48 protein-coding genes (1 of these 48 cut by a window edge) are annotated in these 51,803 nt (G+C 62.4%); 38 read left to right on the forward strand and 10 right to left on the reverse strand.

Features of this window, described 5'->3' with window-relative positions; translation table 11 throughout:
• The 11 genes from G6N73_RS14105 to G6N73_RS14155 all read left to right on the forward strand — a co-directional run.
• Positions 1-1,018: the end of a glycogen/starch/alpha-glucan phosphorylase gene (locus tag G6N73_RS14105; protein ID WP_165028560.1), read on the forward strand. 1,451 nt of this gene lie to the left of the window's left edge; 1,018 of the gene's 2,469 nt are visible here — the last part of the coding sequence; its start codon lies beyond the left edge, outside the window; its stop codon occupies positions 1,016-1,018.
• Positions 1,019-1,065: 47 nt separating this feature from the next.
• Positions 1,066-3,282, forward strand: coding sequence for a 1,4-alpha-glucan branching protein GlgB (gene glgB, locus G6N73_RS14110; RefSeq protein ID WP_165028562.1), 2,217 nt, complete (start codon positions 1,066-1,068; stop codon positions 3,280-3,282).
• Between the two features lie 18 nt (positions 3,283-3,300).
• Positions 3,301-4,566, forward strand: a complete 1,266-nt coding sequence (glgC, locus tag G6N73_RS14115; protein ID WP_165028564.1) for a glucose-1-phosphate adenylyltransferase — start codon at positions 3,301-3,303, stop codon at positions 4,564-4,566.
• 113 nt (positions 4,567-4,679) lie between these two features.
• Positions 4,680-6,131 (forward strand): glycogen synthase GlgA, encoded by a 1,452-nt coding sequence (glgA, locus tag G6N73_RS14120; RefSeq protein WP_165028566.1) that lies wholly within the window; start codon positions 4,680-4,682, stop codon positions 6,129-6,131.
• Complete coding sequence (locus tag G6N73_RS14125) at positions 6,128-7,756, forward strand: alpha-D-glucose phosphate-specific phosphoglucomutase (RefSeq protein ID WP_165028568.1); 1,629 nt, start codon at positions 6,128-6,130, stop codon at positions 7,754-7,756. Before glgA ends, G6N73_RS14125 begins: the two co-directional genes overlap by 4 nt.
• 37 nt (positions 7,757-7,793) lie before the next feature.
• Positions 7,794-9,791, forward strand: coding sequence for a glycogen debranching protein GlgX (gene glgX, locus G6N73_RS14130; protein ID WP_165028570.1), 1,998 nt, complete (start codon positions 7,794-7,796; stop codon positions 9,789-9,791).
• Between the two features lie 25 nt (positions 9,792-9,816).
• Entirely contained in the window at positions 9,817-11,448 is a 1,632-nt protein-coding gene (gene bglA / locus G6N73_RS14135) for a beta-galactosidase BglA (RefSeq protein WP_165028573.1), read from the forward strand.
• Between the two features lie 284 nt (positions 11,449-11,732).
• Positions 11,733-13,250, forward strand: a complete 1,518-nt coding sequence (locus tag G6N73_RS14140) for a peptide ABC transporter substrate-binding protein (protein WP_165028655.1) — start codon at positions 11,733-11,735, stop codon at positions 13,248-13,250.
• Positions 13,251-13,443: 193 nt separating this feature from the next.
• On the forward strand, positions 13,444-14,367 hold the full coding sequence (locus tag G6N73_RS14145; protein ID WP_165028575.1) for an ABC transporter permease subunit: 924 nt from the start codon (positions 13,444-13,446) through the stop codon (positions 14,365-14,367).
• Between the two features lie 46 nt (positions 14,368-14,413).
• Positions 14,414-15,508 carry an ABC transporter permease gene (locus G6N73_RS14150; RefSeq protein WP_165028657.1) on the forward strand — a complete coding sequence of 365 codons (1,095 nt, stop codon included), beginning with the start codon at positions 14,414-14,416 and terminating at the stop codon, positions 15,506-15,508.
• A gap of 1 nt (position 15,509) precedes the next feature.
• Positions 15,510-17,144, forward strand: coding sequence for an ABC transporter ATP-binding protein (locus tag G6N73_RS14155; RefSeq protein ID WP_165028577.1), 1,635 nt, complete (start codon positions 15,510-15,512; stop codon positions 17,142-17,144).
• A 34-nt stretch (positions 17,145-17,178) separates the two neighbouring features.
• Here G6N73_RS14155 and G6N73_RS14160 read toward each other — a convergent pair whose 3' ends face one another.
• From G6N73_RS14160 to G6N73_RS14170, 3 genes are all read right to left on the reverse strand, one after another.
• Complete coding sequence (locus tag G6N73_RS14160; protein WP_165028580.1) at positions 17,179-17,370, reverse strand: hypothetical protein; 192 nt, start codon at positions 17,368-17,370, stop codon at positions 17,179-17,181.
• 307 nt (positions 17,371-17,677) lie between these two features.
• Positions 17,678-18,190, reverse strand: coding sequence for a hypothetical protein (locus tag G6N73_RS14165; protein WP_246252044.1), 513 nt, complete (start codon positions 18,188-18,190; stop codon positions 17,678-17,680).
• 277 nt (positions 18,191-18,467) lie between these two features.
• Complete coding sequence (locus tag G6N73_RS14170; RefSeq protein ID WP_165028582.1) at positions 18,468-19,028, reverse strand: hypothetical protein; 561 nt, start codon at positions 19,026-19,028, stop codon at positions 18,468-18,470.
• Positions 19,029-19,047: 19 nt separating this feature from the next.
• On the opposite strand from G6N73_RS14170, the gene G6N73_RS14175 reads away from it, so the two are divergent.
• Positions 19,048-19,266, forward strand: coding sequence for a hypothetical protein (locus tag G6N73_RS14175; RefSeq protein WP_165028584.1), 219 nt, complete (start codon positions 19,048-19,050; stop codon positions 19,264-19,266).
• Between the two features lie 120 nt (positions 19,267-19,386).
• On the opposite strand, the gene G6N73_RS14180 is transcribed toward G6N73_RS14175, so the two are convergent.
• On the reverse strand, positions 19,387-20,406 hold the full coding sequence (locus tag G6N73_RS14180; RefSeq protein WP_165028586.1) for a LacI family DNA-binding transcriptional regulator: 1,020 nt from the start codon (positions 20,404-20,406) through the stop codon (positions 19,387-19,389).
• A 354-nt stretch (positions 20,407-20,760) separates the two neighbouring features.
• On the opposite strand from G6N73_RS14180, the gene G6N73_RS14185 reads away from it, so the two are divergent.
• From G6N73_RS14185 to purU, 16 genes are all read left to right on the forward strand, one after another.
• On the forward strand, positions 20,761-22,368 hold the full coding sequence (locus G6N73_RS14185; protein WP_165028588.1) for an extracellular solute-binding protein: 1,608 nt from the start codon (positions 20,761-20,763) through the stop codon (positions 22,366-22,368).
• Positions 22,369-22,444: 76 nt separating this feature from the next.
• A complete protein-coding gene (locus G6N73_RS14190; RefSeq protein ID WP_165028590.1) occupies positions 22,445-23,305 on the forward strand; it encodes a carbohydrate ABC transporter permease in 861 nt (286 codons plus the stop codon).
• Entirely contained in the window at positions 23,302-24,261 is a 960-nt protein-coding gene (locus tag G6N73_RS14195; RefSeq protein ID WP_165028592.1) for a carbohydrate ABC transporter permease, read from the forward strand. The genes G6N73_RS14190 and G6N73_RS14195 overlap by 4 nt, the downstream gene beginning before the upstream one ends.
• Positions 24,258-25,358, forward strand: coding sequence for an ABC transporter ATP-binding protein (locus G6N73_RS14200; protein ID WP_165028594.1), 1,101 nt, complete (start codon positions 24,258-24,260; stop codon positions 25,356-25,358). The genes G6N73_RS14195 and G6N73_RS14200 overlap by 4 nt, the downstream gene beginning before the upstream one ends.
• Positions 25,351-26,412: an ABC transporter ATP-binding protein gene (locus tag G6N73_RS14205; RefSeq protein WP_165028596.1), complete on the forward strand. Its 1,062-nt coding sequence runs from the start codon at positions 25,351-25,353 to the stop codon at positions 26,410-26,412. The genes G6N73_RS14200 and G6N73_RS14205 overlap by 8 nt, the downstream gene beginning before the upstream one ends.
• A 38-nt stretch (positions 26,413-26,450) precedes the next feature.
• Positions 26,451-27,542: a Gfo/Idh/MocA family protein gene (locus tag G6N73_RS14210; protein WP_165028598.1), complete on the forward strand. Its 1,092-nt coding sequence runs from the start codon at positions 26,451-26,453 to the stop codon at positions 27,540-27,542.
• Between the two features lie 26 nt (positions 27,543-27,568).
• Entirely contained in the window at positions 27,569-28,483 is a 915-nt protein-coding gene (locus G6N73_RS14215; RefSeq protein ID WP_165028600.1) for a sugar phosphate isomerase/epimerase family protein, read from the forward strand.
• 27 nt (positions 28,484-28,510) lie between these two features.
• Positions 28,511-29,446, forward strand: coding sequence for a sugar ABC transporter substrate-binding protein (locus tag G6N73_RS14220; protein WP_165028602.1), 936 nt, complete (start codon positions 28,511-28,513; stop codon positions 29,444-29,446).
• 42 nt (positions 29,447-29,488) lie between these two features.
• Positions 29,489-30,493, forward strand: a complete 1,005-nt coding sequence (locus G6N73_RS14225; protein ID WP_246252047.1) for an ABC transporter permease — start codon at positions 29,489-29,491, stop codon at positions 30,491-30,493.
• Positions 30,490-31,272, forward strand: a complete 783-nt coding sequence (locus G6N73_RS14230; protein WP_165028604.1) for an ATP-binding cassette domain-containing protein — start codon at positions 30,490-30,492, stop codon at positions 31,270-31,272. The genes G6N73_RS14225 and G6N73_RS14230 overlap by 4 nt, the downstream gene beginning before the upstream one ends.
• Positions 31,272-32,459 (forward strand): aldose 1-epimerase family protein, encoded by a 1,188-nt coding sequence (locus G6N73_RS14235; protein WP_165028606.1) that lies wholly within the window; start codon positions 31,272-31,274, stop codon positions 32,457-32,459. The genes G6N73_RS14230 and G6N73_RS14235 overlap by 1 nt, the downstream gene beginning before the upstream one ends.
• Positions 32,460-32,553: 94 nt before the next feature.
• Positions 32,554-33,648, forward strand: coding sequence for a fatty acid desaturase family protein (locus tag G6N73_RS14240; protein ID WP_206078849.1), 1,095 nt, complete (start codon positions 32,554-32,556; stop codon positions 33,646-33,648).
• A gap of 65 nt (positions 33,649-33,713) precedes the next feature.
• On the forward strand, positions 33,714-34,040 hold the full coding sequence (locus G6N73_RS14245) for a MocE family 2Fe-2S type ferredoxin (protein WP_165028608.1): 327 nt from the start codon (positions 33,714-33,716) through the stop codon (positions 34,038-34,040).
• Positions 34,033-35,265 (forward strand): NAD(P)/FAD-dependent oxidoreductase, encoded by a 1,233-nt coding sequence (locus G6N73_RS14250; protein WP_165028610.1) that lies wholly within the window; start codon positions 34,033-34,035, stop codon positions 35,263-35,265. The genes G6N73_RS14245 and G6N73_RS14250 overlap by 8 nt, the downstream gene beginning before the upstream one ends.
• 12 nt (positions 35,266-35,277) lie before the next feature.
• Complete coding sequence (locus G6N73_RS14255; protein WP_165028612.1) at positions 35,278-36,078, forward strand: 3-methyl-2-oxobutanoate hydroxymethyltransferase; 801 nt, start codon at positions 35,278-35,280, stop codon at positions 36,076-36,078.
• Entirely contained in the window at positions 36,075-36,965 is an 891-nt protein-coding gene (purU, locus tag G6N73_RS14260) for a formyltetrahydrofolate deformylase (protein ID WP_165028614.1), read from the forward strand. Before G6N73_RS14255 ends, purU begins: the two co-directional genes overlap by 4 nt.
• A gap of 149 nt (positions 36,966-37,114) precedes the next feature.
• Here the strand turns inward: purU and G6N73_RS14265 are convergent, their stop codons facing one another.
• From G6N73_RS14265 to G6N73_RS14290, 6 genes are all read right to left on the reverse strand, one after another.
• On the reverse strand, positions 37,115-38,431 hold the full coding sequence (locus G6N73_RS14265) for a tyrosine-type recombinase/integrase (RefSeq protein ID WP_165028616.1): 1,317 nt from the start codon (positions 38,429-38,431) through the stop codon (positions 37,115-37,117).
• 244 nt (positions 38,432-38,675) lie between these two features.
• Positions 38,676-39,335, reverse strand: a complete 660-nt coding sequence (locus G6N73_RS14270; RefSeq protein ID WP_165028619.1) for a hypothetical protein — start codon at positions 39,333-39,335, stop codon at positions 38,676-38,678.
• Between the two features lie 265 nt (positions 39,336-39,600).
• Positions 39,601-39,786, reverse strand: coding sequence for a hypothetical protein (locus G6N73_RS14275; protein WP_165028621.1), 186 nt, complete (start codon positions 39,784-39,786; stop codon positions 39,601-39,603).
• 32 nt (positions 39,787-39,818) lie between these two features.
• Positions 39,819-40,943 carry a WD40 repeat domain-containing protein gene (locus G6N73_RS14280; RefSeq protein ID WP_165028623.1) on the reverse strand — a complete coding sequence of 375 codons (1,125 nt, stop codon included), beginning with the start codon at positions 40,941-40,943 and terminating at the stop codon, positions 39,819-39,821.
• Between the two features lie 15 nt (positions 40,944-40,958).
• Entirely contained in the window at positions 40,959-41,273 is a 315-nt protein-coding gene (locus G6N73_RS14285; RefSeq protein ID WP_165028626.1) for a hypothetical protein, read from the reverse strand.
• Between the two features lie 12 nt (positions 41,274-41,285).
• Positions 41,286-41,762 carry a hypothetical protein gene (locus G6N73_RS14290; RefSeq protein ID WP_165028628.1) on the reverse strand — a complete coding sequence of 159 codons (477 nt, stop codon included), beginning with the start codon at positions 41,760-41,762 and terminating at the stop codon, positions 41,286-41,288.
• A 567-nt stretch (positions 41,763-42,329) separates the two neighbouring features.
• On the opposite strand from G6N73_RS14290, the gene G6N73_RS14295 reads away from it, so the two are divergent.
• The 10 genes from G6N73_RS14295 to G6N73_RS14340 form a co-directional block, all read left to right on the forward strand.
• Positions 42,330-44,003 (forward strand): aromatic/alkene/methane monooxygenase hydroxylase/oxygenase subunit alpha, encoded by a 1,674-nt coding sequence (locus tag G6N73_RS14295; protein ID WP_206078850.1) that lies wholly within the window; start codon positions 42,330-42,332, stop codon positions 44,001-44,003.
• 50 nt (positions 44,004-44,053) lie between these two features.
• The gene (locus tag G6N73_RS14300) at positions 44,054-44,245 is read left to right on the forward strand and encodes a hypothetical protein (RefSeq protein WP_165028632.1); all 192 of its coding nucleotides are present in this window, start codon (positions 44,054-44,056) and stop codon (positions 44,243-44,245) included.
• Positions 44,245-45,303 carry an NADH:ubiquinone reductase (Na(+)-transporting) subunit F gene (locus tag G6N73_RS14305; protein ID WP_165028634.1) on the forward strand — a complete coding sequence of 353 codons (1,059 nt, stop codon included), beginning with the start codon at positions 44,245-44,247 and terminating at the stop codon, positions 45,301-45,303. Before G6N73_RS14300 ends, G6N73_RS14305 begins: the two co-directional genes overlap by 1 nt.
• A 54-nt stretch (positions 45,304-45,357) precedes the next feature.
• The gene (locus G6N73_RS14310) at positions 45,358-46,416 is read left to right on the forward strand and encodes an aromatic/alkene monooxygenase hydroxylase subunit beta (RefSeq protein ID WP_165028636.1); all 1,059 of its coding nucleotides are present in this window, start codon (positions 45,358-45,360) and stop codon (positions 46,414-46,416) included.
• A 17-nt stretch (positions 46,417-46,433) separates the two neighbouring features.
• Positions 46,434-46,802: an MmoB/DmpM family protein gene (locus G6N73_RS14315; RefSeq protein WP_165028638.1), complete on the forward strand. Its 369-nt coding sequence runs from the start codon at positions 46,434-46,436 to the stop codon at positions 46,800-46,802.
• Between the two features lie 76 nt (positions 46,803-46,878).
• Positions 46,879-47,901, forward strand: a complete 1,023-nt coding sequence (locus G6N73_RS14320; RefSeq protein ID WP_165028641.1) for an amidohydrolase family protein — start codon at positions 46,879-46,881, stop codon at positions 47,899-47,901.
• 5 nt (positions 47,902-47,906) lie between these two features.
• Complete coding sequence (locus tag G6N73_RS14325; RefSeq protein ID WP_165028643.1) at positions 47,907-48,704, forward strand: iron-sulfur cluster assembly protein; 798 nt, start codon at positions 47,907-47,909, stop codon at positions 48,702-48,704.
• Positions 48,705-48,780: 76 nt separating this feature from the next.
• Positions 48,781-50,412 (forward strand): molecular chaperone GroEL, encoded by a 1,632-nt coding sequence (groEL, locus tag G6N73_RS14330; protein WP_165028645.1) that lies wholly within the window; start codon positions 48,781-48,783, stop codon positions 50,410-50,412.
• 45 nt (positions 50,413-50,457) lie between these two features.
• On the forward strand, positions 50,458-51,501 hold the full coding sequence (locus G6N73_RS14335; protein ID WP_165028647.1) for an NAD(P)-dependent alcohol dehydrogenase: 1,044 nt from the start codon (positions 50,458-50,460) through the stop codon (positions 51,499-51,501).
• A gap of 71 nt (positions 51,502-51,572) precedes the next feature.
• Positions 51,573-51,803, forward strand: a 231-nt coding sequence (locus G6N73_RS14340) for an aquaporin (protein ID WP_206078851.1), incomplete at its 3' end; no start/stop codon positions are given.

Consider the following 51,803-nt stretch of genomic DNA (forward strand, 5'->3'; position numbering starts at 1 on the left):
GCTGTTCCAGAGCAATCCCGGGCTGACGACGCTCATCCGTGAGGCGATCGGCGACCGCTTCCTGGACGACATCGACGCGCTGGAGGAACTGGACAGGTTTGCCGAGGACGCCTCGTTCCGCGAGCAGTTCGCGTCGGTAAAGCGCGCCAACAAGGAGCGGCTGGCGTCGCTGGTGATGGAGCGCCAGGGCGTCAGGGTCGATCCGTCGGCGCTGTTCGATATCCAGATCAAACGCATCCACGAATACAAGCGCCAGCTCCTGAACATTATCGAGGCCGTGGCGCTCTACGACCAGATCCGTTCGCATCCCGAACGCGATTGGATGCCGCGCGTAAAATTCTTCGGCGGCAAGGCGGCGCCCAGCTATCATAACGCCAAGCTGATCATCAAACTGGCCAACGACGTGGCCAAGGTGATCAACCGCGATCCGGCGGTGCGGGGGCTGCTGAAGGTGGTGTTCGTGCCGAACTACAATGTCAGCACGGCCGAGATCATGGTTCCCGCCGCCGACCTGTCCGAGCAGATTTCGACCGCCGGCATGGAGGCTTCCGGCACCGGCAACATGAAGTTCGCCCTGAACGGCGCCCTAACCATCGGCACGCTTGACGGCGCGAATGTCGAGATCAAGGAGTGCGTTGGCGACGACAACATCTTCATCTTCGGCCTGACCGCCGCCGACGTCGCCGAGCGGCGCGACAATGGCTATGCGCCGCGTTCGGTCATCGAGGGCTCGCCGGAACTTTCGCAGGCGCTGGCGGCGATCTCGTCAGGCGTCTTTTCGCCCGACGACCGCAATCGCTATCGCGACCTGATGGATGGCCTCTACCAGCATGACTGGTTCATGGTTGCGGCCGATTTCGACGCCTACGCCGACGCGCAGCGCCAGGTCGACGCCGTCTGGCGCGACAGTCCAGATTGGTATGCCAGGGCAATCCGCAACGTCGCGCGAACGGGATGGTTCTCATCGGACCGCACAATTCGCCAATATGCCAACGAAATCTGGAACGTCCCGGCATGATGTGATTTCCTGACCGTAGTGCGGAAGCCTGAGGAGGGGCGCCGACCATGAAGAAGCCGCGTGCGACCGCCGCGACGAAAGAGCTGCCCGGCCTCACCGCGCGCGGCGATGTCGAGGCGATTGTTTCGGGCAGGCATGGCGATCCGTTTTCGGTCTTGGGAGTTCACGAAGCAGGCGGCAGGCTGGTGGCGCGCTGTTTCGTGCCGCACGCGGAATTCGTGACCGCCTTCACGCTTCAGGGAAAGAAGGCAGGCGAGCTTGCCCGCGTTCACGACGCCGGGTTCTTCGAGGGCAAGCTGACGATCCGCAAGCGCCAGCCACTGAAATACCTGGCGAGAAACGCCGGTGGAGAATGGCGGCTGACCGACCCCTATTCGTTCGGGCCGGTCCTGGGGCCCATGGACGACTACTTCATCGCCGAAGGCTCGCATCTCAGGCTTTTTGACAAGCTTGGCGCGCATCTCATCTCCCATGAAGGCGCGTCAGGCGTGCATTTCGCGGTCTGGGCGCCCAATGCCCAACGCGTCTCGGTCGTCGGTGACTTCAACGAATGGGACGGCCGCCGCCATTCCATGCGTCACCGCATCGATACCGGCATCTGGGAAGTGTTCGTGCCCGATCTCGGCGCGGGCCGGCCGTATAAATATGAGATCATCGGGCCGAAGGGCGAAAAACTGCCCTTGAAGGCCGATCCGTTCGCTTTCCGCTCGGAACTGCGGCCGGCGACGGCTTCGGTGACCACCCCGCCGCTTCGGCACGAATGGGGCGACGAGGAGCACAAGGCGTTCTGGCGGGACGCGAACATCCGGCGTGAACCCATCTCGATCTACGAGGTGCACGCTGGCTCGTGGCAGCGCCATCCGGACGGCTCCTTTCTGTCGTGGGACGAACTCGCCGACCGGCTGATCCCCTATGTCGTCGATACCGGCTTCACGCACATCGAGTTCATGCCGATCACCGAGCATCCCTATGATCCGTCATGGGGCTACCAGACGACCGGACTTTACGCACCCACTGCACGATTCGGCGAGCCGGAAGGCTTTGCGCGCTTTGTCGATGGCGCGCATCGGGCGGGCGTCGGCGTGATACTGGACTGGGTGCCGGCGCATTTCCCGGTCGACGAGCACGGCCTGATCTGGTTCGACGGCACCGCACTCTACGAGCACGCCGACCCGCGCAAGGGCTTTCATCCCGACTGGAACACCGCAATCTACAATTTCGGCCGGCGCGAGGTCGTGTCGTTCCTGGTCAACAATGCGCTGTTCTGGGCCGAGAAATACCATCTCGACGGCCTGCGCGTCGATGCGGTCGCCTCGATGCTCTACCTCGACTATTCGCGCAAGGCGGGGGAGTGGATCCCCAATGAGCTTGGCGGGCGCGAGAATCTCGAAGCGGTGAAGTTCCTGCAGAAGATGAACATCGCCGTCTATGGCGCGCATCCGGGCGTCATCACCATCGCCGAAGAGTCCACTTCGTGGCCGAAAGTGTCGCAGCCCGTGCACGAAGGCGGGCTGGGCTTCGGCTTCAAGTGGAACATGGGCTTCATGAACGACACGCTGGAATATCTCGCGAAGGAGCCGATCCACCGCAAGCACCACCATGGCGAGATCACTTTCGGGCTGGTTTACGCCTTCAGCGAAAATTTCGTGCTGCCGCTCTCACACGACGAGGTGGTGCACGGCAAACGCTCGCTGCTTACCAAGATGGCCGGCGACGACTGGCAGAAATTTGCGACCCTGCGCGCCTACTACGCCTTCATGTGGGGCTATCCCGGAAAGAAGCTTCTGTTCATGGGACAAGAGTTCGCCCAGCGCGACGAATGGAGCGAAGCCAGGCAACTCGACTGGCAGGTTCTCGACCATGCGCCGCATCGCGGCGTGCGGCAGTTGGTGCGCGATCTCAACTATCTCTACCGCTCGCGCCCGGCTCTTCATGCGCGCGATTGCGAGCCGGAGGGCTTTTCCTGGCTGGTTGTCGATGACAGCCAGAACTCGGTGTTTGCCTGGCTGCGTACAGCTCCGAGCGGCAATCCGGTCGCCGTGATCTCGAACTTCACGCCTGTGCCGCGCGAAAACTACCGTATTCCGCTGCCGGCTGCGGGGCGGTGGCGCGAGGTCATGAACACCGACGCCACCGATTATGGCGGGTCGGGCAAGGGAAATGCGGGTGTGGTCGTGGCGACGGAAAGTGCTGGAGGCGGGATCTTTGGCACCCTGCTTCTTCCGCCGCTGGCCACGATCATGCTCGAATGCATGCCGGAATGAGTAGATTGGGAGGGTAACATGGCGGACATGAAACTGAGCCAACCGCTGGCGCGCGACGCGATGGCCTATGTGCTGGCTGGCGGGCGCGGCAGCCGCCTTAAGGAACTGACCGACCGCCGCGCTAAGCCGGCCGTCTATTTCGGCGGCAAGACGCGGATCATCGATTTCGCCCTTTCGAATGCCCTGAATTCCGGCATTCGCCGCCTCGGCGTCGCGACGCAGTACAAGGCGCATTCGCTGATCCGCCACCTGCAGCGTGGCTGGAATTTCTTGCGGCCCGAGCGCAATGAGAGCTTCGACATCCTGCCGGCGAGCCAGCGCGTTTCGGAAACGCAGTGGTATGAGGGCACCGCCGACGCGGTTTACCAGAACATCGACATAATCGAGAGCTACGGCCCGGAATACATGGTGGTTCTGGCTGGCGACCACATCTACAAGATGGACTATGAGATGATGCTGCGCCAGCACGTCGAGGCCAACGCCGATGTGACGGTGGGCTGCCTCGAAGTACCACGCATGGAGGCGACCGGCTTCGGCGTGATGCACGTCGACAAGAAGGACAACATCATCTCCTTCATCGAAAAGCCCGCCGACCCGCCCGGCATCCCGGACAAGCCCGACTACGCGCTCGCCTCCATGGGCATCTATGTTTTCAGGACGAAGTTCCTGATGGACCAGTTGCGTCGCGACGCCGCCGAGCCGGATTCCAGCCGCGACTTCGGCAAGGACATCATCCCTTACATCGTCAAGCACGGTAAGGCGATTGCGCACCGCTTCGCCAAGTCATGCGTGCGTTCGACTGCGGAAAACGAGGCGTATTGGCGCGATGTCGGAACTGTGGACGCCTATTGGGAGGCGAATATCGACCTGACCGATATCACGCCGGAACTGGACCTTTACGACCGCGATTGGCCGATCTGGACTTATGCCGAACTGAAGCCGCCGGCAAAGTTCGTCCATGACGAGGATGGCAGGCGCGGCGAGGCAATATCCTCACTCGTTTCGGGCGACTGCATCATTTCCGGCGCTTCGCTGAGGCGCAGCCTGATCTTCACCGGTGCACGCATCAATTCCTATTCGACGCTCGAGGAAGTCGTCATGCTCCCCGACTGCTATGTCGGGCGCAGCGCGCGCCTTCGGCGGGTCGTCATCGACCATGGCGTGAAAATCCCCGAGGGGCTGGTGGTCGGCGAAGACCCGGTGCTCGACGCCAAGCGCTTCCGCGTATCTGAAAAAGGCATCTGCCTGATCACGCAGGAGATGATCGACAGGCTGGAGAGCTGAGAGTGAGTGCCGGGGACAGTTTACTTTCTTTCCGCAGAAAGGCCGAAACGCTTCAAGGCTGGCGCGGGCAGAAAAAAGTAAACTGTCCCCCGTGCTTGCATTGGGGACGCTGAATGCAGGTGCTTGCCGTCACGCCGGAGATATTTCCGCTGATCAAGACCGGCGGGCTCGCCGACGTTGCCGGAGCACTGCCGGTGGCGCTGGCCGGGCAGGGCGTGACGACGCGCACGCTCATCCCGGGCTACCCGACGGTGCTGAGCGCCTTCAGGAAAAAGAAGGCGCTGCATCAATATCCGAACTTGCAGGGCGGCAAAGCCTCTATTCATGCCGCCACTGTTTCCGGCCTGGAACTCTTCGTGCTCGACGCGCCGCATTTGTTCGACCGCGCGGGAGGGCCATACGGCGATGCGACTGGTGCCGACTGGCCGGACAATTGGCGGCGGTTCGCCGCGCTGAGCCAGGTTGGCGCGGACATCGCGGGCGGCGCGATTTCAGGCTATGCGCCCGACCTCGTCCACGTGCATGACTGGCAATCGGCGATGACGCTCGCTTACATGCGCTACGGAGAGGCCGGCACCGTTCCGTCCGTCATGACCGTCCACAATCTGGCCTTCCAGGGGCAGTTCGCCGCCGCGATATTTCCGGAGTTGGGGTTGCCGGCACCGGCCATGGCGTTGGACGGCGTCGAATATTATGGCGGCGTCGGCTTCCTGAAAGCCGGCCTGCAGGCCGCGACCGCGATCACCACCGTGAGCCCTACATATGCGCAGGAAATCTGTACGCCGGCCTTTGGCATGGGGCTCGACGGTCTCCTCAATCTGCGCGCAGGCGATCTGCACGGCATCGTCAACGGCATCGACACTGAAATCTGGAATCCGGCGACCGATCCGCACCTCATGGCGAACTATTCATCGAAATCGCTCAGGGCGCGCAAGGCCAACCGCAAGGCTGTCGAAGACCGCTTCAATCTGGTTTCCGACGACAGCCCGATCGTCTGCGTCGTCAGCCGGCTGACCTGGCAGAAGGGCATGGATATACTGGCCGGGTCGCTCGACGACCTTGTCGCGGCCGGCGCGAGGCTCGCGGTGCTCGGCTCCGGCGACCAGGGTCTGGAAGGCGCGCTGCTGGCCGGCGCCGCACGGCACCGCGGCCGCGTCGGCATTGTCGTCGGCTACGACGAGGCCTTGTCGCACATGATGCAGGGCGGCTGCGACGCCATCGTCATACCATCTCGCTTCGAGCCCTGCGGGCTGACGCAGCTTTACGGGCTGCGCTATGGCTGCGTTCCCATCGTGGCCCGCACCGGCGGCCTCGCCGACACGGTGATCGACGCCAACGAGGCGGCGATAGCGGCCGGGGTGGCGACGGGATTTCAGTTCGCGCCGGAAAGCGCGGCTGCTCTCGGTCACGCGATTCGGCGAATGGTCTCGGCGCATGCCGATTCAGCCGTATGGGCGGCGATACAGAAACAGGGCATGAAATCCGATGTTTCATGGGATCGTAGCGCCCAAAAATACGTTCAGCTCTACAAATACTTGATAGCGAAAGGGCAGCCTGGCGGATGACAAGAACAGTCGAAACCAAACCATTCAGCGACCAGAAGCCGGGCACCTCCGGCTTGCGCAAGAAAGTCCCGGTTTTCCAGCAGGAACATTATGCCGAGAATTTCATCCAGTCGGTTTTCGATTCCCTCGAAGGCTTTCAGGGCCAGACGCTGGTGCTCGGCGGCGACGGCCGCTACTTCAACCGCGAGGTCATCCAGAAAGCCATCGCAATGGCTGCCGGCAACGGCTTCGGCCGCGTGATCGTCGGGCAGGGCGGCATCCTGTCGACGCCGGCCGCATCGCACATCATCCGCAAATACAAGGCGTTTGGCGGCCTGATCCTGTCGGCCAGCCATAATCCCGGCGGTCCGCACGAGGATTTCGGCATCAAATACAATGCCGGCAATGGCGGCCCGGCGCCCGAAAAGCTGACCGACGCGATCTTCGAGCGCTCCAAGGCGATTTCGCGCTTCCTGGTCGCAGACATCGGCCCGGTCGACCTCGACCGTCTCGGCTCGGTCGATGCTGGCGGCATGAAAGTGGAGGTGATCGACCCGGTCGCCGACTACGCCGAATTGATGGAGACGCTGTTCGACTTCGACGCGATCCGGAAGATGTTCAAAGGCGGGTTCCGCATGGCGTTCGACGCCATGCACGCGGTGACCGGACCCTACGCCAAGGAGATACTGGAAAAACGGCTCGGCGCGCCGGCCGGCACTGCGCGCAATTTCGTGCCGCTGCCGGATTTTGGCGGCCATCACCCCGATCCGAACCTCGTCCACGCCAAGGCGCTGTATGACGAGATGATGGGCGACGACGCGCCGGATTTCGGAGCGGCGTCCGACGGCGACGGCGACCGAAACCTGGTCATCGGCAGGGGCATCTTCATCACGCCGTCGGACTCGCTGGCGATGCTCGCCGCCAACGCGCATCTGGCGCCGGGCTACAAGGCCGGGCTGAAAGGCATCGCCCGCTCCATGCCGACCAGTGGTGCGGCAGACCGCGTCGCCGAAAAGCTCGGCATCGGCATGTATGAGACGCCGACCGGCTGGAAGTTCTTCGGCAATCTGCTCGATGCCGGTATGGCGACGATCTGCGGCGAGGAAAGTGCGGGCACCGGCTCCGATCACGTCCGCGAGAAGGATGGGCTCTGGGCCGTGCTGCTGTGGCTGAACATACTGGCGGTGCGTGGCGAGAGCGCTCGCGACATCGCGGCCAAGCACTGGGCGACCTATGGCCGGAACTACTATTCGCGGCACGACTACGAAGAGGTCGAGATCGAAGCCGCCAACCGGCTGATGACTGAACTGCGTGGTCGGCTGCCAGCGCTACCCGGAGCCGTCGTTCGCGGCATGAAGATCGCTGCCGCCGATGACTTTGCCTATCACGATCCGATCGACGGCTCGGTGAGCAAGAATCAGGGCGTCCGGGTCATGTTCGAGGGCGGCTCGCGCGCTGTATTCCGGCTTTCCGGCACCGGCACGTCCGGCGCAACGCTCCGACTCTATGTCGAGCGCTACGAGCCCGACCCCGCACGCCACGATCTCGACACGCAGGAGGCGCTCGCCGAGCTAGTAGCGGCGGCGGACGAGATCGCAGGCATCCGCCGCCATACCGGGCGGGAAAAGCCGAGCGTCATTACGTGAGGTTGCAGATGACAGCCAATGGCGGCGCTGTTCTCTGATGAATTTTCGCCTCCCTTTAGGCGCCATCCCGGCCGCTGACGGAATCCGCTTCTCCGTCTGGTCCGGCGTTGCCGTGCGGCTTTGGGTTTCGATCTTCGACGGCACGGGCGACCGCGAAATCGAACGGCTCGAGCTTTTGCCGGAAGGCGACGGCGTTTTCGCGCTTACGGTGCCCGGTCTGAACGCTGGAACACGCTACGGATTTCGCGCCGACGGTGAATATGCGCCCGAACGCGGGTTGTGGTTCGACCCGGCAAAGTTGCTGATGGACCCGTATGCGGTGTCTATCGACCGACCCTATGTTTTCGACCCGCGTCTTTCGGCGGGACGGGGGGAGGGAGTGGACACCGCGCCGCTTATGCCGAAGGCCGTGGCTCTCGAACTGCCGCAGCCGATAGCCGCGAAGCCGCCTTTGTTCAGACCCGGCGAGCTGATCTACGAGGTTGCCGTCCGGGCGTTCACAATGCGCCATCCGGCGGTGCCCGAAGCGCAGCGCGGCACGATCGCGGCGCTCGCCCATCCCGCCGTCATCGAACACCTCTCGAAGCTCGGCGTTTCTGCAGTCGAACTGATGCCGGTGGTCGCCTGGATCGACGAGCGGCATTTGCCGCCGCTCGGGCTGACCAATGCATGGGGCTACAACCCGGTTTCGTTCATGGCGCTCGACCCACGGCTGGCGCCTGGCGGCATCGCCGAATTGCGCGATACGGTGGCGGCGCTTCGCGAAGCTGGCATCGGCGTCATCCTGGACCTCGTCTTCAACCATACCGGCGAGAGCGACGAGCTTGGCCCGACGCTGTCGCTGCGCGGCCTGGACAACCAGGCATACTACCGTCACAGGCCAGGGAATTCCGGGAAGCTGGTCAACCAGACCGGAACCGGCAACACTATCGCCTGCGACCATCCGGCGGCGCGGCAACTGATACTCGATACGCTCAGGCATTTCGTCCTTCATGCCGGCGTCGACGGGGTCCGCTTCGATCTCGCGACGGTGCTGGGGCGCGCCGATGACGGCTTCGATCCCAATGCGGCGCTTCTTGCTGCGATAAGGAACGATCCCGTCCTGCGGGACAGAATCCTGATTGCCGAGCCTTGGGATATTGGTCCCGGCGGCTATCAGCTTGGCAATTTCCCGACGCCCTTTCTCGAATGGAACGACAAATATCGCGACGACATCAGGCGGTTCTGGCGCGGCGACCGCGGCATGATCGGGGCGCTGGCGACGCGGCTTGCCGGGTCATCCGACGTCTTCGCCGGCGAGGGTGTGGCTGGGACGCGCAGCGTGAACTTCATTGCCGCGCATGACGGCATGACACTGGCCGACATCGTCCGCTACGAGCGCAAGCACAATGAAGCCAATGGCGAACAGAACCGCGACGGCCATGACGAGAACCTGTCGTGGAACAATGGCGTCGAGGGCGAGACCGACGATCCTGATATCGACGCGCGGCGGCGGGCCGATGTCTTGGCAATGCTGTCGACGCTGTTTGCCTCGCGCGGCACGATCATGCTGACGGCCGGCGACGAGTTCGGGCGGACGCAACTTGGCAACAACAACGCTTACGCGCAAGACAATGATCTCACCTGGCTGGACTGGAGCGGGCGGGACAGAAAGATCGAGGGGCATGTGGCCGCGCTGTCGGCGATGCGCAGGAGCGTAGCCGCGCTTCGCGACGTGGACTTCCTTTCAGGGGATGCGCAGGACGGCTTCCGCGATGTCGAATGGCTGGACGAAACCGGGCAGCCGCTCGACGAGAGGGGATGGAGCGATCCGGAGCGTCGCAGGCTTTCGATGGTGCTCGACGACAGGCCCGGCGGCCGTTTCGCGGCGGCTTTCAACGGCTCCATCACGCCGGCCGAATTCGCGCTGCCGGTGCGAGCTGGATTCCAGTGGAGCGCGGCGCCGGGATTGCCGGCCACCATCAGGGACTCAGTTGTGCTTGTTCCCGGCCGGAGCGTCGTGTTTGTGGTCCAGCGCGGCGCGCCACAGCGGTAACGGATTTTCAGGTCAGGAGCGAAGAATGGCGGCGATGGACAATGCGGACTGGTGGCGCGGTGCCGTCATCTATCAAATCTATCCGCGGTCGTTTCAGGACACGACCGGAGATGGCAGCGGCGATCTCAGAGGCATCGCGCAGCGCGTTCCCTACATCGCCGCGCTCGGCGTCGACGCCATCTGGCTGTCGCCCTTTTTCAAGTCGCCCATGGCCGATATGGGCTACGACGTCTCCGACTACTGTGCCGTCGACCCGATGTTCGGGACGATCGAGGATTTCGACGCGCTGATCGAAGCGGCGCACCGCCACGGACTGAAGGTCATCATCGACCAGGTGCTGTCGCATTCGTCGGACCGGCATCCGTGGTTTATCGAAAGCCGCGCCAGCAGAACCAATCCCAAGTCCGATTGGTATGTCTGGGCCGATCCCAAGCCGGACGGGACGGCGCCGAACAACTGGCTGTCGATCTTCGGCGGGCCGGCCTGGGAGTGGGACTCGACCCGCAAGCAATATTATCTGCACAATTTCCTGGCCTCACAACCGGACCTGAACTTCCACAATCCGGATGTGCAGGACGCGCTTTTGAAAACGGTGCGCTTCTGGCTCGAACGCGGCGTCGACGGTTTTCGGCTGGATACGGTCAATTTCTATGTTCACGACCGGCAATTGCGCGACAACCCCACATTGCGTGTGAGCAAGGCGGCCAAAGCCAAACAGACCAATCCCTACGAGTACCAGAACCACCTTTACGACAAGACGCAGCCGGAGAACCTGGAATTCCTGAAGCGCTTCCGGGCGTTGCTGGACGAATATGGCGGCCGGACGTCTGTGGGAGAGGTAGGTGATGGCAGGCGCTCGCTGAAGACGGTGGCAAGCTATACGTCCGGCGGCGACAAGCTTCACATGTGCTACACTTTCGACCTGCTCGGTCCGGACTTTTCGGCGGCCTATGTGCGCAAATGCATCACGGCCTTCGAAGCGGCGGTCGCCGATGGCTGGATCTGCTGGGCATTCTCCAACCACGATGTAGTCCGCCACGTCTCGCGCTGGACGGAACCGGGCGGTGATGCCGACGCGACGGCAAGGTTCTCGATCGCGCTGCTCGCTTGCCTGCGCGGCTCGATCTGCATCTACCAGGGCGAGGAGCTCGGACTGGAAGAAGCCGAGCTCGCCTTCGAGGATCTGCGCGATCCCTACGGCATCCGCTTCTGGCCGGGATTCAAGGGCCGCGACGGCTGCCGCACGCCGATAGTGTGGGATTCGAACGAGCCCAATGGCAGCTTCTCCACCGCCAAGCCCTGGCTGCCGGTCCCCGACGATCACCGGGCGCGCGCCGTCGATGTGCAGGAGAGCGACCACGGATCGGTCTTGGCCCACTATCGTGCGACGCTGGCGTTCCGCAAACAGCATCCGGCGCTGACCGTCGGCAGGATCGAACTGCTCGACGCTGGAAAGGACCAACTGGCCTTCATCCGCGAGACTGGCAACGAGCGGCTGCTTTGCCTTTTCAACTTCGCCGGCATTGCCGCCGAGTGGCGTGTCCCAGCCGGAGCGGGGACGGTCGCGCCGATCGATTTTCCCGGCCCCGTTGCGGCGGTCGATGGCGATCGGATATCGTTGCCGCCCTTGGGCGTGCTGGTCGCGCGGCTGGAGTAGCCTCAACCCAGGGTTCCTTTCCGGGCAGCTTCCTTTACGTGAGCTACGCGCTGGTTGAATTAAGAATTTCCGGTGCTAGTGTCACCAACCAGAACGGCGGCCCCAACGACCGCCGGCTCGCTCGACGAAGCCGAAATGGTTTCGGCTTCAGGGCTTAAAACGACGCTCGCCATGGCTGAGGGGCCGCGGCAAACCGGGAGAGTAGCATGCTTCACAATGTTCTGAAGGCGACTGTGTTCGCCACCAGCCTGCTTGTCGTGAATGGAGTGGTTATCGCGCCGGCGATGTCGGAAGTGATCTACAACCGCGGCAACGACACCGATCCGACGACGCTCGACCACCACAAGACATCGACTATTGCCGAAGCCAATCTGATGCGCGAGCTCTATGAAGGGTTGGTTGTCTATAACGCCAAGGCCGAAGTCGTTCCTGGCGTCGCCGAGAGCTGGGAAGTCTCCGACGACGGGTTGAAATACACGTTCAAGCTGCGCGAAAACGCCAAATGGTCGAACGGCGATCCTGTGAAAGCCAGCGATTTCGTGTTCAGCTTCCAGCGCATCCAGGATCCGGCCGTAGCCGCGCCCTATGCGAACATGCATTATGCGATCGCCAACGCCGAATCCGTGAACAAGGGCGAGAAGAAGCCGGAGGAAATGGGCCTCAAGGCGATCGACGACCGGACGCTCGAGATCACGCTCGCTGCTCCGACGCCCTATTTCCTCGAGCTGCTTACCCATCAGACCGGCTTGCCGGTCCATCAGGCTTCGGTGGAGAAGTTCGGCAACGATTTCACCAAGCCGGGCAACATGGTGACCAACGGCGCCTACATGCTCGAATCGTTCACTCCGAACGACAAGATCGTGATGAAGAAGAACCCGCATTTCCACGATGCGGCGAATGTGAAGATCGACGTCGTCAACTTCATTCCGTTCGAAGACCGTTCCGCCTGCCTGCGACGCTTCGAGGCCGGTGAGGTGCTGTCCTGCTCGGATATTCCGGCCGAACAGATGGACTATATGCGCGAGAAATTGGGCGAACAGGTCCACATCGCGCCCTATCTCGGCAGCTACTACCTGCCGGTGAAGGTGAAGAAGGAGAAATTGGCTGATCCGCGCGTGCGTCACGCGATCTCCATGGCCATCGATCGCGACTTCCTGGCCAAGGAAATCTGGCGCGAAACCATGCTGCCCGGTTATTCGATCGTGCCGCCCGGCATCAGCAACTACAATGATCCCGTGTTCCTCGAATACAAGGACATGGACATCCTCGATCGCGAGGACAAAGCCAAGGAACTGCTGAAGGAAGCCGGCGTCGAGGAAGGCGAGCTTTCCGTGGAGCTTCGCTACAACACCAGCGAGAACAACAAGAACACCATGACGGCGATCGCCGACATGCTGAAGAATATCGGAATCTCCGCAACCCTGTTCGAGATGGAAGGAACCGGCTATTTCGACTACATGAAGCAGGACGGCGACTTCGACATCACCCGCGCCGGCTGGATCGGCGACTACAGCGATCCCCAGAACTTCCTCTTCCTGTTCGAAAGCGACAATCTCGGCTTCAACTATCCGCGCTGGGAGAACGCCGAATACGATGCGCTGATGGAAAAGGCGGAGACCACCATCGACCTGGCCGAGCGCTCCAAGCTTCTCAACCAGGCCGAAGCTATCTTCCTGAAGGAAGTTCCGGCTATTCCCATCCTCTACTACTCTTCTCGCGCGCTCGTTTCGAGCAAGCTGAAGGGCTGGGAAGACAACATCCAGGACGTCCACGGCACGCGTTTCATGTCGATCGAAGGCTGACCCGGCGGGTGCAACGTCCATGCGGGAGTTTGCTCCCGCATGGACCTTCGCTTCCCGGCGTGCGGGCATGGTCGATATCTGCAAGGAACTTCGCTGCGGCGCCGTATCCGGCGTCGACGAAGCCTCGGCTATCCGCATCGGGAACCCCTCACGATCAAGGGGCGTTACATCTGACGGCCCGCGGAGTTAGCCAATGTTCGCATATGTGCTGAGGCGATTTGCCGGCGCGGTGCCGACGCTTTTCATCATCGTCACAATCGCATTCTTCATGATCCGCCTGGCGCCCGGCGGGCCGTTCGACCTCGAACGCCCACTCGACCCGCTGATCATGGAGAACCTCAATCGGGCTTATAATCTCGATAAGCCGCTTCTCTACCAATACGGCCACTATTTGTGGAACCTGGCGCAGGGTGATCTGGGGCCAAGCTTTACCCGCCGGGATTTTTCCGTGGTCGACCTGTTCCGCACAGGGCTGCCGGTGTCGGTCCTGCTCGGTGGAATGGCCATCTCGCTTGCACTTATCGTGGGAACTTTCCTCGGAGCGCTGGCCGCGCTCAAGCAAAACACCGCCGTCGACTACGCCGTCGTTGGAACGGCGACGTTCGGGATCACGATCCCGCCCTTTGTCATCGCGCCGATCCTGAGCCTGCTGTTTGGCGTCTGGCTAGGCTGGCTGCCGGCGGGAGGCTGGAGCAGCGGTTCGCTGCGGCATATGATCCTTCCGGTGGCGACGCTCGCATTGCCGCAGATCGCGATAGTGGCCCGCCTGACGCGCGGCGCCACCATCGAGGCGCTGCGATCCGACCATGTGCGCACCGCGCGCGCCTACGGTCTGCCGACCCGCATCGTCGTCGGCGTCCACGCGCTACGTGCCGCCATCCTGCCTGTGGTCTCCTACCTCGGTCCGACCGCCGCCGCGCTGCTGACGGGTTCGGTCGTCGTCGAGACGATCTTCGGCATACCGGGCATAGGCCGCTATTTCGTCCAGGGCGCGCTTGGGCGCGACTACACGCTGGTGATGGGAACGGTCGTCGTCATCGCCGTGTTCGTCGTCGTCTTCAATCTTATCGTCGACATCCTCTACGCATTGCTCGATCCGAGGGTGCGCTATGACTGATCATTCGACCATAGCGGCGCGTGAAGTGCTCACCGAGGCCGGCCCAATGATCGCCGGGCGGTCACTGTGGCAGGACGCATGGCGTCGTCTACGCAAGAACAAGGCGGCGGTCGCCAGCGCGATAGTGCTGCTGCTCCTGGCTCTTGCGGGCATTTTCGGGCCGTTGGTTGCGCCTCATCCATACGACCGCATCTACCCGCAATATGTGCGCACGCCGGCCAGCCTCGAGGCTTATCCCAAGGCCGAGCGCATCATTCCCGCATTCGAGAGCGTCGTAAGCCGCGCCCGCGTCGAGACCGGCTCCGCCGAGGTCGAAGGATCGACGGTGCGGATGCCGATTTCGAGCAGCGAGGCGCTCGACCCGCGCATCGTGCGCTATGTCGACCGGTCCGACCTGTTCGAGAATGCCCGCATCGAGGAACTGAGCGCTGACGGACGGAGTGGCGTCATGGTGGCCGACGTTCACCGGCTGCGCTTCCTCTTCGGCACTGATTCCAATGGCCGCGACCTGCTTGCCCGCATTCTGATCGGAATTCGTGTCTCGCTGGCGATCGGCGTTCTCGCGTCCGCGATGGCGCTTCTGTTCGGCGTGTCCTACGGCGCGATCGCCGGCTATCTCGGCGGCCGGGTCGACGGTGTAATGATGCGCATAGTCGACATCCTCTATTCGCTGCCTTTCATCTTCTTCGTCATCCTGCTCGTGGTGTTTTTCGGGCGAAATTTCATCCTGATCTTCATCGCCATCGGGGCGACGGAGTGGCTGGACATGGCCCGCATCGTGCGCGGTCAGGCGCTGATGCTGAAACGCCAGGAATTCGTGCAGGCGGCCGAGGCGCTCGGCGTCGACAATTCGGGCATTCTGCGGCGTCACATCATTCCCAACACGCTCGGTCCGGTCGTCGTGTTCGTCACGCTCCTGGTGCCCAAGGCGATATTGCTCGAAAGCCTTCTGTCGTTTCTCGGCCTCGGCGTGCAGGAACCGCTGACCAGCCTCGGCCTGCTGATCTCGGACGGCGCGGCCAACATCCAGGGCGCAACCTGGCTGCTGATCTATCCGGCAATTGCTCTGACCGTCATTTTGTTCGCCCTGAACTTCCTCGGCGACGGCCTGCGCGACGCACTCGACCCGAAGGACCGCTGATATGGGGGAGAATAAGACCGACACGATCCTGAGCATTCGCGGCCTGAACGTGAGCTTCGCCACGCATGATGGCGAGGTGCGGGCGGTGAAGAATGTCGATTTCGACGTACGTCCGGGCGAAACGGTGGCCATTGTCGGCGAGTCCGGTTCAGGCAAGAGCCAGTCCATGATGGCGCTGATGGGGCTCCTGGCTTCGAACGGGCGCGCCACCGGCTCCGCCCGCTACCGCGACCAGGAACTGATCGGCATGTCCGAGCGCCGCCTCAACAAGGTGCGCGGCGAAAAGATCACCATGATCTTCCAGGAGCCGATGACCTCGCTCGATCCGCTCTACAAGATCGGCCGCCAGATCTCCGAGCCGCTGATCCATCATGGAGGGCTCCTTTCGGCTGCGCAGGCTCGACCGCGCGTGCTGGAGCTTTTGAGGCTGGTCGGAATACCTGATCCCGAACGGCGCATCGATTCCTACCCGCACGAGCTTTCCGGCGGGCAGCGCCAGCGCGTCATGATCGCCATGGCGTTGGCGAACAATCCCGACATACTGATCGCCGATGAGCCGACGACGGCGCTCGACGTGACGGTGCAGGCGCAGATCCTGGCGCTTCTGGCCGAGTTGCAGAGCAGGCTCGGCATGGCGATTGTGTTCATCACCCACGATCTCGGCATCGTCCGCCGTTTCGCCGACCGGGTCTACGTTATGCGCTCCGGCGAGGTGGTCGAGGAGGGCGCCACGGAAGCGCTTTTCTCCACGCCGAAGCACGCCTACACGAAGATGCTGCTGGAGGCGGAGCCAACCGGCCGCAAGGCGCCGCCGCCCGCCAACGCGCCAATCCTGCTGGAAGGCAGGAACGTCGAGGTGACCTTTACGATCGGCGGCGGCTTCCTGGCCGGCGAGCCGCTGATGCTGCGGGCGGTCAACCGCATTTCCATCGCGCTGAAGAAAGGGCAGACTATCGGCATCGTCGGGGAGTCCGGGTCCGGCAAGTCGACGCTGGGCCGCGCCCTGCTGAGGCTGCTCCCCAGCGACGGGGCCATTCGGTTTGGCGGACGCGACATCTCCACAGCCGGGCGCGAGGAGATGAGGCCGCTGCGACGCGAGATGCAACTGGTGTTCCAGGATCCGTTCGGCTCGCTGTCGCCGCGTATGACCATCGGCCAGGTCATCACCGAGGGCCTGCTGGTGCATGAGCCGTCGCTCTCGGGCAAGGATCGCGATCGACGGGCGATTGAGGCGTTGCGCGAGGTCGGGCTCGATCCCGCCATGCGCAATCGCTATGCGCACGAATTTTCAGGTGGGCAAAGGCAGCGCATCGCCATTGCCCGCGCCATCATCCTCAAGCCCAAGGTCGTGGTGCTCGACGAGCCGACCTCGGCGCTCGACCGCTCGGTCCAGAAGCAGATTGTCGACCTGCTGCGCGACCTCCAGCAGGCGCATGATCTGTCCTATTTGTTTATCAGCCACGATCTAGCCGTGGTGCGGGCGATGTCGGACTACATCATCGTGATGAAGCAGGGCCAGATCGTCGAGGAAGGGCCGACAGCCGAGATATTCGACGATCCGCGCGAGGAATACACACAGACGCTGATGGCCGCCGCGATCGATGTGACGAAGTTCCGGGCGGCAGCGCCGAGTTAGCCCTGCCAAGGCTGGTCTAACTTAGCGGTCGCCCTCAGCTTTCAGCCTTGAACGTCTTGGCCAGTTCCATGAGCTTCTTGCGGTCGTTGCCGTGGCGGCGAATGAGTTCGCGGGCCTGGTTCGGCGACAGATCGGTCGCTTCGGCCAAGTGGAGCGCCTCGGCCTCCAGATCGTCTGTCATGCTCGCCTGATGCTGACCGCCGGACTTCGTTTTGTCGTCTGCCATGCCAGCTCTTGCTGGTTGGTGGTCTTCCTGAAACCCGGCCGGTAATTGTTGGTTCCTCGTGTTGCGGCCTGATGCCTACAGGAAACGGTGAAGCGAACGTCTTTCGTTTGGCAGCGAACGCCGCAACCGCCCAGGAACTTCGGGCAGTGTCAGTTGTTCAATGCGTTCCTCTGGAGCCTGGGCAAGGCACTGATCTCGGCGGCGCCGCTGCGTGGTACGCCATAACTAGGTGCCCGCCGTCCCCTGGTCCATGTCCATCATCGCCCGTTTCCCTTCTGGCTTTGGCCGGGTGGGGCTCTTTTTTGCTTCAGGCGCTGCTTATATCCACCTGCCTTAATCCTAGATCGGGCAAGAGTTCCGGGCCGATGGCAAACGGCAGGTTCTTGATCGCGGCGGCTCGCCACCATTCGGGCAGTAGGTCTCCAGGGAACTCCTCGTCGCGCCTATGCCGCACTTTTTTCGAGCTGCGACTTTCCTGCTTGTGCAGTATCGCCGCTCTTGAAAACGCCATCTGCATCCGCGCCGAAATCGGCCGCTGTTTGACTTTCGCAAGGATCGTCTCTGGCAGCCACTCGACCGAAATTCTGTTCTCGAGAGCCATATCCCACCAGGCGTAGCCGAGCGAAACCTGATCCCATACGTGCGGGAAGTCGCGGCAATATCGGCACCATAGATCGATGAGGGCTTCCGCGCCCGGGCCGGTTCCGAAGTAAATCTGTCCGCCCGAGAAATCCCATCCTTGGCGTTTCACAGCGGCCATGTCGGCGTGGCAATTTACGAGCTCGGTCAGCGGCCGTCTGATGACGGCGTCGGCGTCCACCCACAAGATGCTGCGGTCGGTCGCCCTACGCATCTCCTGGATGAATAGCGACTTCTGCGCGCAGTTTTCGACCCAGGACGCTTTCGCCGGGCGGGACTCAATCCTCGCGTCCAGCCCGAGCCTGCGGGCCGAAGCGGCTAGCTCTCTGGCGTGGCCTTCATAAGGTGTGTTCGGTGTGTAATACGATACGATTAGTGGATGTCCCAACGCCCCGACCCCAATTTTATGCCTCGCCTGCTGCTAGAAACGCCGCCAGAATACGGTTGCACCGCTTTCGTCACGCCACATGCTCCAGACTGGCGATCGACTTGAGATATTGGACGTCCGATTTCTTCCGCACGCCGACGATCAGCACGGCGTCGGGGCGGATCTTGTCGACCATCTTCCTTTCAGCGCGGCGTATGAAGCCGCTGTCCTTTCTGATGGACATGATTTGGCCGAGGAATTCCTTCTTCGTGCAATCGACGACCGTGACCTGGATGTGGTGCGACTCGATGCTGAGCACTTTTAACTTCACCCATCCTCCTTGCCGGAGGTGGTCTATCCAGAACTGGTCCGGCTCGGCCTCTTTACCGCGCACAAAATCAACGCTGGCCCGCAGAATATCCTGCAGGCCGTCAAAAACGGCTCTCATGCAATTTTTTCCCCGCTCCAAAAATGCCCGGTAGGGTTGTGACGTGCCGCCTCGACTAAGGCAAGGGCTTTTCCTTGGTCGTCTCGTGAATGTTGTTCCGGATATTGAGACATGATGCCGACTGGAAACGGCGGAGCGAACGTCCTTGCGTTGGCAGCGGATGCCGATATCGCCCAGGAACATCGGACAGCGTTGGTTGTTCATTCCGTGCAACGGAGGCCATTTGAATGGACGCCCAGATATCGCGCACCGCGACCTCAATTCCGGAGTGCCTGCTCCGGCCGCAGATCCGCATGTCCGGCCTGCTGAGCGCGGCAGCTTCGAGATGCTCTGCCGGGATACCGGGGTAAGCTTCGATGAATGCATCGAGAAGGCGCAGACCGGTTGGTACGTCAAGGCCAATGAAGCGCTGAAGCTGCGTCTGGTCGAGGGCGGTCTCTGACGCCGAGAAGTTTCTGTGGGGCTTTCGCGAAGAGTGAAGGCTGAACGGCTCGGCCGATCTTCCGCAATGTAGTCCTACTGGCGTTCTCCACCGGTGGCGGCGAGCATACGAGATCGAGAGCTAAACCTCGGGGATGTTCTCTTTCAAAATCAGGTGCAGCCGCGGTGGATGCCCTTCATACGGCAGGTCGCGCACGGCGTGTTCGAGCAGGTTGAGCGCTTCGCGGGCCTCGACGCGGGGGTTCTGGTCGATGACCGCATCCATGGTCCCGTCGAGCAGAAGCTGCTTGGTGCCTTCCGTCAGTTCGTGGCCGAGGAACACGACCGAGCGTTCGAGGTTTCGCTCCTTGAGGGCGCGCGCGACGCCCTGGTTGCCCGCTCCGATGTTGTATATGCCGGCAAGATCGTCGTGCCGGTCGAGCAAGGCTGCGGCTTCCGCATAGGCGCGTTCGCGGTCGTCCCGCATCTCGCGCAGTTCGACGATCTCCAGGTTCGGGAACTCTTCGGCAAGAACGTGCCGAAAACCCATCTCGCGCTCCTGGTGGCCGCGATAGGACAGCGATCCGGCGAACATCGCGACCTTCCTCGGCTGGCCAGCGCCCAGCAGGCGCCCGAGCACGTAGCCGGCCAGCCTGCCGGCCTGACGGTTGTCGATGCCGACATAGGCGACCCTCGGCACGTGGAGTATGTCCGTCGCCAGCGTCACGACCTTGATGTCGTTGGCCGACAGCGCCCGGATCGCCTCCCGGACGGTCGGGTGATCGAGCGCGATGAGGCCGACGCCGTCCGTCTTGCCATGCAAATTGTGCAGCGTACGGGCGAGGGTGTCGGGGTTGAAGCCCTCGATCGAGCTGACGCGGACGTCGAGTTCTGGCCGCGCCGCGCCTTGCGCGCTCAACTGGTCGTGCAACATGCGAATGAAGGTGTTCGTGCCGACAGGCAGGACGAAATCGAGCCGGATCTTTGCCGAACTCTGCCCGGCCCAGCTCGGGGCAGTCGCGAGGTAGCCGAGCTTCTTCGCCGTATTGAAGACGATCTCGCGCGTGCGGTCGCGAACGCCGGGGCGGTTGTTGAGCACGCGGTCCACCGTCGCGGCGGAAACCCCGGCTTCACGTGCAATGTCCATAAGGGTCGAACGCATGCTGCAGAGCTTTCAAGCAAGGTGGAACGGGTGTCCACCACGGGCACGGCCCGAGTGATTCTGATGGAAAAAGATGTACCTGGACAAGGATGGACGGCAAGCGTCGCAACGGTGTTTAGGGAGCCGGCGATCATGCCGCAAGCCGAAAGGAGCGGGCGGAAACACCTCAAATAACATCATGATGGGAGTGTATCAGCATTTTGTGCGCTGCGGCAGGAGTTTGAATTTGCACGGCTATCTTCTCGATGTACCTGAGTGATGATTTTTGATTTGAAATGATGTTGACAGCCTCATGAGCAAACGTCAATATTCCTCATACGGGGTCCTTAAAGTGGTTCCGGAGGGAGGAAATCAATGTCGAACCTTGTACGCATCTCGCGGCGCGGTCTGCTTGCGTCCGGCGGAAAAGCCGCCTTGCTTGTCGGTGCGGTCGGTATCGCCCCGAAATTTATTCGCCCAGGCCGCGCCTACGCGGCTGACGCGCTTGCCGCGGGCATGATCGGCGGCCCGACCGGCTTCGAGGGCGCCGAACGCTATCAGTATGGTCCCGAGACGCCCGAGGGGCGCGCCGTCGAGGCCGCCAAGGCGATGAAGGCCGGCGGGGTCGACAAGATCGTGCTTGGCCTTTCCGACGGCTCCATCGGCCAGTTGACCCAGCCTTTCCCGGCCGGCGCCCCTTCGATCAAGGATCTGTGGGAGAAGGAAACCGGCATCACGCTGGAAATCGTCGGTGTTCCGAACGGCCAGGAATTCACCAAGACGATGCAGGACATCTCCACCAAGGGTGGGGCGTACGACATCTATGCGGTCGAGTGGAACCGGCTGGGCGATCTCGCCGAAACCGGCGGCATCATCAAGCTCGACGACTTCGTCGCCAAGCACAGGCCCGAATGGGACGATCCGCAGTCCGGCTACGTCAACGGCGCCAGCGGCGTGTCGCTGCTCAACCAGTACCGCGGCTCCACCTACGGCGTGTCGCTCGACGGCGATTTCCAGACCTGGGTCTATCGCACCGACCTCTTCAACGACGAGACCGAGAAGAAGGCTTTCGCGGACAAGCACGGCTATGCGCTGGCGGCGCCGAAGACGTGGAAGCAGCTCGACGAGATCTCGCTGTTCTTCCACCGCCCGGACAAGAATTTGCTCGGCTCGACCGACATCCGCAACCAGGGCTGGGGCTATACCAACTGGTACCAGCGCTACGTTTCGATGGGCTCGCCGAACCAGTTCCTGTTCGACGATACCGGCAAGCCGCTGATCAACTCCGAGGCGGGCATCGCTGCGACCCGCGAATACATCGATTCGCTGGCCTACAAGTCCCCGGACGCGGTTTCGTGGGGCTGGCCCGAGCAGTACGGCAATTTCGCCAAGGGCGGCGCGGCCATGACCTGCGCCTTCTCCAACCTGCCAAAATTCCTCGACAACCCTGCCAACAAGGATTCGGCCGTCACCGGCAAGATCGGCTCGATGCTGCCGCCCGGCCGTGAGGTCGATGGCAAGATGGTGAGCCGCTCGGTGCTGTGGCTCAACCTCTCGGCGTCGGTGTCCTCGCAGGCAAAGAACCCGGAGGCATGCTACCTCTTCCTGCAGTGGCTCGGATCGGCGCGGATCTATGCGTGGATGACCGCCAATCCCGGCGGCTATTTCGATCCGTTCCGCCTGTCGGACTTCTCCGATCCGCTGGTGCGCCAGACCTATCACGCCTACCACATGGACGTGGTGCGCGAGACGGTGGCCCGCACAGTGCCGACCATCAATTATCCCGGCGCCACGGCCTTCCACAATGCGCTCGACGAGAACCTCGTCGCCGCTCTCACCAAGGCAAAGACGGCCGAGCAGGCGATGGCCGACACGGAGACGGAGTGGCTCCGGATCGCGCGTCGCACCGGCGAGGACAAGCTGCTCGAAGCCATCAAGACCAACAAAGCGGCGTGGCCGACAATTCTCGATCCGGTAAGTTGATCCTCCCAAGCAAGCCGGAAGGGAGGGACGCCAGCAGTCCCTCCCGCCTTCACAGCCAGCGGCATCAGCGTTCGACATGAAGCGTTCAATCCCATTCGAGATATTCCGCTACGCCGTCATCCTGCTGGCGCTCGCGGTCACGCTCATCCCGATCCTGTGGATGCTCTCGATGGCCTTCAAGCCGATCGGCGAGTGGTCGGCGACGGGAGCGGAGCTCACCTGGTGGCCGAATGCACCGACGCTCTCCAACTTCCGCTTCATCTTCGGCGAGTCCGATTCGAGCCTGATCGTCGCGCTCGACAGGACCGCCCTGAAGCCGATCCTGTCGTCGCTGCTGTCCGCCACCCTCGGGACGCTGATTGCAATGACGGCCGGCACGGCTGCCGCCTACGGCCTCTCCCGCTTCGGTTCCGGCCAGAACCTGCCGCTGGCGCTCACCCAATTGCGGCTCTTCCCGCCCATGGCGGTGATGATCCCCGTCATGATTATGTGGGCCTTCCTCAATCTCACCGACACCTGGTGGGGCCTGGCTCTCGTCTATGGCATCGTCACGCTGCCTTTCGCCTTCTGGCTGATGAAGACCTTCTTCGACGACATGCCGCGCGAGCTCGAGGAGGCGGGTCTGGTCGAGGGATGCTCGCGCTGGCGGGTGTTCACGAAGATCACGCTGCCGATGATGCGGGCGCCGCTGGCCAGCGCCGCCCTGTTCGTCTTCATCCTGAATTGGTCGGACTATCTGATCGCGCTGCTGCTGACCACGCGCGAATGGGTCACCGTGCCTGTCTATATGGCGTCGCTCTCGTCCTCCATGACCGGCCAGCTCTACGGCGCGAAGGCGGCGCTCGGCCTGATCGCGGCGGTTCCGCCGGTCATCATGGGCATCGCCATCCAGCGTCATCTCGTGCGCGGCCTGACCTTTGGGGCGCTGAAGCAATGAGCGTCGCCACCGCCTCGGAGGACGCCATGGCGACGCTCGCCGCTGAAGGTCGCGCGGTTGCCCGCGACGAAGCCGCGCGTCTCGGCTTCCGGCTGGCGCTGCCGGCGCAGATCCTGGTGCTCTTCATCGCCGTCTTCCCGCTCCTGATGCAGCTCTACATCAGCCTGACCGACTGGTCGCCGCTTTCCGGCATCGGCTGGTGGAACGCCTGGGAGCTCTGGAACAGCTTTGCCAACTATACCGACCTCGCGGCCGACAACCGCTTCTGGAGCGCGCTCTGGCGCACCTTCGTCGTGATGATCGTCTGCGTCCCGGCCGAATTCCTGCTCGGGCTCGGTCTGGCGACGCTGTTTGCCGACGATTTTCCCGGCAAGCGGCTGTTCTATTCGATCCTGCTCATGCCGATGATGGTCGTGCCTGCGGTGGCCGGCTACATGTTCTTCATGCTGTTCCAGTCGGGCGGGCCGATGAACGACATCCTGTCGGCGCTGACTGGCACCCGCGTCGCGATCGCCTGGCTGTCGGACCCGACGCTGGCGCTCGCCGCGGTGATGATGGCCGACATCTGGCAATGGACGCCGCTGATGTTCCTCATCCTGCTCGCCGGGCTCGTCGGCGTGCCGGAAGACCAGATGAAGGCCGCGACGCTGCTCGGCGCCAATGCCTGGCAGCGCTTCACCACGATCGTCCTGCCCAAGATGAAGACGATCATCATAATCGCGCTCGCCATCAGGGTGATCGAGAATTTCAAGATATTCGACACGCTCTACATCATGACCGGCGGCGGGCCGGGCGTCGCGACCGAGACGATCTCCGTCTATATCTACAAGCTCACCACGCAGGACCTGATCTGGGGCTATGTCGCGGCGATCGCGCTCGCCATCCTGTTGGTGCTCTCCATCGCCACCGTCTTTGCCATGAAGCGCATGGCCGCGGCGCGGGAGGCGCGGGCATGAGCACGATCCGCCTGGAAAACCTGGTCAAGAAGTTCGGTGATTTCACCGCGCTGAAGACGATGGACCTCGAGATCGCCGACGGCGAGTTCATGGCGCTGCTCGGTCCTTCGGGGTGCGGCAAGTCGACGACCATGAACATGATCGCCGGGATGGAGGAACCGACGTCCGGGCGCATACTGTTCGGCGACCGCAACATGTCCGGCGTGCCGATGGGGCGGCGAGGGGTCGGGTTCGTGTTCCAGAATTACGCGATTTTCACCCACATGACCGTGCGGCAGAACCTGACCTACGGGCCGCGCATGCACGGCAGGCCGAAGGCCGAGATCGACCGCCGCGTCGGCGCCATCGCCGAGCTTCTGCAATTGACCTCCTTGCTCGATCGCCGGGCGGACAGGCTGTCGGTCAACATTCTGCAGCGCGTCGCGATCGGCCGCTCCGCGATAATGGAGCCGGTGATCTTCCTGCTGGACGAGCCGCTCTCGAATGTCGACGCGGCCTTCCGCGCCGTGATGCGTACGGAACTGAAGCACCTGCAGCGCCAGTTCAGGCAGACCATGGTCTATGTCACCCACGACCAGCTTGAGGCGATGACGATGGCCGACCGCATCGCGGTGATGGACCATGGCATGCTCCAGCAGGTCGGCACGCCGCTCGACGTCTATAACAATCCGGCCAACGTCTTCGTGGCGCGATTCATCGGCGCACCCGGCATGAACCTGCTGCCGGGTTGGCCGGCTGATAGCGATGGCGGCCTGGTGATCGATCTCGGCCCGCTTGGCGCGACCGCTCCCCTGCCCAAGCGGCTTGCGGCAGCGATGCGTGGCCATTCGAGGGAGGTCCTGTTCGGCTTTCGGCCCGAGCAGGCGACGCTTGCGGGAGAAGGCCGCGGGATTGCAGCACAGGTCACGGCTGTCGAGCGCATCGGCGCGCGCACGATCGTTCATCTCGGCGAGGGTGATTCGGCGATCAAGGTGGTTCTCGACAACGATCAGCAGGCCGCCTTCGGCGCTTCGGCGATCGTGACGCCCAACATGGACGCGGTGCGGATCTTCGATCGCACGACCGGTCAGGCCATCGGAGGCGCGGGCAATGGCTGAGATCGCCTTCCGGAATGTCGGCAAGCGCTACGGCGGCACGGTCGCGCTGTCGGACGCGTCCTTCACGATCCACGACAACGAGTTCTTCTGCTTCTTCGGCCCGCCGCTGTCCGGCAAGTCGACGATCCTGCGGCTGATCCTCGGCTTGGAAATGCCGGATCACGGCGAGATCCTGATCGGCGGCAAGCCGGTCAATGCGGTTTCGCCGGCCGAGCGCAACGTGGCGATGGTGTTCCAGAACCTCGCGCTGTTTCCGCACATGAACGCGCGCGACAATATCCGCTTCCCGCTCGCCGAGCGAAAAATCCCGCAGGCCGAGATCGAACGGAAGCTTGCCGACGTCGCCGCGAAGCTCCACATCGGTCACATCCTCCACAAGCAGCCCGCCCAGCTTTCCGGCGGCGAACGCCAGCGCGTGGCTATCGCCCGGGCGCTGGTGCGCGATCCTGTCGCCTATCTCATGGACGATCCGATCTCGGCGCTCGATGCCCGCCTGCGCGAAGAAACGCGCGTCGAGCTCAAACGCATCCAGCGCGAACTCGGCAAGACGCTGATCTATGTGACCCACGACCAGGAGGAGGCGATGTCGGTGGCCGACCGCATGGCAATCCTGGAAGCGGGCGCCATCCGACAGATCGGCACGCCGCTCGAGATCTACGACCACCCGGCCAGCACCTATGTGGCGCGCCTGCTCGGCTCTCCGATGATGAACATCCTGCCTTCGACGGCGAGCGGCAACGACATTCGCGTGGCGGACGGTGCGATTGCCGTCGAAGGCCTGGCCGGCGCCGCCGAAATCGCCGAAGTCGGCGTGCGGCCGGAGGATATCAGGGTGTCGGCGTGGGCGCAGGGCCAGTCCGGAACGCCGTCGCGGGTCTATGAGGTCGAGCCGCTCGGCGGCTATACGGTGGTGACGGTCGATGCCGGACCGTCGCGGGTGAGGGCGCTGATGCGCGGCCAGCCCAACATCAGGCCGGAAGCGATGGTCGCGTTGAGCTGTGACGCGGCCGCCGTCCATCTGTTTTCGCGGAACGGGACCGCGCTTTCGCGATGAGCCGCGCCGCCGCACAAGGAATGACAGGGAGGGATCTGATGGCTGAAACCGCCGAGTTTGAGCCGGACGTGAAAGTCCGCAACAGGGAATACAAGATCGGCTGCGTCGGCGCCGGTATGATCATGGCGGAGTGCCATCTGGCGGCCTACAAGGAAGCCGGCTTCCCGGTCGTCGCGATCGCCTCCCGAACCAAGGCCAATGCGCGCAAGGTTGCCGAGCGCTGGGGCATTGCGACCGTCCACGACACGCCCGAAAAACTGATCGAGGACAGCCAGGTCGAGATCATCGACCTGGCCTTTCCGCCCGACCAGCAGCCGGCCCTCATCCGCCATGCGCTGAAGCAGCCGCACGTCAAGGCGATCCTCGCCCAGAAGCCGCTTGCCTTGTCGCTCGGCGAGGCGATCAAGCTCCGCGACGAGGCGAAGGCTGCCGGCAAGATACTCTCTGTCAACCAGAACATGCGCTACGACCAGTCAATGCGCGTCTTGAAGCAGATCATCGAGCAGGGCGCGCTCGGCGACATTGTGTTTGCGCAGATCGACATGCATGCGATCCCGCACTGGCAGAGCTTCCTCGAGGATTACGACCGGCTGACGCTGGCCAACATGAGCGTCCATCATCTTGACGCGTTGCGCTTCCTTTTCGGCGACCCCGACGAGATCACGACGCTGACGCGCAAGGATCCGCGCACCCGGTTCGATCATTCGGACGGCATCACCATTTCCACCATGAAGTTCCCGTCGGGCGTCATGGCCGTCTCGCTGGAGGATGTCTGGTCCGGTCCCCGGCAGGACGGATACAAGGACGACCAGCACATCACCTGGCGCGTCGAGGGCACCGAGGGCGTCGCGCGCGGCACTATCGGCTGGCCGACCGGCGCGGCGTCGACCCTGAGCTACGCTTCCGCGCGGACCACCGGCGGCGAGTGGGTGACGCCGAGCTGGGACACGATGTGGTTCCCGCACGCGTTCATCGGCGTGATGGAGCAACTGCAGCATGCGGTCGCCACGGGCACGCCGCCGGCGCTCTCCGTCGCCGACAACGTCAAGACCATGGCACTCGTCGAGGCCGGCTACCGGTCTATCGCCGAGGCTCGCACGGTCAGACTTTCAGAAATTGCGATCAACTGAAGCCACATTCGGGAGGAGTTCACATCATGATGCAAGCCGGTATTTTCACGGGATACTTTCCCTACAGCCTGGAGGAGACTGCCAGGAAGATCCGCGCGCTGGACTTCAATACCGTCCAGCTCGACCTGCACTTCAAGGACGTCGATCTTTCGGCCGGGCAGATCACCAAAGAAAAGGCGAAGCAGGTCCGCGACGTGTTCCGCGACCACAACCTGCCGATCTGCTGCATCTCCGGCTACACGAACATCATCCACCCGGATAGGGGCGAACGCGAGAGGCGCGTCGGCTACCTCAAGGAGATCATCAGGAACGCCCGTCTGTTCGGGTCACCCTACGTGATCTCCGAGACCGGCACCTACAACACCGAGTCCGACTGGGTTCACCATCCGAAGAACAAGACCGAGGAAGGTTTTGAGGAGTGCCGCAAGGTGGTCGCCGACCTGGCTCAGACCGCCTATGACCATGGCGCGGTGTTCCTGCTCGAAACCTACGTCAACAACGTCGTCGGCTCGGTCGAGGAGACGGTGAAAATGTTCGCGCAGGTCGATCACTCGGGCCTCGGCCTGCTGATGGATCCGACCAACTATTTCGAGACCCACAACATCGACAGGATGGACCAGATCCTGAACCAGGTCTTCGACACGCTGACCGACAAGATCAGGATCGCCCATGCCAAGGACGTGAAGCGTTCCGGCGACGACAAGACCGAGAAGCATGCCGATATCGGCGACGAGGACGCGCTTGAGAGCCACACTTTCCGCGGCGTGGGCGAGATCGAGCTGCCGGCTCCCGGCCTCGGTTCGCTGAACTACGATCTCTATTTGCAGCGGCTTGCCGAAAAGCACCCGAACATCCCGGTGATCATCGAGCACCTGTCGGAAGATGATGTGCCGCGCGCAAAGAAGTTCCTCGACGGCAAGTTCCGCCAGAACGGCCTCTGAGACCAAGTGAAAGGGAGGAATGACATAATGTTGAAATCGACAGTGAAATTCGCTGCTGCTGCGCTTCTGGCCTGCGCCGCTTTTGCAACGCCGGGCCAGGCGCAGGAAGAGAAGACGTTCTACCTGCTGTCGCATGGCGGGCCGTCCGACGCCTTCTGGCTCGACTGGAATGCGGGCGCGACCAAGGCCTGCGAACAGTTGAGCGTCACCTGCAACATTTCCTTCTCGGGCGGCGACATGGCAGCCCAGAAGGAAGCGTTCAACTCGGCGATCGCCGCGAAGCCTGACGGCATCGGCACCACGTCCGCGCAGCCGGGTCTCTGGAACACCGAGGTTCAGGCGGCCAAGGATGCGGGCATTCCCGTCGTCTTCTTCAACACCGACGACACGGCGACCGGCCGCCAGGCCTATGTCGGCGCGGACCTCCGCCAGGCCGGCGTGACCTGGGCGAAGTACCTGGTCGACAACAAGCTGGTGAAGCAAGGCGACACGGTGTTTCTGCCCGTCGAGGTGCCGGGCGCCAGCTACCAGCAGCTCGAGACGGAGGGCATCGCCAGCGTCTTCGATCCGCTCGGCGTGAAGTACGACGTGGTCGACGCCGGGACCGACCCGGCCGGCATCATCGCCAAGATGAGCGACTACATGCTCGCCAACAATCCGCCGGCGATTATCGCGCTCGGCGACTCGGTGGCGGCTGCCGTCCGCAAGGTGTTCGACAATGGCGGGATCCAGGCCGGCTCGATCCCCGTGGTCGGCTGGGGCAATTCCAAGGATGTCGCGGAAGCGGTGCGTGACGGCTACTTCAATGCCGCGGCGTGGCAGTTCCCCTCCGCGCAGGGCTTCATGCCGGTGGCGCTGCTCAACCTTGCCGCCTCGGGCGAGCCGATCGGCTACGACATCCAGACGTTCAGCCTCTACGACAAGTCGAGCTACGAGCCGATCCTCAAGCTCTATGGCGAGTGAGCCTCACGTCGGCTCCAACAGAGGACGAAGATGGATACGGTCATGGCGGCGGTAACGGAAAGAATGGAAGGGTGGGGAGACAGGTGGCGTCGCCTGATGGCGACGCCGCAGGTCGCCTCGCTGATTATCCTCGCCATCGTGCTGGCGGGATTTTCGATCGCCAATCCCAACTTCCTGTCGCCGCTCAATATATCCAACATGATGGCGTTCCTGCCGGAGCTGGGGATCATGGCGCTCGCCATGACGCTCCTGCTCACGGCCGGCGAGTTCGACCTCTCCGTCGGCGCTGTCTTCGCGCTCGGTCCGGTGCTTGTCATGCTGCTTGCCCAGACAGCCGGCGTGGACATCGGCCTTGCCTTGCTCGTCGGCCTCGTGGTCTGCATCGCCATCGGCGCGATCAACGGGATCATCGTCACCAAGATCGGCATCTCGTCCTTCCTCGTGACGCTGTCGATGCTTCTGATCGTGCGTGGGGTGGCGCTCTACATCACGCAGGGTTTTCCGCTCAAATCCTGGGACCAGCCGGGGTTCTTCGTCACGCTTCTCGCGGGCAGTTTCGATCTCGGCCCGTTCCGGCTCTACATTTCGCTGTTCTGGTTCATCGGGCTGACGCTCGTCTGCGCCTACACCCTGAACTGGTCCAAGGTCGGCAACTGGATCAGCGCCATCGGTTCGAACCGCAGCGCGGCGGTAGCGCGCGGCGTGCCGGCCGACGCCGTCAAGATCTGGCTGTTCATCACGGCTTCGGTGCTTTCAGGTCTCGCCGGCATGATCAGCGCCTTCCGGATTTCCGCCGCGTCGCCCGTTGCCGGCACGGGCTACGAGCTCGAAGTGATCGCCATGGTGGTCGTCGGCGGCACCGCGCTTACCGGCGGGCGCGGCACAGTTCTGGGCACGGTCGTCGGTGCCTTCATGTTGCGCGCGATCCGCAACGGGATCGTGCTGATCGGCGTGCCGGGCCTCGCCTTCAACATCTTCGTCGGCGCGATCATCCTCGTGATGCTGATCCTGCACGCGATGATCCAGAGACGGAGCATACGGCGATGACGGCTGAAGTCCTGCGCCTGGAGCGCGTGCGCAAATCATTCGGCAGCGTCAACGCCCTGCGAAGCGCGTCGCTGACCCTTCGCGAAGGGGAAGTCGTTGCGCTTTTGGGCGACAACGGCGCCGGCAAGTCGACGCTGATCAAGGCGATCTCCGGCGTGCATACGGTCGATGGCGGCGACATCTATGTCCGAGGAGAAAAGGCGTCGATCCGCTCGGCGCGCGACGCGATCGATCTCGGCATCGAGACGATCCACCAGGACACGTCGCTTGCGCCCGACCTTTCGATCGCACGCAACCTGTTTCTTGGCCGGGAGCCGGTGAAACTGCCGTTCCTTGGCGTTTTCGCGCCGCTCGATTTCCCGGAATTGCGGCGTGCCGCATCGGCGCTGCTGCGGCGGGTCGGCATCTCCAAGAAGCTCGACGCCGATGCGCCGGTCGACACGCTCTCCGGCGGCGAGCGGCAGTCGATCGCGATTTCGCGCGCGATGCAATTCGCCGCCAAGGTGATCATCCTCGACGAGCCGACCAACAATCTCGGCGTCGAGGAGACCCACGGCGTGTTGCGGTTCGTCAAGGAGGTGCGCGACGCCGGCCATACGGTGCTCTTCATCACGCACAACATCCATCACGTCTTCCAGGTGGCTGACCGCATCGTCGTCATGCGCCGCGGCGAGATCGTCGCGGAGCGCGCCGTCGAGGACACCGACCTCTTGACGGTCGAGAGCCTCATCATGGGCGTCGACGTATCGACACTCGTCAAGGAAGCGAAGGCGCACTGATGGTTCGGCTCTACGGACAGACGCTGACGCGCAGGCAGGTTTCGGAACGATCCGGAATGCTGTCGCAATTTGCCGGCGTGCGCCTGATGACGCTCGGCGACGGGGTCGAGCGCGGTATCCGCATGCTTGAGTTCCGGACCGGCAGCGGACTTCGGTTCACCGCGCTGGTCGACCGGGCGCTCGACATCGCCGACTGCGACTACAAGGGCCAGGCGATCGGCTGGCATTCGCCGAGCGGGTTCCGCCACCCGGCGCTGCACGAGTACGAAGGCGAGGGCGGCTTCTCCTGGGCACGGTCGTTTTCAGGCCTGCTCCTGACATGCGGCCTGGACCACATCCTCGTCCCCGAGGAAGTGCCCGCTGACAATTACAATTATCCCGGCCGGAAGAGCGTCCGCCATTCGCTTCACGGGCGGGTCAGCACGATTCCGGCGCGGCTCACCGGCTATGGCGAGCGCTGGGACGGCGACCGCTGCGTGCTTTGGGCGGAAGGCGTCGTCCAGCAATCGGCTGTGTTCGGCGAGGATCTGCATCTCCATCGCCGGATCGAGGCGGATGTCGGCGGCAACGAGATCCGCATCTCCGACCGCGTCGTCAACCACGGCTTCGCGCGCACGCCGCATATGTATTTCTATCATGTGAATGTGAGCCACCCGCTGGTCGACGAAGGCTCGCGCTATCTGGCGCCGGTCACGGATGTGGTGTGGGCGGCCCATGCCGGCGAGGCCTATCGGGCACAGGACGTGGGCTACCGGACTCTGCCCGCCCCGCGCGCGAACTTTCGCGAACAGGTCTGGCAGCACGAACTCGGATCGGACGCCGGTGGCAACGTGCCCGTCGGGGTGGTCAACGACCGGATCGGCCTCGGCTTCGAGATCGTGACCCGGAAGAACCAGCTTCCCTGCATGTACCAGTGGCAGAATTTCCAGGCCGGCCACTACGCCATGGGGATCGAGCCGGCGACGCATCATGCGCTCGGCAACACTGCCGCGCGCGAACGCGGCGAGATGATCTGGCTCGAACACGACGAGTCCCGGTCCTACGAGGCGACTTTCAAGGTTCTCGACGGGCAGGCCGAGATCGATGAGGCCGAACGCCGGATCGCCTCGATCGCCAAACAGCCGCAGGAGGATTTTCCGGCGCCGTCGGGCAGGTTCCCCAAACTTGCCGAAGGATCGCGGTCATGAGGCAAGAAGAGATCGGTAGGAGAGCCGGCATTCGGGAGAGACGCGGGAGGAGGATCGACAAGGACAGGACAGAAGGCGGATCTTGGAGAAGACGATGACAATCGTGGAAAAGAAGAAGCGCGACTACAGCCTCGTCGGCGAAAGCACGCGCAGGGCGATCGAAACCGGTCTTGCCTCGGCCGAGTGGTATCACACCGAGGTGGCGCGAAAGGTGATGAAGGAACTGATGCAGCGTTCGGACGGACCCGCCATCCGCGACACGATCGTCTGGCTCGGCGTCCTTCTCGTCTCGGCGGCCGGCGCGATCACCTTCTGGGGCACATGGTGGTGCGTGCCGTTTTTCTTTGTTTACGGCGTCTTCTATGCCTCGGCGAGCGACTCGCGCTGGCATGAATGCGGTCACGGCACCGCGTTCCGCACGCGCTGGATGAACGATGTCGTCTATCAGATCGCCTCCTTCATGCTGATGCGCAATCCGGTGACGTGGCGCTGGAGCCACGCGCGACACCACACCGATACGATCATCGTCGGCCGCGACGCCGAGATCGCCGTCATGCGGCCGCCGGACCTCCTGAAAGCGGCGCTGACGTTCACCGGCCTCCTGGATTTCCGTTATTCGCTGCCGACGCTCTTCCGCAACGCATTCGGCAATCTTTCGGCCGATGAGAAGAGCTACATTCCGGAGATGGAGTGGCCAAAGGCAATCGTCGCTGCCCGCTGGCACGTGGCGATCTATGTTGCGACGGTGGCGCTTGCCATTGCCATTCGGTCGTGGCTGCCGCTGATGCTGGTTGGCCTGCCGCGCCTCTACGGCACCTGGCACATGGTCATGACGGGCCTGCTTCAGCATATCGGCCTGGCCGACAATGTCGTCGACCACCGGCTGAACACGCGCACCGTCTATATGAATCCGATCAGCCGGTTCATCTACTGGAACATGAACTACCATGTGGAGCACCACATGTTCCCGATGGTCCCCTATCATGCGCTGCCGCGGCTGCACGAATTGATCAAGCACGACCTGCCCGAGGCAAATCCCTCGATATGGCACGCCTATCGCGAAGTCTGGCCGGTGCTTCTCAAGCAACTGAAATACGAGGACTACTTCCTCAAGCGCGACCTGCCGCCGACGGCGCGGCCCTATCGCGGCGAATTCCATGAACTGACGGTATCGGCCGCCGCCGAGTAGTCCTCCTGACCAACAATCCCGACGCCCGACCATGAGGCGTCTCCCGAGACCGATGGAATGAGACTATGCCAGAATGGATCGTGGCGTGTGCCGTGGACGATGTGGACGAGGAGGATGTGATCCGCTTCGACCACGGCGGCCGGACGTTTGCCATCTACCGCTCGCCCGATGACGAGTTCTTTGCGACCGACGGCCTTTGCACGCACGAGAAGGTGCATCTGGCGGACGGGCTGGTGATGGACGACATCATCGAATGCCCGAAGCACAATGGCCGCTTCAACTACAAGACCGGGGCCGCCAGGGGCGCGCCGGCCTGCGTCAATCTCCAGACCTATCCGGTGAAGGTGGTGGCCGGAAAGGTCATGATCGAGATCGGCGGCGTCGATGGCTGAGGCGGGCATGGTCATCGTCGGCGCCGGTGAAGCCGGCACGCGGGCGGCCTTCGCGCTGCGCGAAGAGGGCTATGCGGGACCCGTCAGCCTGATCGGCGCCGAGCGCCATCTGCCTTACGAACGCCCGCCTCTGTCCAAGGACGCCATGGGTTTGGCCGGCGCCGGCATGAAAACCATTGCGGACGCCGTGCGCTTTGAGGAAGCGGGCATACGGCTCATTCTCTCCGCCGCGGCAATCTCCATCGATCGCGCGGCCCGTGAGGTGAAGCTGGAAGGCGGTGCTTCCCTTTCATATGACAGGCTGCTGCTGGCGACGGGCGCTCGTCCGCGCAGGCTGGCGATGGCGGAAAACTCCCGCCGATGCGTCTATCTCCGGACCCACGACGATGCCGAAACCATCCGCGCCCATTTGCGGCCCGGCGCCCGCGTCGCGGTGATCGGCGGAGGCTTCATCGGCCTGGAACTCGCTGCGGCGGCGCGAATGCGGGGCTGCGCGGTCTCGGTTATCGAGGTCGAGAAGCGTCTCCTCACGCGCGCCGTGCCGGCGGAGATCGCGGCGGTGCTGCATGAGGCCCACGCGAAAAGCGGCGTCGACATACGATGCGGTACGGTCGTCACCGCCATCGATGACCTTGATGACGGCGTCTCTATCGCACTGGCCGACGGCGCTTCGATTGATGCCGACGCCTGCATCGTCGGCATCGGCGCGATCCCGAACACCGATCTCGCCGAACGGGCCGGGCTGGCGGTCGAGAACGGCGTCCGCGTCGACGAGCGCATGGCGACGTCCGATCCGCATATCTTCGCTGCGGGCGACTGCTGTTCCTTTCCACTTGGCGTCTATGCCGGCAGGCGGGTCCGTCTCGAAGCCTGGCGCAACGCCCAGGACCAGGGGAATCTGGCCGCCCGCAACATGCTGGGCAGGCAGGAGAACTTCGCGGCGATCCCGTGGTTCTGGTCGGATCAGTTCGATCTGTCGCTTCAGATCGCCGGGCTCGTCGACGAGGGCGCCGAAACCGTCCGCCGGGAGATCGGAGAGGGCGCGTTCATCCTGTTCCACCTTGCAGCCGACGGCAGGCTCGTCGCAGCAAGCGGCATCGGGCAGGGGAATACGGTCGCCCGCGACATACGGCTGGCCGAAATGCTCGTCGCCAAGAAGGCGAGGCCGCCGCGCGACAAGCTAGCGGCCGCCGAGACCAAGCTGAAAACACTGCTTGCCGCGTAAAGGGGAACGAATATGAGCCGCACCAGACCGACCATCGCCGACCTGCGCGCAATGAAGGGCAAGCGCCAGCTCACCATGCTGCGCGTCATGACGCTTGAGGAAGCCGAGGCCGCCGAGCGGGCGGGAATCGATATCGTTTCGATCCCGCCCGACCTCCTGCTCGACCCCCGGTACCGCGATGCCGCTCCGAGCCTCTTCTCGATGCCCGGCGACAATTTCTACGAAATCGGCACTGCTGACGATTTCCTGCGCTGGGCGTTCAAAATGTATAAGGCGAGCGCCGACGCAGTCTATTGCAGCGCGAGCTATGCAACGATCAAGCGGATGGCGGACGAAGCAATCCCGGTGATCGGCCATGTCGGCCTGATACCGTCGCGCCGGACCTGGACCGGCGGCTGGAAAGCGGTCGGCAAGACCGCCGAAAGCGCGCTCGAAATCCTGGCCGCGGTCAGGCATCTGGAGGCGGCGGGCGCCTTCGGAGCGGAGATCGAGGTGGTGCCCGTGGAAGTCGCCGCCGCCATCTCCGAGCGGACCTCGCTGTTCATGATCTCCATGGGGGCAGGCACGGGCTGCGACGCGCAGTATCTCTTCGCCGAGGACGTGCTCGGCCAGAACCGCGGGCACATGCCGCGCCACTCCAAGGTCTATCGCAACTTCGCAGTCGAGTTCGACAGGCTGCAGGCGGAGCGCGTCGCGGCGTTCCGGGAATTCGTGGCCGATGTCGAGCGCAAGGCTTTTCCGGAAGATCGCCATGTCGTACACATGGACCTCGCCCAATTGCGCGCTTTCATGGACAGGGTCGAGAAGCGATGAATGCCCCAAACTCGCCGCCAGCCGAGTCGGTTGTCGCTGGCGCTCCTGCCCATGTGATTACCCTTTCCTGCGATGATCGCCCCGGCATTGTGGCCGCGGTGACTACGGAACTGGCCCGGCTTGGGGCCAATATCACCGAGAGCAGCCAGTTCTGGGATCGCCAGACGAACCGCTTCTTCATGCGGATCGCCTTTGCCGGGCCGGCCGATGCAACACCCGCCAGCCTTGAGCGAGCGCTCGCGGTTCCGATCGGGCAGTTCGGCATGACGGCGGCGATAGCGGACCAGTTCAGGCGTCCGAAAATCGTCGTGATGGTGTCGAAGTTCGACCACGCCTTGCTGCATCTTCTTTACCAGATCCGCGTCGGCTGGTTGAACGCGGAGGTGGTCGCCATCGTCTCCAACCATGAGAGTGGGCGGCGCACCGCCGAGTTGGAGGGGCTGCCGTTTCACCATTGGCCGGTGACCGCGGCCAACAAGACCGAGCAGGAGCAGAAGCTCATACGGCTGGTGGAGGAGACCGGCGCGGAACTCGTCGTTCTCGCTCGCTATATGCAAGTCTTCTCCAGCGATTTGTCCGCCCGCCTCTCAGGCAGGGCGATCAACATCCACCACTCCTTCCTGCCGAGCTTCAAGGGCGCCAAGCCCTACCATCAGGCGTTCGAGCGGGGCGTCAAACTGATCGGGGCAACGGCGCATTACGTGACCGGCGACCTGGATGAGGGACCGATCATCGAACAGGAGACGGAGCGTGTCTCGCACGCCCAGAGCGCTGACGATTTCGTGGCCGTCGGGCGCGACATCGAGAGCCGGGTACTAGCGCGCGCCGTAAAGCTGCATCTCGAAGGCCGCGTCATGCTCAACGGCCACAAGACGATCGTTTTTTGAGGGGCAGTTGAAACGATTGCTGGCTTGTCGGCGATTTGCTCGCCAAGCCATTGAATTTTCTGGTCGGAGTGGCAGGATTTGAACCTGCGACCCCGTCGTCCCGAACGACGGGGTAGGCGGAGAAAACCGCAGATTTGCAGGGTTTTTCGTCACGCTGGTCGACCGATGTTCACGTTTGTTTCCACTATTTCTGTGGGGTAACTGTGGGGTGCAATCACTCTGTTCACTGTCTGTTTCTCGCCTAGGCGGACGATGCCGTTTGACACCCGCTTGGACGTCATCTTCTCCGCTGCGTCCGCCTGATAATCCGGATGGTGATGGCCGTATGTCGAGAGAAGTACGTCCACGGTCATGCCGAGAAATCCGGCCGCTTTCCACGGATCGGCACCAGCCTGCATCAGCCAAGTTGCAGCTGTGTGCCGCAAGGTGTGCGGAGTGATGTCCGTCCTGAATTTCCTCTCCTGTCCTTCGCCCTCGTACCACCCGAGGCCAGCAGCCTCGCATGCGGCGCGGAAAGCTTTTTTGACAGAGGTGACAGACTTTCCGTTCCATTCGACTACATAGTCGTGCGAAATCTTGCGGCCAATATTCTTGCCCCTGCCGCGGGCCTTGGTCTTGATGTCAAGATCTGTGGCTGCCCATCGGCGCAGGTGGACGAGCAGTCGAGATGGGAGGCGAACAGGCGGCTGCCGCTTCTTCGTCTCTTTTGTGCCTGGTGCCCGCCGGTAAAAAACCCCACGCTCAAGGTCAACGAAGCCTCTGCCAGGTGTCGGCCGGATCGCTGCACCGCAGACCGCGCCGGAGCGCGTACCCGTATAGAGCGCAACGAGGATGAACCGGGCTAAATGGCGACCGGTCCGACGGTCGCTCGGTCGCCCCTTCCAACTTTGCTTCATCCGCCAAGCGGTCCAGATGAGCCTGGCCGCCTCGCTCCTAGTCAGCCAGCGCTCGCGAGCGCCGGGCTTTTCAGGAAGGACGATCTTCGGCACGCTCGTGACATAACCTTCTTTGTGGTAGTAATTGATAGCCGCGCGCAGATCCTCGAGTTGGCGGCGGGCAGACGCTTCGGTCGGACGCGAGGCGACATAGGCACGGCAGAGCCTGCCATTTATATCGCCCAGCTTTTTCTTGCCGAAGAAGTCCAAAATGAACTCTAGCCTCGTAGCGGTCGCTTGGGGGGCGGCGTGCTTTGGGGCAATGTCTCGCAGGTAGAGATTGATGGCATCGGCGATCGAGACGTTGTCGCGATCGCGTCCGCGATCTTGTGGAGGGTGGTATTTTGAGGCGATGTAGTCAGCGAGTGCTTTTTCGTTTTCAGGTCTTGGGCGGCCTTTCTCGCCGCTGCCAGCGCTAATGAAGGTTGATCCGTCACGAATAAACCATCCCGCTTTATTGCGGAGTGTTCCGTCTGTCTTTCGGCTCTCGTCCCGCCAGACGAGGCGGGCCCCTTTCGACGTCCGCGGCATAGTTCCCTCATTTTGGCGATCGCCGCCAAAGTGACGTATTCCTTGCCGGCAATCAACTCTGTCTCGAGGCGGCCGGCATTTCGTTCTTTGCGCAGGCCGGCCGCGCCCATGGAACCGTCCGGAAACGCTAACTTCGCCGCCGTCTCCAGGCGAAGCGGTGTATCGTCGTCGAATTGCTCCGGGATGTTCAAGGCTTCGTCTCCCAATCGCCCGGTTGGAGAAGCTTGAACCTGATTAATGTTAGTCAGAAAAGGTCCCATGCGCTGAAGTCGTACGAAGACGGGCGTCTGGCGGCATTTGTGTGTCGTGGAGGTCGCTGCGCCCAGCTTGGTCCCAGAAGCGCGGCGACAGAGGTGGGCAGATGGTTGCCGACGTCCGCTACGCTGATCCCCTCGAGGGGAAGCCCGTCTTTGCTCTCGAACTTCGGCGTTGCAAGCTTGACCCGGGGCCGTTTGCCCTCTGAAATGGCGGAGAGAGCGTCTTTCGATTTCACGACGATCGAACTGAAAACATTAAACTTTTCGCGCTCTTTGTTACTCAGTCTGTTACACAACTGCTGGAGTGGTTCAGCTTTAGCTGCATCTGAAGGAATTTCGTTTTGTGAGGCGCTGTCGAAGGCCTGGGGCCTTCCACGGCCGGCATAAGTAGCGATCGGCGCGATCACGGAGCCCGGGACGATGTGCTCTTTCTTTGGGTCAATCTTGACGGGAACATCGATCAGGACGAACTGGTCGCGCACTGCACCCGCAGGAATGTGATCATCAGCCGGGCCGTCTGTTCGCAACTGATCCACGGCAATCCCCAAACTGTGTTCGCCTCGTGATGGACTGCACAAAATATGCAAGCTTTTCAGCGGTTTATTGACGCAGCCGTGCAGTGAGATAGAGAAACTGAGCCGTCTCATGCGTGCTGCTCGAGCTCCGAGCTTCGCCCGGTTCAAGGATCATGACCTTGCCGATGCCGGATCAGACGTGTCGGGAAGGGGGGGCTGAGGCCGGCTTGTGATTGAAGGACGCGAATCCGAAAATGCGCACACTTCCCGCTAGAGCGGGGGGCGAGGCGGAGGTCAGCTACCGCCGATCGCAGATCTGTTAGCGGCGTGCGCCCTGAAAGTGGACGCGACTACGCCGGGCGAAGGCGGCTCGATTGCCGCCCCAAAGAGGAGTCGGTCAATTCGCCTTCGCTGCGCCCAGGGCCGTATGGCCGATCCGATTTTCAGCGATCCAGCGTGCGGCGAGCACCAGCGCACCCATGGAAAAATCCTTCCCGTGCCTGGCGACCATTTCTTCGGCCAGGCTGCCAAGCCGCGCGAAAAACTCGTCCTTGCTTTGCTCTTCAGATGTAGGTTCGGTCATTGCTTCCTCCTGACGGGTTGAACATGCGTCGTCTATTTGAACATCTGCGCGGCAATGGTGACGATGGCCGCGACGCCATCGGCGTCGCCTGCGGCTAGGTGGCTCCCGTCCGGCGACCAGGCGAGCGTCGTCACCGGGCCGCCGGCCGGCCTGACAATCAGTTCGTCTCGCATGCCAATCTGGGCGACGACGATCTGGCCGTTGGCGAATCCAGCTGCCACGAGCCCCTTGGACGGGTGCGCCGCTAACGCTTCGACTGGAAACAGGCGGGCGCGCCCCGTCTCTAGTGCTCCGCAAGACAACTTTCCCGCGAGAAGTGGCGTGTCCATAACCCACGCTGCAATGCGAAAAGCACCAGATGCGACTAGCGCATTGGCAGGTCCGCTCCAGCAGACGCTGCGAACGGGAGCCGGAAAACCGGCCACGGCGTCGGTTCGTCTGCTCGCGCAGTCGATCAGACTGAAGCCGTCCGCCCCGAGCGCGCAGGCCAGCAGTGACTGGCCGTTCCATCGGATCGACACCGGCTGCCCCGCACAGGCGAAGTCGTCAAGCAGCATGGTTTCGTCCCCGCTTACCCAGACGCAGAGGCGGTCGCCCGCGGAAAAGGCGAGGTGATCGCCGCCTGGCGACAGCGCGACAGTGCTGACGGGCGAAGTCGCGCCATGGGCGAGCGCGAACTGGCTGCCTTGCCGCACAAGCAGGATTTTATTGCCGTCGGTTGCCACCGTCACCCCATTTGCCACCGAGTGGTCGATGGCCACGATGGCGGTTTCGAGCTTGAGCACCGGCTCGCCCAGGCTGCCGTCCGCCCGTAGGAGAAGGACATCGCCGGCGCCGCCGCCGAGGAGGAAATCCGACTGGCCGAACGCGGTGACGGGAATCGGTCCCGCCGCAAGCTGCGGGGTCGTGATCAACGGCACCGGTGGCTTCTCGCGCGGGCGGATGGTCGTCTGGCCGAGATCGCCACTCACTCTGATGCGCATATTCGGCGGCTCGCTGTCGGCGACCGCGGCGATCGCGACCGTGCCGTCCGCCGATGGGAAGGCGATCGTCGTGCCGTCGGCGCTGAAGTGGGCGTCGGTGATCGCCGATGGGCGATGCCAGCTTCGCGCCAACAAATCGAACAAGGTCAGGTTCTGCATCGCCTGCTGGTTCATGGGTCATTCCCTTTGTCAGTTTCCGTCCGTTGCGGCGAGCGCACGGTCGACGTCCTCGACTTGACCCTCGACGGCGATGATGCGTTCCTCGCATTCCGCACGCTCTTGCTCGATCGCCGCAACGCTCTCTTCCGCTTCATGCAAATCCTGCACCAGTTGCGCGCTGCCGCCGCTCCTGGTGATTTCGAGTTCCAGGCGCAGCACATCCATCTCGATACCGGTGCGCTTCTGAGTGAGCCGCAGCGCCTCGGCAGTGAGAGCGGAGATATTGGCGACAAGTGCCAGCCGATGGCTGAGCAGCGCGTCACGCGCGGCAGCTTGATCCTTCATCGGACCCTCCTGTCATTTTTTACTCCCAGCCATCCGTTCACCGGACTTTTCGAAAGCCGACAACAAATTGGGCAGTGCGCTGGCTTGCGATTGGAACTGCTTCTCAGCCGTCTCTATGTGGCTCTTGAGCTGGTCCCAGATGTCGACGCGGATCATCGAAGTCGTGTCGCCAGTAAGGCGCTCGATCTCGTCGACGCGGAACTGGCGCGACAGCGAAACGCCGCAAAACACGAAGTCTCGGAGCAGGATCGCATGGTTCTCGATGAACAGATGGATCATCGGATGTGTTTCGGTGGTGACGCCTTGAGCGGCAAGTTCGGCTCGGACGAAGTCCTGGAAATGGCTCTGCAGGCGGTACTGGCTCTCGCCCACGAAGCGCATGACAAAGATCAGGTCGCTGGGGATCAGCCTGACAAGATCGCCGGCGATGCCGTCGGGCGGACTGGACATTGTCGGTGTCGGCCCCAGGCTGTCTTTGTCGTTCGGCATGGTCTCTCTCTGCTGTTGGCCACCCAAGGGACGATTGCCCCCAAATAGTAGCGGAGCAAGAGCAACTGAATAGATGAAAAATTAATTTCGTGTATGCTGCACCTGCGAAGTAACTACAACGAAGTTGCGAATAGAAGCAAAACATTACAGGCGTAAATTACAACTGTAAAAGAACGTTACAGTTGATGGCATACTCATTACCGAAACAGCCGCGAGTTGTTTTGAATGGCCAGCCGTTGGGCTTGTTTCACAACTGGCACGGCGCTTGCTTTCTCCATTTCCATAAGAAGCCCATCGCGTTGTGATGCGGTGCCAAAAGAACGAAGGAACGGAGGAAGCAGGGATCAGGTCACGTCCGCTTCGATACGCCTATCGCAAATGCGGTTGGCGCCGCGGTCCCTGTCAGACGCCTCAGAAACCTTTGCCGCGATCCACTTGAACGGCTGGACCACGAGTCGCGCCTGACTGCGCAACCCTTTGTCGTGCCGTTCGCACTCTCACTGGCGGCGCTGTGTGCCGTCTCACGCCCGGATCAAGGGATCCGCGGCTCAAACCTGGTGGAGGCTTATGACGATGTCGTCTTTGACGCTCAACAAGATTACCTCGCAACGCGGCATTTCCGTGGGCGAGGCGACGAAGAAAATTTCCGACCTCGGTTGGAACCCGACCTACGTCCAGGAAGCGATGACGTTTCCGACCGACTACAAGATCTCAAAGGCGCCGCGCGATCCGATGAAGCAGGTGCTGCGCTCTTACTTCCCCATGCAGGAAGAAAAGGACAACCGCGTCTATGGCGCGCTCGACGCCGCTCTTCGTGGCGACATGTTCCGCAATGTCGAGCCGCGCTGGGTCGAATGGATGAAGCTTTTCCTGGCCATCATCCCCTTCCCGGAAATCTCGGCAGCCCGCTCTATGGCAATGGTGGCGCGGCTGGCGCCGGGCGAGGATCTTAGAACCGGCTTCACCATGCAGATGGTCGACGAGTTCCGCCATTCCACCATCCAGATGAATCTGAAGAAGTGGTACATGGAGAACTACATCGATCCGGCGGGCTTCGACATCACCGAAGAAGCTTTCGGCAAGTGCTATGCAACCACAATAGGCCGCCAGTTCGGCGAAGGCTTCATCACCGGCGACACGATGACGGCAGCCTGCATGTACCTGACGGTCGTGGCCGAGACGGCGTTCACCAATACGCTGTTCGTGGCAATGCCTTCGGAAGCGGCTCGCAATGGCGATTACGCGCTGCCCACCGTCTTCCTTTCGGTGCAGTCCGATGAAAGCCGGCACATCGGCAACGGTCACTCGCTGCTGATGGCTGCGCTGAAGGAGCCTGAGAACCACCTGCTGCTCGAGCGCGACATGCGTTACGCCTTCTGGCAGAACCATGCCATCGTCGACGCCGCCATCGGCACGTTCATCGAATACGGCACAACCAACCGCGACAAGAACAAGGAATCCTACGCGGAGATGTGGCACCGCTGGATCTACGAGGACTACTACCGCACCTACATGCTGCCGCTCGAGAAATACGGCATCAAGATCCATCACGACGATGTCCAGGCGGCCTGGGAGCGCATCACGAAGAAGAACTACGTCCACAAGGTCGGGCAGTTCTTCGCCGTCGGTTGGCCTGTCAATTTCTGGCGCATCGAAGCCCAAACCGACAAAGACTTCGAGTGGTTCGAGCACAAATATCCTGGTTGGTACGCCGAGTTCGGCGACTTCTGGAAATGGTACGCCAAGCTCAGCCACAAGGGCGAGAAGGTGCTGCTGTTCAACAGCGATGTCGGCTACGTCTATCCGCACCGCTGCTGGTCTTGCCTTGTGCCTTGCCTCATCCGCGAGGACATGGTGGTCGATGAGATCGACGGGCAACTGCACACCTTCGCCCACGAGCTCGACCGCTGGACCGCTGTCGAAGCCTTCGCCGACGAGTATCAAGGCCGTCCAACGCCCGCGATGGGCCGCTTCAGCGGCAAGCGGGAATGGGAGACGCTCTATGACGGCTGGGATATCGCCGATGCGATCAAGGATCTTAACTTCGTCCGTTCCGACGGCAAGACGCTGATCCCGCAGCCGCATCTGCGCTTCGAGGCCGATCAGCAGTGGACGCTGGACGACGTGCGCGGCAACACCCTCGGATCCCCGTTGAATGCGCTCCGCGCAATGTCGCCGGCCGATCGCGAAAAGCACCTCGCTGAGTACCGCGCTGGCTTCACCATAACGCCGTTCAATTGACGGTCAGGCGGGCCGGTTACCGCCGGCCCGCCCACCGCTTGGTGGTCGATATGACACGTGCCCGTTTCGCCCTGCCCATCGCCATAGCGGCGTGGGCCGCAATCGCCGGAACCGCCTCCACCGTTACAGGCGCCCATCTGCCCGCAGACGACTGGAGGAAGGTGACGGCCGGCTACAGGGGCTCGCTCGGCCAAAAGCCAAAAGAAACAGTGAAGATACTCGCTATCGGGAGGCTAGTTTAATGAGTGACGCTCACACAGTGCGCCTGGAGCCGGTCGGCGTCGAGTTCGAGGTCGAAAACGGCGAGACGGTGCTGAACGCGGCATTTCGCCAAGGTATCGCGTTGCCGCATGGCTGCAAGGAAGGGCAATGCTCGGCCTGCAAATGCGTGCTGCTCGACGGTGAAGTCGACATGCTTAAATACTCGACCTTCGCGCTCAACGACATGGAGAAGGACTCTGGCCATATCTTGCTTTGCCGGGCCATCGCCTATTCCGACATGGAGGTTGAGCTCCTCAATTACGACGAGGAGGTTCTGGCGAAATCGATCGCAGTAAAGACGTTCACAGGCCGGATCTCGAAATTCGACCATCTTACCCATGACATCCGCGGCATCGAAATCGAACTCGGCTCGCCGATAAAATTCTGGGCTGGGCAATATGTCGACATCACGGTCACCACGCAAAAAGGGGAGACGATTACGCGCTCGTTCTCCATGGCAAATACGCCGGACGAAACCCAAAAACTCTCCTTCATCATCAAGAAATATCCTGAGGGAAAGTTCTCAGGGGAACTCGACAGCGGAGGAATCCGAGTCGGAGCCGAAGTCACCGTCGCCGGACCTTATGGAACCTGCTTTCGACGGGAAGAACGGCAAGGTCCCCTGATCCTGGTTGGCGCCGGCTCGGGCATGTCGCCCGTCTGGTCGATCCTCAACGATCATCTCAAAAGCGGCGAGAAACGCGACGTCTACTTCTTCTACGGCGCGAGGACGCCGACCGACCTGTTCTATCTCGACAGGATCTCCGAGCTCGCCGATCGCCACCCGGAGCTGAATTTCATACCTGTTCTCTCGCACGTCAACGGCGAGGCATGGGACGGCGAGCGCGGCTTCGTTCACCAAAGCGTTGACGCCAAGCTCAAACAGTTGGCGGTGGACGGGCAGGGCGATGTCTATGCCTGCGGGCCGCCGCCAATGATCGATGCGCTGCAGCCGATCCTGTTCATGAACGGCTTCGAGACGGAACGCATCTTTTTCGACAGGTTCACCACATCGTCCGGCGCCACCCCGGCCCACTGAGGCAGGCCGAAGCCAACGACATCAGAGAGCAACTGCAACAAGGGAGTGAAGACTATGGTAGCAACGTCGAGTTCAGTCGGATCGGGGGCCGCAGGGGCCGCGATCTTCGCCGATTCGGACAGCCGGAAGTATCGGTATTTCGACCCGAAAGGGCAGCGCGCAACGCACTACGAGGATGTCACGGTCGACGTCCAGCCCGATCCAGAGCGTTATCTGATTCAGGACTGGATCATCTCGTTCTCGAACGGCAAGGGCGCCTACATCAAGGACAACACCGCCGCCCAAAGCTCGAACTGGCACGCATTCCGCGCTCCTGACCAGGAGTGGGAGCGCACGCACTACCAGCGCCAGTCGAAGATCGAGACGATGGTCCAGAGCGTTATCACTAACGCCCGCCGCGCCGGCGCGCCGAAAACCTTCGACAAGGTTTGGATCAAGCTCCTGCAGGCACATCTCGGCGCATGGAAGCATGCCGAGTTCGGCCTCGGCACCTCGCTGATGCAGGCGCAGCGCTACGGCTATACCCAGATGATCAACAACGCGACGCTGACCAACTCGTCTTACAAACTCAGGCTCGCCCAGGACATCACCCTCTACCTCGCCGAGATCGGCATGGACATTCCCGGCTGGGACGACACGCTCGGCAAGACGCGCTGGCTCGAGGATGGCGTCTGGCAGGGCACCCGCGAGGCTGTCGAGACCATCATGGGCACGACAGACTATCTCGAGCAGTATTTCGCCATCAACATCATCTTCGAGCCGCTGGTCGGCGAGCTCTTCCGCTCCGGCTTCCTCATGCAGGCGGCTGCGGCCAATCACGACTTCATCACCCCTCCGGTGATTTCGGCGGCTGAAGCCGACTACGAGCGCAATCTCGCGAACACGATCGACCTCACCTACCTGCTCGCCAACGACGAAAAGCACGGCGCTGCGAACAGGAAGCTCTTCCAGGGCTGGGTCAAGAAGCACGGCGCGCTTGCCGACAAGGCAGCCATCGGCCTCCAGCCGATCTGGTCGATGCCGCATTCTAAGCCGATTTCCTTCGCCGATGTCCGCGCCCAGTCCGAAGAACGGATTGGACAGATCCTCGGCGAACTCGGCCTCAAGCGCTGAATAAGGAGAAAATACTCATGTCAACCGCAGCACGCGACGCCTCGCAGTCCAACATCTTCAAGTCGATGAAGGACATCACCTTTGAACAGACGATTTCGCACCAGTGCGGCGTCACCATGAACGACTCGGTCGAGGCGCGTGCCATCGCCGAGTTCATGGGCAAGAAGCCTGGCGTCACCGTCACCTACCAGCCGGCCATGATCCGTATCGACGGAAACGGCAAGCTGATCTTCAAGATGGACGAGATCAGCGAGTATCTCGGCAGGGAGATGACCGCGGAGATATTCGAGGTCAACACGTCGACCCACTATGGCCGCATGGTCCGCATCGACGACAACGAAGTGATCCTGTTCGGCGATATGGACGAGGTTTTCGAGTTCATCTGAGGAAACGCCTGGAATTCGGCGCGCCGCTCAATCACGGCGCGCCGGCCCGATCAACGCGATTGCTGCGGAGGCAACAATGTACAGAACACCGGAAGGCAAGGACATCTTCGTGGTCGACGGCCACACCCATTTCTGGGACGGCAGCCCGGAGAACCAGAAGAATATTCACGGCAAGCAGTTCATCGACTGCTTCTACGCGTATCATACTGGCCTCAGCCCCAAGGAGCAGCTTTGGGAGAAGAGCAAGTTCGAGAAATACTCAGCCGAGAATCTCTGCAATGACCTGTTCATCGAGGGGCCGGATGACATAGCCATCTTCCAAACCACGTCGCTGAGCGATTTCTACAAGACTGGCTTTGGCTGCATCAAACGCACGTCGGAGATCGCCAAGAAATATCCCGGCCGGTTCATCGTGAACGGATCGTTCGATCCGCGCGATGGCGAGAAGGCGCTCGAATATATCCACTTCATGAAGGAGACCTACGACATTAAGGGCGTGAAGATGTACACCGCCGAGTGGAACGGTGCGTCGAAAGGCTGGCGTCTGAACGACCCCGACGCCTACAAATGCTTCGAGCTCTGCGACAAGCTCGGCATCCGGAACATCCACGTCCACAAGGGTCCAACCATCATCCCGCTCAACAAGGATGCGTTCGACGTGCATGACGTGGATCATGCCGCCACCGATTTCCAGGGCCTCAACTGGATCGTGGAGCACTGCGGCCTGCCGCGCCTGGACGATTTCTGCTGGATCGCGACGCAGGAGACCAACGTCTATGCCGGGCTCGCGGTGGCGCTGCCCTTTATCCATTCGCGTCCGCGCTATTTCGGCGAGGTCATCGCCGAGCTGCTGTTCTGGATAGGCCCCGAGAAGATCCTGTTCGGCTCGGACTACGCGATCTGGACGCCTCGCTGGTTGGTCGAGAAGCTCTGGGCCTACCGGATCCCAGAGGACATCGCGGCTGAACGCGGCGTGCAATTGACTGACGAGATCAAGGAAAAGATTCTCGGCCTCAACGCTGCCCGCCTCTACGACATCGACATCGCAGCCAGGAAGGCGGAATTCGCCAACTCCCCTTTCAGCATCGCTGCGGAGTAGGCGCCATGCAACCGGCCAGCGCATTTACCAGCCGCGTGATCGAACTGTGGCGGCGGCTCGGCGAAGTCAACGATCCGGAACTCGACGAGCCCATCACTGAGATGGGCTTCGTCGAGCGGGCCGAAGTGGTGGGCGACGGTAGCGTGGAAGTGGATTTCCGCCTGCCAACTTACTGGTGCTCGCCAAACTTTGCCTTCCTGATGCTGGACGGCGTCCGCAAGGCACTCGATCAGCTCTCCTGGTCGCCTGCTTATCGGGTGAAACTGCACGACCACATGTTCGCGGAAGAGGTTAACCGCGGCATCGCGGCCGGCAAGGCGTTCGGTGAAATCTTTGGCGAGCTTGCAGAGGATCTCGATCTCGAAACTCTGCGCGAAACGTTCGGGGTGAAGGCCTTCAAGCGCCGTCAGGAAGCTGTCCTTGTCGGCCTGAGACAACACGGCCTGACCGACCGGGAAATCCTCGGCATGGATCTCACCGCCCTCGACGCCGCCCGGTTCGAACCCGGGGAGGCGGCGAAGCAGAAGCCGAGATACCGCGCGGCCTATGTCGAGCGCTTTCCCGGGCGGCGTCAGGTCGATCCGGTCTTCTTGACCTGCGAGGGCGCGCCTATCCCGACGCTGACCCTTGGCGCTTACCTCGCCGACCTGCGCGCGGTGCGAATCAACATGGAGTTCAACGGCGCCTTGTGCCGGGGGCTGAAGCATACGCGATACAAGGAACTGGGCGTTGTCGACGGAGAACCCACGCTCGTCGATTTCATCATGGACCGGGTGCCGGTTCCTGCCGCTACTAGAATCTGAAGTAGATCTGAAACAAACGGCCTCCAAGCACGAGGCCCCGAACCAACAACCCGCCCGTAAGGCGGAAGGAGGAATCATGCCCAAAATATTGCTTCACAATTCCGAGGCCCGCCGTGCGCTTGCCCGTGGCGTCTTTCGCCTGGCAGCCGCGGTCGAGCCGACGCTCGGCCCAAAGGGCATGAATGCCATGATCGACCGGCCGATCGGCACGCCGATGGTGACCCGCGACGGCGTCAGCATCGCCTCCGAGATCGAGCTGCACGATCGCTTCGAGAACATGGGCGCGCAGGTCGTCCGGGAAGTGTCGATGCAGACCAACGAGGTTGCAGGTGACGGCACGACGACGGCCATCGTGCTAGCCAATGCGCTCATCCAAGGCGGCGTCGCGGCCAATGATCGCGGCACCAAATCCGTCGACCTCTGCAAGGGCGTTGAGCTTGCCGTAGCGGCGGTGGTTGCGGCGCTTAAGGCTTCGGCCAAGCCCGCCAAAGGCAACGGCGTCCTCGCTTCGGTGGCCAACATCGCGGCAACTAACTCGAAGCTCGGTGGGCTCGTGGCCGAGGCTTTCGATCGGGTAGGGGCGGAAGGCATCATCACGACCGAGCATGGCGTGACGACCGAGACCACCCTCGACGTGGTCGAGGGCATGTCCTTCGACCGAGGCTATCTCTCGCACCACATGGTGACCGACCAGGAGAAGATGGAGGCGGTGCTTGTGCGGCCATACATCCTCTTGACTGACCTCAAGATCAAGGAGCCATCGGCGCTCGAAGCGGCGCGCGCCATCGCCGAGAAGGCCGACCGGCCGCTGCTGATTGTCGCCGAAGAGGTGTCGCCGGAAGTGGTCGTCACCCTGCTCGGCAAGCAGGGTCCCGGAAAATACCTCGTCGTGCATCCGCCGGAATATGGCCACTGGCGCAAGGCGATGATGGAGGATCTGGCGATCCTCACTGGCGGCAAAATGATCGCCCGCGACCTCGGCGGGCGGCTGGAGGACATAACCGCGGAAGACCTCGGTAACGCCGAACGCGTGAAGACCAGCGCATCCCACACCACGGTCATCCGTGGCAGCGGCGACTATAGCGCGATTGCGGCAAGACGCGCCCAGGTCCAGCGCCAGTACGAAGCTGCACCACCTAACATCGAGCAGGACAAGCTGCGCGAGCGGCTGGCGAAACTCTCAGGCGGCGCGGCAGTGATCTACGCTGGCGGCGTCACGCCGGTCGAGCAGAAGCGGACCATCCAGCTGATCGAGGATTCGCTGAATGCTGTGCGCGCCGCTTCCGAGGAGGGCGTGGTGGCCGGCGGCGGCGCCGCACTCGCGCAGATATCGCCGCATCTCGACAAGCTGCTGGCGACAGTGGACGGCGACGTCGCCGAAGGCGTGCGGCTGGTGAAATCGGTGCTGTCGCGGCCGCTTTGGCGCATCGCGGCCAATGCCGGCGCCGATCCGGAAGCCGTCGTGGCCGAGGTGACGCGCGTCAATGGCGGCTACGGCTACAACGCGGCCTCTGGCGCATACCAGAACATGTTCGAGGCAGGCGTCATCGATCCCGTCCGCGTCACCTACACTGCGCTCGCCAACGCGGCTTCAGTCGCGACGCTGATCCTGACCACCGAAACGCTGATCGGCCATCTCGCCGAGGACGAAGATCCGACGGCCGGCCCGGCGCTGGGCGGCGGCGCCGAAAAGCTTGGCCGCGCCTAGCGGCAACTCCAACGGAACGATTTTCGACGTTGAAAGGAAACGACGATGAAAGCTGCCAGACTCTACGAATACGACCCGCGCATGAACGTCCAACTCAAGATCGAGGAGGTCGCCGCGCCGACGATCACCGCCCCCGACGAGGTGATTGTGCGGGTAGGCGCCGCCGGCCTCTGCCGCACCGACCTGCACATCATCGAGGGTGTGTGGAAGCCGACCATGGATCCCGAAGGCACGCTGCTGCCTTACATTATGGGCCACGAGAATGCCGGCTGGGTGGAAGAAGTCGGCAGCGGCGTGAAATCAGTGAAGCGCGGCGACGCCGTCATCTGTCACCCGTTCCGGTCGTGCGGCATCTGCCTCAACTGCCGGCATGGCGAGGACATGTACTGCGACAACGGACAGTTCCCTGGTCTTGGCATGAATGGCGGTTTCGCCGAATATTTCATCACCAGCGAGCGCTCGCTGATCAAGCTGAACGCCAATGTCACGCCGATCGAAGTGGCGCCACTCGCCGACGCCGGCATCACCGCCTACCGCGCCGCCAAGCGCGCCGCAAAACTGCTGAGGCCCGGAAGCTACTGTGTGTTGCTAGGCATCGGTGGGCTCGGCCACATCGCACTGCAATCGCTGCACGCGATCTCCGGCGCCCGCATCATCGCCGTCGACCGTGAGCCCGCGGCACAATTGCTGGCCAAGGATCTCGGCGCCGACTTCGTGCTCGACGGAGGGCCTAACGTGGTCGAGGAGGTCAAGGCGATCACCGGTGGCGGCGCGCATGTGGTCATCGACTTCGTTGGCGAACTCGGCGTCGAAAACATCTGCTGGAAGATGGTGCGCAAGGGCGGACAACTGTTCATGGTCGGCTATGGCGGCACGGTCAATGTGCCGACCGCGCATCTGGTCATCGAGGAGATCAACATTGGCGGCAGCCTGGTCGGCAATTTCACCGAGCTTGTCGAACTGATGGAGCTGAACGCCGACGGTAAGGTGAAGATGCACTACACCGAATACAACCTTGCCAGCATCAACACCGCGCTCGACGACTTCAAGAACCGGCGGTTCACCGGCCGCGGCGTCATCGTTCCCTGAAAAGTTCGGGCCTGGATCCGCTCTGAACGAAGCGTTTCCGGTTCTGTCATCATCTGCAAGGAGAGGAAAAAATGAACAAATACATATGTGAATTTATCGGATCCTTCGCGCTGGTCTTCTTCGGCTGCGCGACGGTTCTGTTCATGCGCTCTGAGGTCGGGCTGCTGGGCGTTGCCATGGCGTTCGGCCTGTCAGTGGTCGCGATGGCCTATTCGATCGGACCGATTTCGGGCGCACATCTTAACCCGGCAGTCAGCCTCGGCTTCTTCGTCTCAGGCCGGATGAAGTCGAATGACCTGATC

It is taken from the genome of Allomesorhizobium camelthorni (genome assembly GCF_011045125.1).
Taxonomy (GTDB): domain Bacteria; phylum Pseudomonadota; class Alphaproteobacteria; order Rhizobiales; family Rhizobiaceae; genus Allomesorhizobium; species Allomesorhizobium camelthorni.

What these genes read in the sequence shown, in the direction of transcription:
- G6N73_RS14125 (WP_165028568.1), top strand. Translation starts at nt 6,128, where the DNA reads ATGACAAGAACAGTCGAAACCAAACCATTCAGCGACCAGAAGCCGGGC.
- G6N73_RS14300 (WP_165028632.1), top strand. Translation starts at nt 44,054, where the DNA reads ATGACACGTGCCCGTTTCGCCCTGCCCATCGCCATAGCGGCGTGGGCC.
- G6N73_RS14145 (WP_165028575.1), top strand. Translation starts at nt 13,444, where the DNA reads ATGTTCGCATATGTGCTGAGGCGATTTGCCGGCGCGGTGCCGACGCTT.
- groEL (WP_165028645.1), top strand. Translation starts at nt 48,781, where the DNA reads ATGCCCAAAATATTGCTTCACAATTCCGAGGCCCGCCGTGCGCTTGCC.
- G6N73_RS14310 (WP_165028636.1), top strand. Translation starts at nt 45,358, where the DNA reads ATGGTAGCAACGTCGAGTTCAGTCGGATCGGGGGCCGCAGGGGCCGCG.
- glgA (WP_165028566.1), top strand. Translation starts at nt 4,680, where the DNA reads ATGCAGGTGCTTGCCGTCACGCCGGAGATATTTCCGCTGATCAAGACC.
- G6N73_RS14220 (WP_165028602.1), top strand. Translation starts at nt 28,511, where the DNA reads ATGTTGAAATCGACAGTGAAATTCGCTGCTGCTGCGCTTCTGGCCTGC.
- glgX (WP_165028570.1), top strand. Translation starts at nt 7,794, where the DNA reads ATGAATTTTCGCCTCCCTTTAGGCGCCATCCCGGCCGCTGACGGAATC.
- bglA (WP_165028573.1), top strand. Translation starts at nt 9,817, where the DNA reads ATGGCGGCGATGGACAATGCGGACTGGTGGCGCGGTGCCGTCATCTAT.
- G6N73_RS14155 (WP_165028577.1), top strand. Translation starts at nt 15,510, where the DNA reads ATGGGGGAGAATAAGACCGACACGATCCTGAGCATTCGCGGCCTGAAC.
- G6N73_RS14240 (WP_206078849.1), top strand. Translation starts at nt 32,554, where the DNA reads ATGACAATCGTGGAAAAGAAGAAGCGCGACTACAGCCTCGTCGGCGAA.
- G6N73_RS14190 (WP_165028590.1), top strand. Translation starts at nt 22,445, where the DNA reads ATGAAGCGTTCAATCCCATTCGAGATATTCCGCTACGCCGTCATCCTG.
- G6N73_RS14170 (WP_165028582.1), bottom strand. Translation starts at nt 19,028, where the DNA reads ATGAACAACCAACGCTGTCCGATGTTCCTGGGCGATATCGGCATCCGC.
- G6N73_RS14225 (WP_246252047.1), top strand. Translation starts at nt 29,489, where the DNA reads ATGGCGGCGGTAACGGAAAGAATGGAAGGGTGGGGAGACAGGTGGCGT.
- G6N73_RS14150 (WP_165028657.1), top strand. Translation starts at nt 14,414, where the DNA reads ATGATCGCCGGGCGGTCACTGTGGCAGGACGCATGGCGTCGTCTACGC.
- G6N73_RS14230 (WP_165028604.1), top strand. Translation starts at nt 30,490, where the DNA reads ATGACGGCTGAAGTCCTGCGCCTGGAGCGCGTGCGCAAATCATTCGGC.
- G6N73_RS14315 (WP_165028638.1), top strand. Translation starts at nt 46,434, where the DNA reads ATGTCAACCGCAGCACGCGACGCCTCGCAGTCCAACATCTTCAAGTCG.
- G6N73_RS14250 (WP_165028610.1), top strand. Translation starts at nt 34,033, where the DNA reads ATGGCTGAGGCGGGCATGGTCATCGTCGGCGCCGGTGAAGCCGGCACG.
- purU (WP_165028614.1), top strand. Translation starts at nt 36,075, where the DNA reads ATGAATGCCCCAAACTCGCCGCCAGCCGAGTCGGTTGTCGCTGGCGCT.
- G6N73_RS14265 (WP_165028616.1), bottom strand. Translation starts at nt 38,431, where the DNA reads ATGCCGCGGACGTCGAAAGGGGCCCGCCTCGTCTGGCGGGACGAGAGC.
- G6N73_RS14325 (WP_165028643.1), top strand. Translation starts at nt 47,907, where the DNA reads ATGCAACCGGCCAGCGCATTTACCAGCCGCGTGATCGAACTGTGGCGG.
- G6N73_RS14215 (WP_165028600.1), top strand. Translation starts at nt 27,569, where the DNA reads ATGATGCAAGCCGGTATTTTCACGGGATACTTTCCCTACAGCCTGGAG.
- G6N73_RS14335 (WP_165028647.1), top strand. Translation starts at nt 50,458, where the DNA reads ATGAAAGCTGCCAGACTCTACGAATACGACCCGCGCATGAACGTCCAA.
- G6N73_RS14305 (WP_165028634.1), top strand. Translation starts at nt 44,245, where the DNA reads ATGAGTGACGCTCACACAGTGCGCCTGGAGCCGGTCGGCGTCGAGTTC.
- G6N73_RS14210 (WP_165028598.1), top strand. Translation starts at nt 26,451, where the DNA reads ATGGCTGAAACCGCCGAGTTTGAGCCGGACGTGAAAGTCCGCAACAGG.
- G6N73_RS14280 (WP_165028623.1), bottom strand. Translation starts at nt 40,943, where the DNA reads ATGAACCAGCAGGCGATGCAGAACCTGACCTTGTTCGATTTGTTGGCG.
- G6N73_RS14295 (WP_206078850.1), top strand. Translation starts at nt 42,330, where the DNA reads ATGACGATGTCGTCTTTGACGCTCAACAAGATTACCTCGCAACGCGGC.
- G6N73_RS14255 (WP_165028612.1), top strand. Translation starts at nt 35,278, where the DNA reads ATGAGCCGCACCAGACCGACCATCGCCGACCTGCGCGCAATGAAGGGC.
- G6N73_RS14290 (WP_165028628.1), bottom strand. Translation starts at nt 41,762, where the DNA reads ATGCCGAACGACAAAGACAGCCTGGGGCCGACACCGACAATGTCCAGT.
- G6N73_RS14275 (WP_165028621.1), bottom strand. Translation starts at nt 39,786, where the DNA reads ATGACCGAACCTACATCTGAAGAGCAAAGCAAGGACGAGTTTTTCGCG.
- G6N73_RS14245 (WP_165028608.1), top strand. Translation starts at nt 33,714, where the DNA reads ATGCCAGAATGGATCGTGGCGTGTGCCGTGGACGATGTGGACGAGGAG.
- G6N73_RS14140 (WP_165028655.1), top strand. Translation starts at nt 11,733, where the DNA reads ATGTCGGAAGTGATCTACAACCGCGGCAACGACACCGATCCGACGACG.
- G6N73_RS14160 (WP_165028580.1), bottom strand. Translation starts at nt 17,370, where the DNA reads ATGGCAGACGACAAAACGAAGTCCGGCGGTCAGCATCAGGCGAGCATG.
- glgC (WP_165028564.1), top strand. Translation starts at nt 3,301, where the DNA reads ATGGCGGACATGAAACTGAGCCAACCGCTGGCGCGCGACGCGATGGCC.
- G6N73_RS14320 (WP_165028641.1), top strand. Translation starts at nt 46,879, where the DNA reads ATGTACAGAACACCGGAAGGCAAGGACATCTTCGTGGTCGACGGCCAC.
- G6N73_RS14205 (WP_165028596.1), top strand. Translation starts at nt 25,351, where the DNA reads ATGGCTGAGATCGCCTTCCGGAATGTCGGCAAGCGCTACGGCGGCACG.
- G6N73_RS14235 (WP_165028606.1), top strand. Translation starts at nt 31,272, where the DNA reads ATGGTTCGGCTCTACGGACAGACGCTGACGCGCAGGCAGGTTTCGGAA.
- G6N73_RS14285 (WP_165028626.1), bottom strand. Translation starts at nt 41,273, where the DNA reads ATGAAGGATCAAGCTGCCGCGCGTGACGCGCTGCTCAGCCATCGGCTG.
- G6N73_RS14195 (WP_165028592.1), top strand. Translation starts at nt 23,302, where the DNA reads ATGAGCGTCGCCACCGCCTCGGAGGACGCCATGGCGACGCTCGCCGCT.
- G6N73_RS14270 (WP_165028619.1), bottom strand. Translation starts at nt 39,335, where the DNA reads ATGAGACGGCTCAGTTTCTCTATCTCACTGCACGGCTGCGTCAATAAA.
- G6N73_RS14180 (WP_165028586.1), bottom strand. Translation starts at nt 20,406, where the DNA reads ATGCGTTCGACCCTTATGGACATTGCACGTGAAGCCGGGGTTTCCGCC.
- G6N73_RS14185 (WP_165028588.1), top strand. Translation starts at nt 20,761, where the DNA reads ATGTCGAACCTTGTACGCATCTCGCGGCGCGGTCTGCTTGCGTCCGGC.
- G6N73_RS14200 (WP_165028594.1), top strand. Translation starts at nt 24,258, where the DNA reads ATGAGCACGATCCGCCTGGAAAACCTGGTCAAGAAGTTCGGTGATTTC.
- glgB (WP_165028562.1), top strand. Translation starts at nt 1,066, where the DNA reads ATGAAGAAGCCGCGTGCGACCGCCGCGACGAAAGAGCTGCCCGGCCTC.